This is a genomic window from Luteimonas salinisoli (assembly GCF_013425525.1).
Lineage (GTDB): Bacteria > Pseudomonadota > Gammaproteobacteria > Xanthomonadales > Xanthomonadaceae > Luteimonas > Luteimonas salinisoli.
In genome coordinates, this window is sequence record NZ_JACCKA010000029.1 from 1 (window position 1) to 57,329 (window position 57,329).

General features: G+C 70.5%; 47 protein-coding genes, 1 tRNA gene, 1 pseudogene and 1 riboswitch (1 of these 50 running past the window's edge). Of the genes and pseudogenes, 28 read left to right on the plus strand and 21 right to left on the minus strand.

Annotation, left to right across the window (positions count from 1 at the left end; translation table 11 throughout):
• From H0E84_RS03945 to H0E84_RS03970, 6 genes are all read left to right on the plus strand, one after another.
• A partial coding sequence (locus tag H0E84_RS03945; RefSeq protein ID WP_307774131.1) for a DUF3426 domain-containing protein occupies positions 1-501 on the plus strand: 501 nt, incomplete at its 5' end.
• 150 nt (positions 502-651) lie between these two features.
• Entirely contained in the window at positions 652-924 is a 273-nt protein-coding gene (gene fis / locus H0E84_RS03950; RefSeq protein ID WP_180677332.1) for a DNA-binding transcriptional regulator Fis, read from the plus strand.
• 80 nt (positions 925-1,004) lie between these two features.
• Positions 1,005-2,591 (plus strand): bifunctional phosphoribosylaminoimidazolecarboxamide formyltransferase/IMP cyclohydrolase, encoded by a 1,587-nt coding sequence (purH, locus tag H0E84_RS03955; protein ID WP_180677333.1) that lies wholly within the window; start codon positions 1,005-1,007, stop codon positions 2,589-2,591.
• An 8-nt stretch (positions 2,592-2,599) separates the two neighbouring features.
• Positions 2,600-3,700 (plus strand): calcium/sodium antiporter, encoded by a 1,101-nt coding sequence (locus H0E84_RS03960; RefSeq protein WP_180677334.1) that lies wholly within the window; start codon positions 2,600-2,602, stop codon positions 3,698-3,700.
• Complete coding sequence (purD, locus tag H0E84_RS03965) at positions 3,697-5,007, plus strand: phosphoribosylamine--glycine ligase (RefSeq protein ID WP_180677335.1); 1,311 nt, start codon at positions 3,697-3,699, stop codon at positions 5,005-5,007. Before H0E84_RS03960 ends, purD begins: the two co-directional genes overlap by 4 nt.
• Before the next feature lie 143 nt (positions 5,008-5,150).
• Positions 5,151-7,148, plus strand: a complete 1,998-nt coding sequence (locus H0E84_RS03970; RefSeq protein ID WP_180677336.1) for an MFS transporter — start codon at positions 5,151-5,153, stop codon at positions 7,146-7,148.
• 21 nt (positions 7,149-7,169) lie between these two features.
• Here the strand turns inward: H0E84_RS03970 and H0E84_RS03975 are convergent, their stop codons facing one another.
• From H0E84_RS03975 to H0E84_RS03990, 4 genes are all read right to left on the minus strand, one after another.
• Positions 7,170-8,069 carry a hypothetical protein gene (locus H0E84_RS03975; protein ID WP_180677337.1) on the minus strand — a complete coding sequence of 300 codons (900 nt, stop codon included), beginning with the start codon at positions 8,067-8,069 and terminating at the stop codon, positions 7,170-7,172.
• 227 nt (positions 8,070-8,296) lie between these two features.
• On the minus strand, positions 8,297-9,178 hold the full coding sequence (gene nudC, locus H0E84_RS03980; protein WP_180677338.1) for an NAD(+) diphosphatase: 882 nt from the start codon (positions 9,176-9,178) through the stop codon (positions 8,297-8,299).
• 26 nt (positions 9,179-9,204) lie between these two features.
• Entirely contained in the window at positions 9,205-9,576 is a 372-nt protein-coding gene (gene erpA, locus H0E84_RS03985; protein WP_180677339.1) for an iron-sulfur cluster insertion protein ErpA, read from the minus strand.
• Between the two features lie 31 nt (positions 9,577-9,607).
• Complete coding sequence (locus tag H0E84_RS03990; protein ID WP_257644056.1) at positions 9,608-10,360, minus strand: DUF6776 family protein; 753 nt, start codon at positions 10,358-10,360, stop codon at positions 9,608-9,610.
• Positions 10,361-10,498: 138 nt separating this feature from the next.
• Between H0E84_RS03990 and H0E84_RS03995 the strand changes: the two genes are divergently transcribed.
• From H0E84_RS03995 to H0E84_RS20340, 3 genes are all read left to right on the plus strand, one after another.
• Entirely contained in the window at positions 10,499-11,080 is a 582-nt protein-coding gene (locus H0E84_RS03995) for a DUF4126 domain-containing protein (protein ID WP_180677340.1), read from the plus strand.
• A 219-nt stretch (positions 11,081-11,299) separates the two neighbouring features.
• A complete protein-coding gene (locus H0E84_RS04000; protein WP_180677341.1) occupies positions 11,300-13,135 on the plus strand; it encodes an EAL domain-containing protein in 1,836 nt (611 codons plus the stop codon).
• Between the two features lie 4 nt (positions 13,136-13,139).
• The gene (locus tag H0E84_RS20340) at positions 13,140-16,286 is read left to right on the plus strand and encodes an ATP-binding protein (RefSeq protein WP_257644057.1); all 3,147 of its coding nucleotides are present in this window, start codon (positions 13,140-13,142) and stop codon (positions 16,284-16,286) included.
• Positions 16,287-16,521: 235 nt separating this feature from the next.
• Here H0E84_RS20340 and bfr read toward each other — a convergent pair whose 3' ends face one another.
• From bfr to H0E84_RS04025, 3 genes are all read right to left on the minus strand, one after another.
• Positions 16,522-17,001, minus strand: a complete 480-nt coding sequence (bfr, locus tag H0E84_RS04015; RefSeq protein ID WP_180677342.1) for a bacterioferritin — start codon at positions 16,999-17,001, stop codon at positions 16,522-16,524.
• A gap of 147 nt (positions 17,002-17,148) precedes the next feature.
• On the minus strand, positions 17,149-17,367 hold the full coding sequence (locus H0E84_RS04020; protein ID WP_180677343.1) for a (2Fe-2S)-binding protein: 219 nt from the start codon (positions 17,365-17,367) through the stop codon (positions 17,149-17,151).
• An 86-nt stretch (positions 17,368-17,453) separates the two neighbouring features.
• Positions 17,454-18,062 (minus strand): RNA pyrophosphohydrolase, encoded by a 609-nt coding sequence (locus tag H0E84_RS04025; RefSeq protein WP_180677344.1) that lies wholly within the window; start codon positions 18,060-18,062, stop codon positions 17,454-17,456.
• A 137-nt stretch (positions 18,063-18,199) separates the two neighbouring features.
• Here H0E84_RS04025 and H0E84_RS04030 point away from each other — a divergent pair.
• From H0E84_RS04030 to H0E84_RS04065, 8 genes are all read left to right on the plus strand, one after another.
• Positions 18,200-18,276: transfer RNA gene (locus H0E84_RS04030), tRNA-Met, on the plus strand.
• A 141-nt stretch (positions 18,277-18,417) separates the two neighbouring features.
• Positions 18,418-18,774: a 6-carboxytetrahydropterin synthase QueD gene (gene queD / locus H0E84_RS04035; protein WP_180677345.1), complete on the plus strand. Its 357-nt coding sequence runs from the start codon at positions 18,418-18,420 to the stop codon at positions 18,772-18,774.
• 318 nt (positions 18,775-19,092) lie between these two features.
• Entirely contained in the window at positions 19,093-19,482 is a 390-nt protein-coding gene (locus H0E84_RS04040) for a phasin family protein (RefSeq protein WP_180677346.1), read from the plus strand.
• A 396-nt stretch (positions 19,483-19,878) separates the two neighbouring features.
• A complete protein-coding gene (napE, locus tag H0E84_RS04045; protein WP_180677347.1) occupies positions 19,879-20,070 on the plus strand; it encodes a periplasmic nitrate reductase, NapE protein in 192 nt (63 codons plus the stop codon).
• A gap of 204 nt (positions 20,071-20,274) precedes the next feature.
• Positions 20,275-20,586: a chaperone NapD gene (locus H0E84_RS04050; protein ID WP_180677348.1), complete on the plus strand. Its 312-nt coding sequence runs from the start codon at positions 20,275-20,277 to the stop codon at positions 20,584-20,586.
• Positions 20,570-23,062, plus strand: a complete 2,493-nt coding sequence (gene napA / locus H0E84_RS04055) for a periplasmic nitrate reductase subunit alpha (RefSeq protein WP_180677349.1) — start codon at positions 20,570-20,572, stop codon at positions 23,060-23,062. Before H0E84_RS04050 ends, napA begins: the two co-directional genes overlap by 17 nt.
• Positions 23,063-23,103: 41 nt before the next feature.
• Complete coding sequence (locus H0E84_RS04060) at positions 23,104-23,616, plus strand: nitrate reductase cytochrome c-type subunit (RefSeq protein WP_180677350.1); 513 nt, start codon at positions 23,104-23,106, stop codon at positions 23,614-23,616.
• Positions 23,613-24,227 carry a cytochrome c3 family protein gene (locus tag H0E84_RS04065; RefSeq protein WP_345776263.1) on the plus strand — a complete coding sequence of 205 codons (615 nt, stop codon included), beginning with the start codon at positions 23,613-23,615 and terminating at the stop codon, positions 24,225-24,227. The genes H0E84_RS04060 and H0E84_RS04065 overlap by 4 nt, the downstream gene beginning before the upstream one ends.
• A 35-nt stretch (positions 24,228-24,262) precedes the next feature.
• Here H0E84_RS04065 and H0E84_RS04070 read toward each other — a convergent pair whose 3' ends face one another.
• On the minus strand, positions 24,263-27,448 hold the full coding sequence (locus H0E84_RS04070; protein WP_180677351.1) for a multidrug efflux RND transporter permease subunit: 3,186 nt from the start codon (positions 27,446-27,448) through the stop codon (positions 24,263-24,265).
• A gap of 6 nt (positions 27,449-27,454) precedes the next feature.
• Positions 27,455-28,669 carry an efflux RND transporter periplasmic adaptor subunit gene (locus H0E84_RS04075; protein WP_180677352.1) on the minus strand — a complete coding sequence of 405 codons (1,215 nt, stop codon included), beginning with the start codon at positions 28,667-28,669 and terminating at the stop codon, positions 27,455-27,457.
• A gap of 345 nt (positions 28,670-29,014) precedes the next feature.
• Between H0E84_RS04075 and H0E84_RS04080 the strand changes: the two genes are divergently transcribed.
• Positions 29,015-30,199, plus strand: coding sequence for an efflux RND transporter periplasmic adaptor subunit (locus H0E84_RS04080; RefSeq protein WP_180677353.1), 1,185 nt, complete (start codon positions 29,015-29,017; stop codon positions 30,197-30,199).
• Positions 30,200-30,274: 75 nt separating this feature from the next.
• The gene (locus H0E84_RS04085) at positions 30,275-33,454 is read left to right on the plus strand and encodes an efflux RND transporter permease subunit (RefSeq protein ID WP_180677354.1); all 3,180 of its coding nucleotides are present in this window, start codon (positions 30,275-30,277) and stop codon (positions 33,452-33,454) included.
• A gap of 189 nt (positions 33,455-33,643) precedes the next feature.
• Here the strand turns inward: H0E84_RS04085 and bioD are convergent, their stop codons facing one another.
• Positions 33,644-34,303 carry a dethiobiotin synthase gene (gene bioD, locus H0E84_RS04090; RefSeq protein ID WP_180677355.1) on the minus strand — a complete coding sequence of 220 codons (660 nt, stop codon included), beginning with the start codon at positions 34,301-34,303 and terminating at the stop codon, positions 33,644-33,646.
• 45 nt (positions 34,304-34,348) lie between these two features.
• On the opposite strand from bioD, the gene H0E84_RS04095 reads away from it, so the two are divergent.
• The 3 genes from H0E84_RS04095 to btuB all read left to right on the plus strand — a co-directional run bounded on the left by H0E84_RS04095 (position 34,349) and on the right by btuB (position 37,645).
• Positions 34,349-34,831, plus strand: coding sequence for a GAF domain-containing protein (locus H0E84_RS04095; protein WP_180677356.1), 483 nt, complete (start codon positions 34,349-34,351; stop codon positions 34,829-34,831).
• Positions 34,828-35,199: a TfoX/Sxy family DNA transformation protein gene (locus tag H0E84_RS04100; protein ID WP_180677357.1), complete on the plus strand. Its 372-nt coding sequence runs from the start codon at positions 34,828-34,830 to the stop codon at positions 35,197-35,199. Before H0E84_RS04095 ends, H0E84_RS04100 begins: the two co-directional genes overlap by 4 nt.
• A 194-nt stretch (positions 35,200-35,393) precedes the next feature.
• Positions 35,394-35,640: riboswitch (cobalamin riboswitch) on the plus strand.
• Between the two features lie 163 nt (positions 35,641-35,803).
• Positions 35,804-37,645: a TonB-dependent vitamin B12 receptor gene (btuB, locus tag H0E84_RS04105; RefSeq protein WP_180677358.1), complete on the plus strand. Its 1,842-nt coding sequence runs from the start codon at positions 35,804-35,806 to the stop codon at positions 37,643-37,645.
• Between the two features lie 57 nt (positions 37,646-37,702).
• Here btuB and H0E84_RS04110 read toward each other — a convergent pair whose 3' ends face one another.
• Positions 37,703-38,407 carry a LytR/AlgR family response regulator transcription factor gene (locus H0E84_RS04110; RefSeq protein ID WP_180677359.1) on the minus strand — a complete coding sequence of 235 codons (705 nt, stop codon included), beginning with the start codon at positions 38,405-38,407 and terminating at the stop codon, positions 37,703-37,705.
• Between the two features lies 1 nt (position 38,408).
• A complete protein-coding gene (locus tag H0E84_RS04115; protein WP_180677360.1) occupies positions 38,409-40,115 on the minus strand; it encodes a histidine kinase in 1,707 nt (568 codons plus the stop codon).
• 185 nt (positions 40,116-40,300) lie between these two features.
• Between H0E84_RS04115 and H0E84_RS04120 the strand changes: the two genes are divergently transcribed.
• Positions 40,301-41,779 (plus strand): alpha/beta hydrolase, encoded by a 1,479-nt coding sequence (locus tag H0E84_RS04120; RefSeq protein WP_180677361.1) that lies wholly within the window; start codon positions 40,301-40,303, stop codon positions 41,777-41,779.
• A gap of 36 nt (positions 41,780-41,815) precedes the next feature.
• Here H0E84_RS04120 and H0E84_RS04125 read toward each other — a convergent pair whose 3' ends face one another.
• Together H0E84_RS04125 and dinB are read right to left on the minus strand one after the other, a co-directional pair.
• Complete coding sequence (locus H0E84_RS04125) at positions 41,816-42,292, minus strand: hypothetical protein (protein ID WP_180677362.1); 477 nt, start codon at positions 42,290-42,292, stop codon at positions 41,816-41,818.
• A 110-nt stretch (positions 42,293-42,402) separates the two neighbouring features.
• Positions 42,403-43,491, minus strand: coding sequence for a DNA polymerase IV (gene dinB / locus H0E84_RS04130; RefSeq protein ID WP_180677363.1), 1,089 nt, complete (start codon positions 43,489-43,491; stop codon positions 42,403-42,405).
• 147 nt (positions 43,492-43,638) lie between these two features.
• Between dinB and H0E84_RS04135 the strand changes: the two are divergent.
• Positions 43,639-43,809 (plus strand): annotated as a pseudogene (locus H0E84_RS04135) (HupB); the annotation flags it as partial.
• The gene (locus tag H0E84_RS04140) at positions 43,809-43,985 is read left to right on the plus strand and encodes a hypothetical protein (RefSeq protein WP_180677365.1); all 177 of its coding nucleotides are present in this window, start codon (positions 43,809-43,811) and stop codon (positions 43,983-43,985) included. The pseudogene H0E84_RS04135 and the gene H0E84_RS04140, both read left to right, overlap by 1 nt.
• A 248-nt stretch (positions 43,986-44,233) precedes the next feature.
• On the opposite strand, the gene H0E84_RS04145 is transcribed toward H0E84_RS04140, so the two are convergent.
• A complete protein-coding gene (locus H0E84_RS04145; protein WP_180677366.1) occupies positions 44,234-46,927 on the minus strand; it encodes a bifunctional acetate--CoA ligase family protein/GNAT family N-acetyltransferase in 2,694 nt (897 codons plus the stop codon).
• Positions 46,928-47,129: 202 nt separating this feature from the next.
• On the opposite strand from H0E84_RS04145, the gene H0E84_RS04150 reads away from it, so the two are divergent.
• Complete coding sequence (locus H0E84_RS04150) at positions 47,130-47,984, plus strand: helix-turn-helix transcriptional regulator (RefSeq protein WP_257644058.1); 855 nt, start codon at positions 47,130-47,132, stop codon at positions 47,982-47,984.
• Positions 47,985-48,211: 227 nt separating this feature from the next.
• Here H0E84_RS04150 and H0E84_RS04155 read toward each other — a convergent pair whose 3' ends face one another.
• The 5 genes from H0E84_RS04155 to H0E84_RS04175 form a co-directional block, all read right to left on the minus strand.
• Positions 48,212-49,960 carry a DUF885 domain-containing protein gene (locus tag H0E84_RS04155; protein ID WP_180677368.1) on the minus strand — a complete coding sequence of 583 codons (1,749 nt, stop codon included), beginning with the start codon at positions 49,958-49,960 and terminating at the stop codon, positions 48,212-48,214.
• Between the two features lie 138 nt (positions 49,961-50,098).
• Positions 50,099-50,695, minus strand: coding sequence for a dihydrofolate reductase family protein (locus H0E84_RS04160; RefSeq protein WP_345776264.1), 597 nt, complete (start codon positions 50,693-50,695; stop codon positions 50,099-50,101).
• 148 nt (positions 50,696-50,843) lie between these two features.
• Positions 50,844-51,560 carry a hypothetical protein gene (locus tag H0E84_RS04165; protein WP_180677369.1) on the minus strand — a complete coding sequence of 239 codons (717 nt, stop codon included), beginning with the start codon at positions 51,558-51,560 and terminating at the stop codon, positions 50,844-50,846.
• 192 nt (positions 51,561-51,752) lie between these two features.
• Positions 51,753-52,025 carry a hypothetical protein gene (locus H0E84_RS04170; RefSeq protein WP_180677331.1) on the minus strand — a complete coding sequence of 91 codons (273 nt, stop codon included), beginning with the start codon at positions 52,023-52,025 and terminating at the stop codon, positions 51,753-51,755.
• A gap of 11 nt (positions 52,026-52,036) precedes the next feature.
• On the minus strand, positions 52,037-53,236 hold the full coding sequence (locus H0E84_RS04175) for an acyltransferase family protein (RefSeq protein ID WP_180677370.1): 1,200 nt from the start codon (positions 53,234-53,236) through the stop codon (positions 52,037-52,039).
• Positions 53,237-53,391: 155 nt separating this feature from the next.
• Between H0E84_RS04175 and H0E84_RS04180 the strand changes: the two genes are divergently transcribed.
• The gene (locus H0E84_RS04180; RefSeq protein WP_180677371.1) at positions 53,392-54,285 is read left to right on the plus strand and encodes a LytTR family DNA-binding domain-containing protein; all 894 of its coding nucleotides are present in this window, start codon (positions 53,392-53,394) and stop codon (positions 54,283-54,285) included.
• 105 nt (positions 54,286-54,390) lie between these two features.
• Here the strand turns inward: H0E84_RS04180 and glmS are convergent, their stop codons facing one another.
• Positions 54,391-56,220, minus strand: a complete 1,830-nt coding sequence (gene glmS / locus H0E84_RS04185; RefSeq protein ID WP_180677372.1) for a glutamine--fructose-6-phosphate transaminase (isomerizing) — start codon at positions 56,218-56,220, stop codon at positions 54,391-54,393.
• Positions 56,221-56,400: 180 nt separating this feature from the next.
• On the opposite strand from glmS, the gene H0E84_RS04190 reads away from it, so the two are divergent.
• Positions 56,401-57,329 carry the 5' portion of an efflux RND transporter periplasmic adaptor subunit gene (locus tag H0E84_RS04190; RefSeq protein WP_180677373.1) on the plus strand. Its footprint extends 364 nt past the window's final position, so only the first 929 of its 1,293 coding nucleotides appear in the window; its start codon is at positions 56,401-56,403; its stop codon lies beyond the right edge, outside the window.

Below are 57,329 nucleotides of genomic sequence, written 5' to 3' on the forward strand. Positions count from 1 at the left end.
TTCATGCAGCGTCGCCGCCGCGCCGGCAACGCGGTGCGCCGGCAGGGACCGGCGCTGGGCGCCGTCGCTGCGCTGGCGCTGCTGCTGGCGCTGCAGCTGCTGCTCGCCGACCGTCAGCGCCTCGCCGCCGAGCCGCAGTGGCGGCCGCTGCTGTCCAGGGTCTGCGGCGCGCTCGGCTGCACGCTGCCGCCCTGGCGCGAACCGACGGCGATCGCGCTGCTGCATCGCGACGTCAGGCCGCATCCGGCGCTTCCCGGCGTGCTGCGCGTCAGCGCCACGATCCGCAATGATGCGCGCTGGACCCAGGACTGGCCGCAACTGCGCCTGCGGCTCACCGACGTCGACGGCCGATCGCTGGGCGAGCGGCATTTCCTGGCACACGAATACCTCGCCGCCGCACCGGCCCCCGGGGGGATGCCCCGCGGACAGAGCGCCACGATCCGCATGGACGTGCTGGAGCCGTCGCCGCATACCGTCGCCTTCGATTTCGAGTTCCACTGAGCGCCGAGGCGATGATCTTGCACTGCGGCTTGGCGCATCGGCGCCCGACGGGCTAGACTCCCTCCCCCCGTCGACATCCCCGGTCGCCACCAGCAAGGTACGGCGCACCGACGCTGTGGCGGCCGCAGCAACGCCGCACCGGACACGATCTTGAACGCCGCCGAACGACCCGATCCCAGCAACCGTTCCGGACAGCGCACGCCGCTGCGCGACCACGTGGCCAACTCCGTGCGCCGCTACATCGGCGACCTCAACGGCAGCGGCACCGACAATCTCTACGAGATCGCGCTGCGCGAGCTGGAGATCCCGCTGTTCGTCGAAGTGCTCAACCACTGCGAGGGCAACCAGAGCCGCGCCGCTTCGATGCTCGGCATCCACCGCGCCACCCTTCGCAAGAAGCTGCGCGACTACGGGCTGAGCTGAACGCCGCACCCGGCCCTGCGGCCGGACCGGGCGATGCGGCGCGGACGCTATAATTCCGCCCCCGCAGACGAACCCCGCCCATGACTTCCGACCGACTGCCCGTGCGCCGGGCGCTGTTGTCCGTGTCCGACAAGACCGGACTGATCGACCTGGCCCGCGCGCTGGCGACGCACGACGTCGAGCTGCTGTCCACCGGCGGCACCGCCCGGGCGCTGCGCGAGGCGGGGCTGGCGGTGCGCGACGTCGCCGAGGTCACCGGCTTTCCGGAGATCATGGACGGCCGGGTCAAGACCCTGCATCCGAAGATCCACGGCGCCCTGCTCGGGCGCCGCGGCACCGACGACGCGGTGATGGCCGAGCACGGCATCGCCCCGATCGACCTGCTGGTGCTGAACCTGTATCCGTTCGAGTGCGTGGCGTACCGGCCCGACGCGAAGTTCGCCGACATCGTCGAGAACATCGACATCGGCGGCCCTGCGATGCTGCGCGCGGCGGCCAAGAATTTCGCCCATGTCGCGGTGGCGACCGATCCGGCCCAGTACGACGGACTCCTCGCCGAGCTGCAGCAGAACGGCGGCGCGCTGGCGGCGCGCACCCGCTACGCACTGGCGGTCGCCGCATTCAACCGCGTCGCGCAGTACGATGCGCGCATCAGCGACGTGCTCTCGGCGATCGCCGATCCGTCCGATGCCGGCGCCGCGGGCCGCGCCGCGTTCCCGGCGCAGAGCAACGGCAACTTCGTCAAGGCGATGGACCTGCGCTACGGCGAGAACCCGCACCAGCAGGCGGCGTTCTACCGCGACCTGTGGCCGGCGCCGGGCACCCTGGCCACCTTCTCGCAGCTGCAGGGCAAGGAGCTGTCCTACAACAACATCGCCGATGCCGATGCGGCCTGGGAATGCGTGCGCCAGTTCGACGCCCCGGCCTGCGTGATCGTCAAGCACGCCAATCCCTGCGGCGTGGCCGTGGCCGGCGACTGCGCAGAGGCCTACGAGCGCGCCTACGCCACCGATCCGACGTCGGCCTTCGGCGGCATCCTCGCCTTCAACGCCGCCCTGGATGCGGCCACCATGCGCACCATCCTGGAGCGCCAGTTCGTCGAGGTGCTGATCGCGCCGGGCTACGACGAACGGGCGCTGGCGCTGGCGCGGAAGAAGGCCAACGTGCGCGTGCTGCGCATCGCCCACGGCGAGGGTCGCAACAGCATCGACGTCAAACGCGTCGGCTCCGGCCTGCTGATGCAGACCGCCGACACCCGTGAGGTCGGCCGCGACGAGCTCCAGGTGGTCAGCCGGCGCGCGCCGGACGAACGCGAGCTCGACGACCTGCTGTTCGCATGGCGGGTGGCCAAGTACGTCAAGTCCAATGCCATCGTCTACGCCAGCGGCGGCCGCACCATCGGCGTGGGCGCGGGACAGATGAGTCGCGTGGTCAGCGCGCGGATCGCCGCGCTCAAGGCGGAAGAGGCCGGCTTGGAGGTCCCCGGATCGGCGCTGGCCAGCGACGCCTTCTTCCCGTTCCGCGACGGCATCGACGCTGCCGCCGCGGCCGGCATCCGCGCGGTGATCCAGCCCGGCGGCTCGATGCGCGATGCCGAAGTCATCGCCGCGGCCGACGAGCACGGCATCGCCATGGTGTTCACCGGCGTGCGCCACTTCCGCCACTAGGCGCCGCGATGAACCTGTTGCTGTTCGTCGGCGGCCTGGCGGCGCTGCTGGGCGGTGCGGAGATGCTGGTGCGCGGCGCCTCGCGGCTGGCCGCGGCGACCGGGCTGTCGCCGCTGGTGATCGGCCTGACCGTGGTGGCCTTCGGCACCAGCGCGCCGGAACTGGCCGTCGGCATCGGCGCGGCGCGCAGCGGCGCGACGGACTTGGCGGTTGGCAACATCGTCGGCAGCAACATCACCAACGTGCTGCTGATCCTCGGGCTGAGCGCGGCGATCGCACCGCTCACCGTATCGCGGCAGCTGATCCGGCTCGACGTGCCGGTGATGATCCTGTGCTCGGTCGCGGTGATGCTGCTGACCCTGGACGGCCGCCTGTCGCGGATCGAGGGCGCGGCGCTGTTCGCCGCCTGCCTGGGTTACCTCGGCCTGCTGCTGTGGCTGGCGCTGCGCGGCGACGACGATGCCGCCGGCCAGGACGTTGCGACCGCGAAGGTTTCCCGCGGCCTGGCAGGCCGCGCGATCGACCTGGCGCTGATCGCCGCGGGACTCGCGCTGCTGGTGGCAGGCGCGGGCTGGCTGGTCGAGGCCGCCACCAGCGTCGCCGAGGCGCTGGGCGTGAGCGAGCTGGTCATCGGCCTGACCGTCGTCGCCGTGGGCACCTCGTTGCCCGAGATCGCCACCGCGCTGCTGGCGGTGCTGCGCGGCGAGCGCGAGATGGCGGTGGGCAACGTGGTGGGCAGCAACGTCCTCAACCTGCTGCTGGTGCTGGCGCTGACCGCGGTGGTGTCGGCGCAGGGGCTGCCGGTGGGCGATGCGGTGGTCCGCTTCGACCTGCCGGTGATGACGGCGGTGGCGCTGGCCTGCCTGCCGATCTTCTACACCGGGCACTGCATCCGCCGCTGGGAGGGGGCGGTGTTCCTGGCCTACTACGGCGCCTATCTCGCCTACCTGCTGCTGGACGCCGCCGGCCACGACGCGCTGCCGGCCTACAGCGCGGTGATGATGCGCTTCGTGGTGCCGCTGACCGCGCTCACCCTCGGTATGCTGGTGCTGCGCTCGCTGCACTACCGCCGCGCGCGGGCGCGCAACCTGCAAGGAGATGAACGATGAAGTTACTGGTGATCGGCTCGGGCGGCCGTGAGCACGCCCTGGCCTGGAAGTTGGCGCAGTCCGGCGACGTGGACGAGGTACTGGTGGCGCCGGGCAACGCCGGGACCGCTGCCGAGGCGAAGTGCCGCAACGTCGACATCGGCCCCGGCGACCTGGACGGCCTGCTGTCGCTGGCCCGGCGCGAGGGCGTGGCCTTCACGGTGGTCGGCCCGGAAGGCCCGCTGGTGGCCGGGATCGTCGACCGCTTCCGCGAGGCCGGCCAGCGCATCTTCGGCCCGAGCGCCGCCGCGGCGCGGCTGGAGGGCAGCAAGGCCTACGCCAAGGACTTCCTCGCCCGCCACGGCATTCCCACCGGCAGCTACGAGGTTTTCACCGACGCGGAGCCGGCGCTCGAGTACGTGCAGGCGCATGCCGAGAAGAGCGGCGGCGCGCCGATCGTGATCAAGGCCGACGGCCTGGCCGCGGGCAAGGGCGTGATCGTCGCCGCCACGCTGGCCGAGGCCGAGGCGGCGATCACCGACATGCTCTCCGGCTACGCCTTCGGCGAGGCCGGGGCGCGGGTGGTGGTGGAGGAGTTCCTGGAGGGCGAGGAAGCCAGCTTCATCGCCATGGTCGACGGCGAGCACGCCCTGGCGATGGCCACCAGCCAGGACCACAAGCGCGTCGGCGACGGCGACACCGGCCCCAACACCGGCGGGATGGGCGCCTATTCGCCGGCGCCGGTGGTGACGCCGCAGGTGCAGGAGCGGATCCTGCGCGAGGTGATCGAACCGACCGTGCGCGGGATGCGCGAGGACGGCGCGCCGTTCACCGGCTTCCTCTATGCCGGGCTGATGATCGCCGCAGACGGCACGCCGAAGGTAATCGAGTTCAACGTGCGCTTCGGCGATCCGGAAACGCAGCCGGTGATGCTGCGCCTGCGCTCCGACCTGGCGGGGTTGATCGACGCCGGCATCGACGGCCGCCTGGATCGCGTGCGGGCCGACTGGGACCCGCGCGCCTCGCTGGGCGTGGTGATGGCTGCCGAGCGCTACCCGGGCCGACCGCGTACCGGCGATACCATCAATTCCTGGGACGTGCCCGAGCCCGAGGACACCAAGGTGTTCCACGCCGGCACCCGCATCGAGGGCGAGCACGTGGTCACCGCCGGGGGCCGGGTGCTGTGCGTGTGTGCCCTCGGCGAGAGCGTGGCCGAAGCGCAGCGGCGCGCCTACGCCGCCGTAGCCGGCATCTCCTGGCCCGGCGAGTTCCACCGCCACGACATCGGCTGGCGCGCGATCGAACGCGAGAAGGCCGGGCAGGGATGACCCCGCTGCCCGGCCGTCTCGCGCGCCGGGCCTGACGCGGCCTAACGCGCCCGCCTCGCTGGCGGAGGACATCCAGCAGCACCTCGGCCGGGCGGGTCGCCGTGTCCAGCCGCTACACTTCCGCCAAACCGCGCGGAGGCCGCATGGCCCAGGACAAGCCGAACGAATCGCCGGCCACCGGGACGCCACCGGACAGCGCGGCCGCAATCCCCGCCGGCGCGCAGCCGGTGCAGGGCCCGGGGCCCGTCACCCACAGCCAGTTCGGGCTGCTGCGGCAGCGCCGGTTCCTGCCCTACTTCACCGTGCAGGCGCTGGGCGCCTTCAACGACAACGTGTACCGGCAGGCCATCATCGGCCTGCTGTTCTTCCTCGGCATCAGCAGCGAGGAGCGCACGCTCTACACCAACCTCGCGCCGGCGCTGTTCATCCTGCCGTATTTCCTGTTCTCGGCGATCGCCGGGCAGATCGCCGAGCGCATGGAGAAGCAGCGCCTGATCGTGATCACCACGGCGATGGAGATCGCGATCATGTCGCTGGCGGCGATCGGCTTCCTGACCCAGAACATGACCGTGCTGCTGGTGGCGCTGTTCTGCACCGGGGTGCAGTCGACCCTGTTCGGGCCGGTCAAGTACTCGATCCTGCCGGCGGTGCTCAAGCCCGAGGAGCTGACCGGCGGCAACGGCCTGGTCGAGATGGGCACCTCGATCTCGATCCTGGTGGGGATGATCTACGGCGGCCTGGTCTTCCAGGTGGCCGGCACCTGGGGGCCCGAAGCCGCCGCGGCCTCGGTGGTGGCGCTGGCGGTGGCCGGCAACCTGGTGGCGCGGACGATCCCGCGGGTCGATGCCGGTGCCCCGGAGCTGAAGGTCCGCTGGAACCCGATTCCCGAGTCCTGGGCGATCTGGAAGCTCACCCGCCGCCAGCTGGCGGTGCGCAACGCGATCCTCGGCGTGTCCTGGTTCTGGTTCGTCGGCACCGTGCTGACCGCGCAGCTGCCGACCTACGCCGAGATCAACCTCGGCGCGCCGGAGCGCAGCACCAGCCTGTACATCTTCGCGCTAGCGCTGTTCTCGGTGGGCGTGGGGATCGGCTCGCTGCTGTGCGAGAAGCTGTCGATGCGCACCGTCGAGATCGGCCTGGTGCCGCTGGGCGCGTTCGGCATGAGCGCCTGCATGCTCGACCTGTACTTGGCGCGCAGCGGCGCCGCGCCGGCGACGGGCCTGGCCATCGCCGAATTCCTGGCGGCCCACGGCGGCTGGCGCATCGCCGCCGACCTCACCGGCATCGGCTTCTTCGCCGGGCTCTTCATCGTGCCGCTGTTCGCGCTGATCCAGAGCCGCACCCCGCGCGGCGAGCTGTCGCGGGTGATCGCCGGGCTGAACATCCAGAACGCGGCCTTCATCGTCGCCGCGGCGGTGCTCGGGGTGGCGGTGCAGCGCCTGCTCGGCTGGAGCATCCCGCAGGTGTTCCTGGCGCTGGCGATCGCCAACGCGGTGGTGGCGATCTACATCTTCACCATCGTGCCCGAGTTCCTGATGCGACTGCTCAGCTGGATGCTGGTGCGGGCGCTGTATCGCCTGCGCGTGCACGGCGTGGAGGAGTACGTGCCCGACGAGGGCCCGGGCCTGATCGTCTGCAACCACGTCAGCTACATGGATGCGCTGATCCTGGCCGCGAGCGTTCCCCGCCCGGTGCGCTTCGTGATGTACCACCGCATCTTCGAGATCCCGGTGCTGCGCTGGATCTTCCGCACCGCCAAGGCGATCCCGATCGCGCCGGAAAAGGAGGATCCGGCGCTGATGCAGCGCGCCTTCGACGAGATCGACCGGACCCTGGCCGACGGCGGGCTGGTGGCGATCTTCCCGGAGGGGCGGCTGACCGCCGACGGCGACATCGCGCCGTTCCGGGCCGGGGTCGAGCGCATCCTGGCGCGTCGCCCGGTGCAGGTGGTGCCGATGGCGCTGCGCGGCATGTGGGCGAGCATGTGGAGCCGCAAGGACTCGCGGATGCGGCGGGCGCGGTTGCCGCGGCGCTTCCGCGCGCATGTGGAGGTCGTCGCCGCGGCGCCGGTCGACGGCACCAGCGCCAGCGCGGCGAACCTGGAAGCGAGGGTGCGGGAACTGCGCGGCGATCGGGCCTGACCGGACCGGATCGCGGCAGGATCAGCCGACCCAGCCGGCGATCACGAACAGCGCGATCAGCGCCAGCCACAGCAGCAGAACGCGCCAGACCAGGCTCATCGCATCGCGCAGTTCCGGCAAGGGGCCGACCGCGAGTGGCGGCGGCACGCCGCTGCCGGCGTAGTCTTCGGCCTCGTCGGCCAGCTCGCCGCGCACGCTGGCCAGCGCCAGCGCGTCGAGGAACCGCGAACCCAGCGCGAAGGCGGCGCTGCCGGCTTCGCGCCAGGCGCCGACCACCACGTCGAAGTTGCCGACCAGCGCCAGCGAGGCCGCCAGCAGCTGGTCGACCGGCCAATCCAGCACCGCGAGCAGGCGCCGCGCCCCGCCGGCGGTGGCCGCGGGCAGTGCCGCCGCAGCCTCGTCCTGCGCCGCCAGCGCCGCCAGACGGTAGAGCAGCGCTCCTGTCGGACCGAGCACCAGGAACCAGAACAGCACCCCGAACCAGCGCGTCCGCGCGTTGCGGAATACCGCGGCCACCAGCGGCCCGCCAGCCAGCGACGGCGCCTGGCCCCAGGGCCAGAGCCGCGCCGCCGCGGCGTGGCGCACCGCGGCATCGGGGGCTTCCAGCACCGCCTGCACGTCGAGATCGAGATCGCGAGGCCCCCAGCTGTAGAACAGCACCGCCACCCCGAGCAGCAACGAGGGGAAACCCAGCATGCGCTCGTACAGGGCGATCTGGAACAGCGCGAGCAGCAGTAGCGGCGGCAGCAGCGCCAGGACGATCCCGAACGGCCCGCGCCAGAAGCCCTCCTGCGGAAAGCGCTCGTCCAGCCAGCGCAGCCAGCCGGCGTACCAGTCGAACTGCCGCAGGGACGCCGCCAGGGTCGGCGCGATATGCCCGAGCACCAGCGCAACGACGACCGCGAGCAGCGTGGCGAACATGCCGCGAGTGTAGCGGCGGGCGACGCGGCGGTGCGCATCCGGGCTCGCGCAGGATCCGGGCCGGACGCACACTTCCGGGGTCCGCCCGGCCGATGCTCCCGCGGGGCCACGGCGACATGCCGCCGCCGGTAAAGAAACCGCGACTCCCGCATCCGGTCGGCTGAGCGCGCCCGGCCGCCCGGCCCGGCTACCGTCTCCCAGCGCGCCCGCGACCGCTCAGGCAGCGCTCAACCCCGCTCCCACCACTGCTCCACCAGCCAGCGCGAGATCGAGATCCGCGGCGACAGCAGCAGGCCCGCGTCGCGTGTCTCGCCGCGCAGCGCGGCGCCGATCTCGTCGCGCCCGAACCAGCGGGCGGCCTCCAGTTCGTCGCTCACCACCGGTTCGTCGGGTTCGGCATCGGCCTCGAAGCCCAGCATCAGCGAGCCCGGGAACGGCCACGGCTGCGAGGCCAGGTAGCGGCTGGCCCGCACCCGCACCCGCGACTCCTCGAACACCTCGCGGGCCACGGTCTGCTCCAGGGTCTCGCCGGGCTCGACGAAGCCGGCCAGCACCGACCAGCGTCGCGGCGGCCAGCCCGCCTGCCGCCCCAGCAGCAGCCGCGCGCCGTCGGAGACGGCGACGATCACCGCCGGGTCGGTACGCGGGTAGTGCTCGAGGGCGCAGGGGCCGCAGTGGCCGAGCCAGCCGGCACGGACGAAGGTCAGCGCTCCGCCGCAGGCGCCGCAATGGCGCTGCCGCGCGCGCCAGTGCAGCACCGCCCGCGCCTGCGCGAAGGCGGTGGCTTCCATGACCGGCCACGTCGCGGCGGCCGTGCGCAGATCGATCCGCTCCGGCGCCCGTTCCGCGAAGGCGCCGGCGGACAGCGCGAACCAGCCCTGGCCTCCGTGCAGCCCGAGGAACACCGCAGCGACGGGATCGAGCTCGGCCAGCGACGCAGCCTCCGGCAGGTAGGGCGCCAGCTGCCCATCGGCCAGCGCCCGCCCGTCGTCGTCGAGCAGCAGTACGCGCGCGTTCGGCCATAGCGCGGCGATCGCGGCGGTATCGGTACGCAGGTGTTCGGCGCGGTCGAGCGCGCCATCGACGAAGGCGTAGGGCATGCGCGCCATGATCGCATGCCGGCGCCGGCGGGCGGCTACACGGTGAAGCTGCTTCCGCAGCCGCAGGTGGTCTTCGCGTTGGGGTTGCGGATGGTGAATTGCGCGCCGTGCAGGCTCTCGACGTAGTCCACCGCCGAGCCCATCAGGTACTGCAGGCTCAGCGGGTCGACCAGCAGCACCACGCCGTCGGTATCGACGGCCAGGTCCTCGTCGGCCTGCTCCTCGTCGAACTCGAATCCGTACTGGAAGCCGGAACAGCCGCCGCCCTGGATATAGACGCGCAGCTTCAGGCTCGGATTGCCCTCCTCGGCGATCAGCTCGCGCACCTTCGCCGCCGCCGCAACGGTGAAATCGATCGGGCGCTGCAGTGCCTGGTAGCCGGTGGGCGTGGTCTGGCTCGTTTCCATGCACCCAGGATGGGGGCCTTGCGGCGTTGGTTCAAGCGTCGGGAGCGGAACGCCCTGTCGCCTCGGCCCAGGTGAACGACTGCTCGATCGCGGCGGCGCCGGCCGGTTCGAGGTGCGCGCTGACCCGCACCGGCACGAATCCCCGCGGCAGCAGGATGTCGCCCTGGAGCTGCTGGAAGTACTTGAACGAGTACTCGACCCCGGGGGCGTCGTGCTGCTGGCGCAGGTCCACCCAGTCCAGACGCTGCAGTTTCCCGTCGCGGGTACCCTCCACCGAGAGCTTCAGGCCGCCCCGGCTGACCGCGCCGCGGTTGAGGTTCTGGGTGAGGGTGGCGGTGAAGTGCCAGACGCCGTCGCCGCTGGGCTGCAGTCGCAGTTCGTGCACGGTCAGGCCGCGGCGCTGTGCGGTGGAGCCCACGAAGCGCTCGTAGAACGCCACGTCGGCGCGCAGCCCGGCGATTTCCTCCTCCCGCTCGGCCAGCGCCCCCTGCAGGTCGCGGTTGGCTTCGCGGCTGATCTGGTCCGAGCGGGAGAGCGTGGTGACGCGCTGCTCGAGCTCCTCGATCTGCGCCTGCTGGCTGCGGATCTGCGCCTGCGGATCGCCGGGGGCATCGTCGCGCAGCACCACCACCGCGCCCCACAGGCCGAATCCCAGCGACAGCGCCAGCACACCCAGCAGGATCTGGGTCCAGCGCACGTGGGGATCGTGATGGGTGGGTTCGCCGGCGGCCGGGGCGGGAGCGGCGGGCGCATCGGACCGGCCGGGTGGCGACGCGTCGTTCATCCGCAAGGTATAGCCAGCGCCCGAAGCGGCCGTCAACTCGCCGCGGCGGCACGGTTCGCCGGCGTTCACCGCCGCGGCGCGCGACGCGCTGCCTATACTTGCCTTGGGCGCCCGCCGGCGCCGCGGTGGAGCGCAACCATGTCCGAGGCCCATCTGTTCGCGATCGGCGTGCTGCTGGCGTGGCTGGCCGGGATCCGCGTCTACCTCACCGTGTTCGGGGTCGGCCTGGCCGGGGCGTTCGGATGGCTGGAACTGCCACAGGCGCTGCAGGCGACCGCGTCCCCATGGGTGCTCGGGGTGTCGGGGATCCTGGCGGTGACGGAGTTCTTCGCCGACAAGATCCCGGGGGTCGACTCGGCCTGGGACCTGCTGCAGACGCTGGCGCGGGTGCCGGCCGGGGCGTTCCTGGCGGCCGCGGCGCTGTCGCCGGACGGCGAACTCGGCACCGGGATGCTGGCCACCGGCGCCGGCGTGGCGCTGACCAGTCACCTGCTCAAGTCCGGCACCCGGGCGCTGCTCAACACCTCGCCGGAACCGCTCAGCAACTGGACCGCATCGGCTGGCGAGGACGCGGTGGTGGTCGGGGCGCTGGCGCTGGCCTTCATCCACCCGTGGCTGGCGCTGGGCCTGGTGGCGTCGGTGGCGCTGCTGGTCGTCGCGGGCTTCTGGTGGCTGTGGCGCCGCCTGTTCAGGCGCGCGCCTCGCCCCCGCCCCGGCTGAATGCGCCTGCGTCCGATTGCGGCGCGGCGCACGGAAGGACGCCATCGCCTTGGCGCATAATCGGCGGTTCCGCAGCGATCAGGTGCCCGTCGCGTGCCAGCCTCGAATTCCCGCGAAGGCGCCGCCCCGGCCGGGCCCGGCGCCGCCAGTGCAACCACGGCGACCGCCGGTCGCCGACGGCAGTTGCCTGCGCCCCCCGATGGCGGCACAGTCGCAGGGATGGGGAAGGCTGACGATCCGCGGCGCGCCGAGTTTCCACCGGCGCAGTACTGGCGACGCTGGGGAGCGGATGCGCCGCCTCCGGTGCTGCCCGCCGACGACGATGTCGACGCGCTGGACGAGGCGCGGGCGCTCGCCGCGACGGCGCGGGCGCCCGCGGCCGCCGCCGGCGAGCCGCCGTACCGCGTGCTGATCGTCGAGGACGACCGCAGCCAGGCGCTGTTCGCGCAGAGCGTGCTGCACGGCGCGGGCATGGAGGCGCACGCGGTCTCGGATGCCGCACAGGTGATGGCGGCGCTGGAAGCGTTCTCCCCCGATCTGGTGCTGATGGACCTGCACATGCCGGGCATGGACGGCGCGGAACTGACCGACATGATCCGCGGCCATGCCACCTACGCGCATCTGCCGATCGTGTTCCTGACCGGCGATCCCGACCCGGAACGCCAGTTCGAGGTGCTGGAGATCGGCGCCGACGACTTCCTCAGCAAGCCGGTGCGCCCGCGCCACCTGGTGGCGGCGGTCGAGAACCGCATCAAGCGCGCGCGCCAGCTGCGCCTGCAGCGCCAGATCGAACCGCTGCCGCCGACCGGCGGGCTGCAGACCCGCAACGCCATGCTGCAGCGGCTTGCCGCCGCGGTGCCCGGCGACGACGACGCGGGCGCCGACGGCGCGCTGTTCATGCTCGAGATCGACGGCGTCGGCGCGCTGCGCGACCGCATCGGCTACGCGGCGCTGGAAGCCGTGCTCACCGAGGCCGGACGGCGGGTGGCCGAGCTGGCGGACGGGTACCAGGCGGCGCGGCTCAACGACAACACCTTCCTGATCCACGCCGCGCAGGCGCCCGGCGACATGGTCGAATGGGCGCGCGGCCTGCGCGACGGGCTCGGGCGCCATACCTTCGACGTCGGCGGCGAGCCGCTGCGGCTGCGGGTGCGGGTCGGCTGCACCGCGCTCGGGCACGGTTTCCCCGATGCCGGCAGCGCGATGTCGGCCGCCGAGCAGGCGCTGCGCGCCTCGCGCGCCGACCCGATCGGCATCGCCGCCTACCAGCCGCCGGCCAGCGAGGAGGTCGCGGCGGGCAGCGGGATGGCCGAGATGATCGCCGACGCCCTGGCCAACGACCGCCTGGAACTGGCCTACCAGCCGATCGTCGCCGTCGCCGGCGGCGAGGAGGCGCAGTACCAGACGCTGCTGCGGCTGCGCGACGCCGAGGGCGAGCTGCACACCGCCGGGCAGATCCTGCCGGTCGCCGAGTCGGCGGGGCTGCTGCACGAGATCGACCGCCGGGTGCTGGAGCTGGCGCTGGCGCTGCTGGAGCGGCAGCAGTCGCGTGGGGTGCCGGTGCGTCTGTTCGTTTCGCAGTCGCCCCGCAGCCTGGCCCGCGACGGCCATGCCGCGTGGCTGCTGTCGGCCCTGGAAACGCAGCGCATCGACGGTTCCTGCCTGGTGGTGGACGTGCGCCAGAACGACGCGCTGGTGCACGCGGTATCGCTGCAGGAGTTCTGTTCGGAGATGGTGCCGGCCGGGGTGCAGCTGTGCCTGAGCCAGTACCGGCCCGGCGAGGACATCAACCCGCTGATCGCCCAGCTGCCGCTGAGCTTCGTGCGCCTGGCCGCGGATTTTTCCAGCCGGCTCGGCGAGAACGCGGTGCGCGACGAGATGCGCGACGCCATCGAGCGCGCGCACCGCCTCGGCATGCAGGTCATCGGCCAGCAGGTCGAGGACCCGCAGGCCGCCGCCACGCTGTGGATGAGCGGGATCGACTACATCCAGGGCAACCTGGTGCAGCAGGTCGCCGGCGACCTGGACTTCGACTTCCACCATTCGGTGCTCTAGCGCGATGGCCCCGCTGACGAGGACCCGTCCCTCCGCGCTGATGCTGCGCTGGCTGGCGCTGGGGGCCGCCTGCGGCGCCGCGGTGATGTTGCTGCTGGATTTCATCGGCATGGCCGGCCCCTGGCAGGGCATCGCCCTGGTGCTGGTGCTGCTGACGGCCTTCGCGATCAGCGCCACCATCTACATCATGCAGGCGCGCGACCGCGATTTCGACGAGGCCGAGGAGCTCGCGCGGCGCAACGAAGCCGAGCGCGTCGAACTGCAGGAACAGCTCGATCGCCATACCCAGCTCGAGCAGCAGTTGCGCCAGGCCAAGCAGGCCGCCGAGTCCGCGGTGATGGCCAAGGGCGAGTTCCTCGCCACCATGAGCCACGAGATCCGCACCCCGCTCAACGGCATCGTGCCGATGCTCGACCTGCTGATGCACGCGCGGCTGCCCGCCGACCATGGCGAACTGGTGCGCACCGCGTACGCGTCCTCGCAGCAGATGCTGCGCATCGTCGACGACATCCTCGACTATTCCAAGCTCGAGGCCGACAAGCTCGAGCTCGAGATCACCAGCTTCAATCTGCGCGAGCTGCTCGAAGGCGTGCTGCAGCTGATGGAGCGCCCGGCGCAGAGCAAGGGCCTGCGCCTGAGCCTGCACATCGACCCGTCGGTGCGGCTGCCGGTGCGCGGCGACCCGGTGCGCATGCGCCAGATCCTCGGCAACCTGGTGAGCAACGCGGTCAAGTTCACCGAGCGCGGCTCGGTGACGGTGAACGTCAAGCGCACCGGCGAGACCGCGGCCCAACACCAGTTGCGCTTCGAGGTCCGCGACACCGGCATCGGCATCTCCCAGGCGGCGCAGGGGCGGCTGTTCCAGGCCTTCAACCAGGCCGACGCCTCCACCACCCGCCTCTACGGCGGCACCGGCCTGGGGCTGGCGATCTCCAAGCGCATCGTCGAGTTGATGAACGGCCGCATCGGCGTGCAGTCGGAAAGTGGGCAGGGTGCGACGTTCTGGTTCGAGGTGCCGCTGCTCAAGGTGCATGGCGACATGCCGGCGCAGGAGAAGCTCGGCGACGGCGGCCGCCTGCTGCTCCTCAGCGCCGACCCGAGGCTGCGCCTGCGGCTGTCGATGCTGCTGCCCAATTGGGGGTTGCGGGTGAGCGCCGTCGAGACCACCCAGGAGGCGCTCAACCGCCTGCGCGCCGCGGCCAGCCAGGGCGCACCGTGGGCGTACTCGATCGTGCTCGCGGACCTGGCCGGCATGCGCCACACCACGCTGGCGCTGCACCGCAACCTCGGCCGCCAGAGCGTGTACGGCGAACTCAGGCTGGTGTGCCTGTACGGAGACGACGAAGTGCCCGAAGAGCTGCGCAGCAGCACCACCGTGCTCAGCCGCCAGGCGCCGGACGCCGACCTGCGCGTGGCGCTGATCGGGGAGGCGGATGCGGATACCGGCGCCGATGCCGGCGCGACGGACGAGCCTGCACGGCAGCAGCAGCAGCCGGCGACCGCGGCCGCGACGCCGGTCGATGTCGGCCCCGTCGACACCAGCCCGGGCAAGAGCTTCGCGCGCAGCCCGCGAGTGCTGCTGGTCGAGGACAATCCGGTCAACCTGATGGTCGGGCAGCGGCTGCTGTCGATGCTGGGGATCACGTGCGACACCGCCGGCAACGGCGAGGCCGCGCTGATGCGCATGTCGGCCTCGCGCTACGACATCGTGCTGATGGACTGCCAGATGCCGGTGATGGACGGCTACTCCGCGACGCGCCAGTGGCGGGAGAGCGAGGCCGCCGCGGGCGGCGGGCGGCGCCTGCCGATCATCGCCATGACCGCCAACGCGATGGCCGGCGATCGGCAAAAGTGCCTGGACGCCGGCATGGACGACTATCTGCCCAAGCCGGTGACGCGCAGCGAGCTCGAGCGCTGCCTGCACCACTGGTGGAACCCGGAACTGGTGGGGACGATGTCGGGCGCCGGGGCCGAGGAGTTCGCCCCGGCAGCCGAGCCGGCCGACGGCCAGCCGCAGACGGCGGAGAACGGCATCGAGGAGATCGTGCTGCAGGCAGCCCCTGCCTCGGACGGCCAGGAAGCATCGGAGGACTGGGACGCACTCGAATCGGTGACCGCACTGGCGGAAGCGGAGCGGGCGATGGCGACCATCCCCTCGGGCGCCCTGCCGCGGCCCCGCCCCGCTGCGGCGGCGGCGACCACAGCCCCGCTTCGGGCCAGCCCGCCGCCGTCCGGCCCGGCAGCATCGAACACGTCCCCCTCCGCATCGCCGGAGGTCCACGCAGCGCAGCAGCAGCCCGGCACGGGCGCCATGGCGCCGCTGGACGGCGACACCGCCACCGACACGTCCGCGACGCCGGGGCAATCGCGCGCAACGGCCGCGCCCCCGTCGCAGGCGCGTTCCGCCGCCATTTCACAGCCGACGGCTTCCCCCGCAAGGCCGGCCGCGACGTCGCGGCCGGTCGACCCTGCCGCGACGGCGACGACCGCACCCGCGTCACGTCCGACGGCTCCCTCGGCCTCACGCCCGACGACCGTTTCGTCCCCGCAAAGCCCTGCCGCTGCAAACGCCACGCCGGCCGCGGCGGTATCGCCGCCTCCGGCCGCACCGCTGCCTCCCGCGACGCCTACTGCCGCAGCGCCGCCGCCCCCGGCCGGCCCGCGGCGTCCAGCCGCTCCGGCCGCGGCGGAATCGCCACGTCCGGCCGCACCGCGGCCTCCGGCGACGCCCGCTGCCGCAGCGCCACCGTCCCCGACCGGCCCACGGCCTCCCGCTGCACCCGCCGCACCGCCGCGTTCGGCCGCCCCGCCGGTCATCGACCAGGAGGTCCTGGACGAACTGCGCGCGATGCTCGGCGACGAGGTCGATCGCCTGGTCGACGTGTTCCTGGAGGACACACCGCGCCTGCTGGCGCGGCTGGAGATCGCCGCCGCCGCGCCGGACTACGATGCCCTGCGCGACGCCGCCCACTCGCTGAAGTCGTCCAGCGCCAACCTCGGCGCGATGCTGCTGTCGGCCGCCGCCAAACGGATCGAGCATGGCGCGCGGGAGCGCAACCTGGCGCGCCCGGCAGTGGCGGTGGCCCTGGTGACCAACGAGTTCGCACGCGCGCGGCGGATGCTCAGGTCAGGCACCCGCACTACCACCTGAGTGCCCGGCCGCTCGTGCAGACGGCGGACGACACCGCTCCTGTAGGAGCGCGCCATGCGCGCGAAAGCCGGCGCGGGTGGCCACGCCCGGGATCACCGCCACCCGACCGGAGCCTCCCGCGGCCATGGGTCGCTCCTACGGGGTTCGGCCGCTCCTGCGGGGTTCGGACACCCGATCGGGCTCGGCCACCCCTACGCGGCCGAGGGCCGCGTCCGCCGCATCCGCAGCACGCGGCTCAGTCGTCGTGACCGTCCATGCCGCTCTGCAGATAGTTCTGCTCGCCGACCCGGCTGAACAGCTCGAGCTGCGTCTCGATCCAGTCCACGTGCTCCTCTTCCGACTCGAGGATGTCGGCGAACAGCTTGCGGCTCACGTAGTCCTGCACCTGCTCGCAATGCGCGATCGCCTCGCGCAGCAGCGGAATGCCTTCCAGTTCGAGCGCGAGGTCGCATTCGAGGACCTCCCGCGGGCCCTCGCCGATCTTCAGCTTGCCCAGCGCCTGGAAGTTGGGCAGCCCCTCGAGGAACAGGATGCGCTCGGACAGCAGGTCCGCATGCTTCATCTCGTCGATCGATTCCTCGTACTCGTGCTTGGCCAGCGCCAGCAGCCCCCAGTTCTTCAGCATCTTGGCGTGCAGGAAGTACTGGTTGATCGCGGTCAGCTCGTTGTAGAGCGCCTTGTTGAGGTATTCGATGACCTTGGCGTCGCCTTTCATGGCCGTCTCCGTAAACTGGATCGACCCATACTCTAGCGCCGGCGCAAAGCCCGTGACGGAACGCGAATCGTGCGCATTTTCCCGCCGCGGGCGGCGACTGGATCCGGCCGACGGATCCGGCGGGTCCGCAGAACGTCGCCGCCGGGATCAGGCCGCGCGCGCCACCGCGAGCACGGGCAGATCCAGGCCTGGCGACGCCGGCGCAGGCTGCGCGCGCTGGAGCACTTCGGTGGCGGTCTCCACGCAACTGCCGCAGCAGGCGCCCACGCCGGTGCGCATGGTCAGCTCGGGCAGGCTGGAGCAGCCCGCGGCTGCGGCCTTGCGGATATCGCTCTCGGTGATGCCGTTGCAGAGGCAGACGTACACGGTGGACCGGCGTGTCGGGCGTGGGAAGCCATTGCGCCAGAAACGCGAATGATTGTCAATTAACAGGCGCGCTGGTGCGGGCCGGGTCAGCTGTGGCCGCGATCGCCGAGTTTTCCGCTGACCCCATCGGGTCCGCCACGGCCGCGGCCGCGGGGCCGCTGCCGCCGCGGGCCGTGGCGTTGCGGATCGATCTTGACGAAGGGGACCGCCTGCGGGCCCGCCACCTGCCGCGCGAACGGCGCCAGGTGGCGCAGCGCGTTGGCATAGACGCCGCGCTTGAAGGTCACCACGTGGTCCAGCGGGTACCAGAAGTCGACCCAGCGCCAGTGGTCGAACTCCGGCTTTTCGGTCAGGTCCAGGCGCAGGTCGCCGTCGTCGCCGGTGAACTGGAGCAGGAACCACACCTGTTTCTGGCCGATGCAGACCAGCCGGTCGCTGCGCCGGATCGCGCGCTGCGGCAGCCGGTAGCGCAGCCATCCCGGGGTCACGCCGAGCACGGCGACGTGCCCGGGCTGCAGGCCGGTTTCCTCGTTGAGCTCGCGGTACATGGCCTCGAGCGGGGTCTCGTCGGTGTTCATCCCGCCCTGGGGGAACTGCCACCCGTCATGGCGCACCCGCCGGGCCCAGAACACCCGCCCGTCGGGATGCATCAATACGATGCCGACATTCGGCCGATAGCCGTCCGGATCGATCACGATGCGGACTCCGGAAATTTCACTGCGTTCGACTCTGCCACGGCGGGGGGGAACCGACAAGCGCGCCCGGTCGACGTTGACGCCGGAGCCGCCTGCATGGACAATTCGCGGTTCGCCGCGCCGCCAGCGCGGCCCGTGGCTATGTAGCTCAGCCGGTTAGAGCACAGCACTCATAATGCTGGGGTCGGTGGTTCGAGTCCACCCATAGCCACCATCGCTTCGCCGTCCGCCGCACGGCGCATCCCCTGCCCACCCGATCCGGTCGACTCCGCCGCAGCCAGCGCCCGCTTCGCCCGCTGCGGCAACGTCGCTGTGCGGCCACGACGGCCACCGGGTTTTCCGCCATCATCCCGCCATGGACATCTTCAAGGTCTTCACCATCGAGGCGGCCCACCGGCTGCCGAACGTGCCTGCCGGCCACAAGTGCGCGCGGCTGCACGGTCATTCGTTCCGGATCGAGATCCACGTCTCCGGCGAGCCCGGGCCCGAAACCGGCTGGGTGATGGACTTCGCCGAACTCAAGGCGGCGTTCCGGCCACTGTACGAGCAGCTGGACCACCACTACCTCAACGAGATCGAGGGATTGGAGAATCCGACCAGCGAGCGCCTGGCGACGTGGATCTGGCAACGGCTGCGCCCCGCCCTGCCGGAGTTGAGCGAAGTGGTGGTGCACGAGACCTGCACCTCCGGTTGTCGTTACCGGGGGGCGTGAGGCGGGCCGGCGCAGGTCGGCCGGCGCCGGACATCGGAGTCCGTGCTCGGCAGGAACGCGATCCGCGCAGACCGCGCCATCGGGAATTACCGCCACACCTGCCGGAATCACCCGCTGCCTTCGCGGCCACGGGCCGCTCCTACCGGGGATTGGGTGCTGCAGAAGTCCAGCGATCGACGCCAAGTCGCTGATTTCAAAGAAACCTGAATCAGCAACAGCCACTTGTCGGCAGAATGTTGCAATGCAGCAAATGAAGGATTATGCTGCATCGCACAACTCCGGCAATCCCTGCCGGTCCCCCCAAAGCAGGAATCCGCCATGTATCAGTTCAACGAGCAGTTCAGCACCGCCACCCGCCAGTTCGCCGACACCGCCGCCCAGGTCAACCAGCTGGCCCTGGAGAACGCCGAGAAGGTGTTCGGCCTGCAGATGAGCATCCTCGAGCAGAACGCCAATGCCGCCTTCGCCTTCCTGGGCGAGGTTGCCGAGGTCCGCGACCTCGACGGCTACAAGGCCGTGCTGCCGAAGGGCGTGCAGGTCGCGCGCGAGAACATCGAGCGCAGCATCAACGCCGGACAGGAAGCCTTCGCGCGCACCGTCAAGACCAACGAGGCGATCGCGCAGATCTCCAAGGGTCAGTTCGAGGCCGCCACCGAGCAGGCCCGCGAAGCCGCCACCAAGGCGACCAAGGCCGGCCGCAAGGCCTGAGCCACCCGGTTCGCACCGGAACTTCAGCGCAGCGCCGCCTCCTTCCTCTCCGGGAGGCGGATTGCCTGAAACCGAAACCCGGCCGCGCAAGCGGCCGGGTTTTTTTGTGTGGCCGGAATGCGCGGCAGCGGCCGCTCTGCCGGCCCACGGAATCGCGGCCGGCCTCGCGTGAACCAGCGACCATCCCTGCCCGGACGCGCCGTACGGGTGCCGCATGCCCGGTCGACGCATGTTCTCCGCGCCGCTGAGCGTCTTCTCCCCGGCGTCCCCGCGCCGCTCCACGTGCGCAGCGACGCGGATCACGGCCCCATGGCGCGCCGGCTTCACGCATCGCCACGATGCGGCGATGCAAGGTGTCCACTGAGCAACCGCGCGCTATGCTCGAATGAGATGCAGATGCCGGCACCGACCCCGCTGAGCGAGACGGAGATCCAGGCGCAGGCCGCGCCGGGGGTCAGGCGGCGCGAACTGCAGGTGTTTCTGTTCCTCACCGTGGTGCTGTTCCCGCTGCTGTCGGTGCTGCTGGTCTCCGGGTTCGGCTTCGCGGTGTGGATCTGGCAGATGATCTTCGGGCCTCCGGGCAGCTGAGCGGATGAGGCCCGGCACCGCTCCCCCGTCGACCTTCCCCGCCCCGGGCCGTCGCGCCCCGCCGGGCGGCGACGCGTCCACCGACTGCGCGCCGCGGCCGACCGGGCTGCTGCACAAGGGCGAGTCCCGCGCGCCCCGCACCGGCTGCGCGGGCAGGCGCGCTCCCGCGCTGCGGTCGCGGTCCGCCGACAGCGGGGCCCGCACATGAGCGCACGGCGCGACGAACTGCATATCGCCAGCCTGGTGGTGCAGCACCGCGCCGAGGCGCGCGCCGGGCTGCACGCCGCCGCGGCCGGCATCGGCGGCCTGGAGATCGCCATTCCCGGCGACCACCGCAGCGTGCTGCTGCAGGAAAGCCCCGACACCGCCGGCCTGATGGACTGCATCGACCGGCTGCGCGCCCTGCCCGGGGTGCTCAACGTCAGCCTGGTCTACCACCATGCCGAAGCGCGGGCGCTGCTCGACCAGCCCGCCTCCACCGACAACCCCGGAGCGCCGCATGGCCACGCGTCGTGAGTTCATCCGCACCTCAGCCGTCGCCGCCGCGGCCGCTGCCGCAGGCCTGCCCGTGGCGGCCAACCTCGCCGACGTCACCCGCGAAGGCGACGTCGCCGGCCTGAAGTGGAGCAAGGCGCCGTGCCGCTATTGCGGAACCGGCTGCGGCATCAACGTGGCGGTGCGCGGCGGCCGTGTCGTGGCCACCCACGGCGACGTGCACGCCGAGGTGAACCGCGGGCTCAACTGCGTCAAGGGCTACTTCCTGTCGAAGATCCTGTACGGCGCCGACCGCCTGGAGACCCCGCTGCTGCGCAAGCGCGGCGGCGCGTACCACAAGGACGGCGAGCTGACCCCGGTCGGCTGGGACGAGGCCTTCGACGTGATGGCAGCGCAGTTCAAGCGCGTGCTGAAGGAGAAGGGACCCACCGCGGTGGGCATGTTCGGCTCCGGGCAGTGGACGGTGTGGGAGGGCTATGCCGCCAACAAGCTGCTCAAGGCCGGGTTCCGCAGCAACAACATCGATCCCAACGCGCGCCACTGCATGGCCTCGGCGGTCACCGGCTTCATGCGTACCTTCGGCATGGACGAGCCGATGGGTTGCTACGACGACATCGAGGCTGCGGACGCGTTCGTGCTGTGGGGCTCGAACATGGCCGAGATGCACCCGATCCTGTGGACCCGGGTGACGGACCGGCGGCTTTCCAACCCGCACGTGCGGGTGGCGGTGATGTCCACCTTCGAGCACCGCAGCTTCGAGCTGGCCGATATTCCGATCGTCTTCAAGCCGCACTCGGACCTGGTGATCCTCAACTACATCGCCAACCACATCATCCGCAGCGGCCGGGTCAACCGCGACTTCGTCGACCGCCACACCCGCTTCCGCCAGGGCAATACCGACATCGGCTACGGGCTGCGCGCCGACCACCCGCTGGAGGTGAAAGCGAAGAACGCCGGCGACGCCAACGGCGGCACCGACATCGACCTGGACGCGTTCGCGCGCTTCGTCGCGCCCTACACCCTGGAGCGGGCGGTGGAGATGACCGGGGTCGAGCGCGACTGGCTGGTACGCCTGGCCGAGCTCTACGCCGACCCCGACACCAAGGTGATGTCGTTCTGGACCATGGGCTTCAACCAGCACACTCGCGGCACGTGGGCCAACAACATGGTCTACAACCTGCACCTGCTGACCGGCAAGATCTCCACTCCCGGCAACAGTCCCTTCTCGCTCACCGGCCAGCCCTCGGCCTGCGGCACCGCGCGCGAGGTCGGCACCTTCAGCCATCGCCTGCCCGCGGACATGCTGGTGGCCAATCCCGAGCACCGCCACCACGCCGAGGAGATCTGGGGCGTTCCGCACGGCATCATCCAGGAGAAGCCCGGCTACCACGCGGTCGAGCAGAACCGCATGCTCAACGACGGCAAGCTCAATGCCTACTGGGTGATGGCCAACAACAACATGCAGGCGGCGGCCAACCTGCTCGGCGAGGGCTTCCCCGGCTACCGCAACCCGGAGAACTTCATCGTCGTCTCCGATCCGTATCCCACCGTCACCGCCCAGGCGGCGGACCTGGTGCTGCCCACGGCGATGTGGGTCGAAAAGGAAGGGGCCTACGGCAACGCCGAGCGCCGCACCCAGTTCTGGCACCAGCTGGTCAGCGCGCCGGGCCAGGCGCGCTCGGACCTGTGGCAGCTGATGGAGTTCTCGAAGCGCTTCACCACCGACGAGTGCTGGCCGGAAGAGATCCTGGCGGCCAGCCCGGAGTTCCGCGGCCGCAGCCTGTTCGAAGTGTTGTTTCGCAATGGCAAGGTCGACCGTTTCCCGGTCGAGGACATCGAGTCCGGCTACGCCAACGACGAGGCCGCCGCCTTCGGCTTCTACCCACAGAAGGGGTTGTTCGAGGAATACGCCGAATTCGGCCGCGGCCACGCCCACGACCTGGCGCCGTTCGACACCTACCACCGCGAGCGCGGGCTGCGCTGGCCGGTGGTGGACGGCAAGGAAACGCGCTGGCGCTACCGCGAGGGCGCGGACCCCTACGTCACCCCGGGCACTGGCTTCGAGTTCTACGGCAACAAGGACGGGCGTGCGGTGATCTGGGCGCTGCCCTACGAGCCGCCGGCCGAGTCGCCCGACGACGAGTACGACCTGTGGCTGGTCACCGGGCGGGTGCTGGAGCACTGGCATTCCGGATCGATGACCATGCGGATCCCCGAGCTGTACCGCAGCTTCCCCTCGGCGGTGATCTTCATGCACCCCGACGATGCCCAGGCGCGGGGGCTCAAGCGCGGCGACGAGGCGCGGATCGTGTCGCGCCGCGGCGAGATGCGCAGCCGCATCGAGACCCGCGGCCGCAACCGGATGCCGCGCGGGGTGATCTTCGTACCCTGGTTCGACGCCGCCCAGCTGATCAACAAGGTCACGCTCGACGCCACGGACCCGATCTCCAAGCAGACCGACTTCAAGAAGTGCGCCGCGAAGGTGGTGCGCGCCTGAGGCGCGGCCCGGCCGCCGACACGAACACCCAGGAGCCCCGCATGCGTCCCGCCGCCCTGCTGCTTCCGATCCTCCTGCTGTCGGCCTGCGACTGGACGCCGTCGAAGTCGGAGCCCGAGGTCGCCCCGCCCTCCCCGCCGATCAGCGCGCGCGGCAATCCGGCCCGCGACATCGACGGCATGCGCCGCCACGTGCCGATCGACGTCGAGGTCAGCCCGCTGCCGATGGCGCGGGTGGAGAACTTCGACATGCGCCGCGGCCGCGCCTACCCGATGCAGCCGCCGACGATCCCGCACAGCATCGACGGCTACCAGGTCGACCTCAACTCCAACCGCTGCATGCTCTGCCACGCGCGCTCCAACGCCGCGCAGTTCCAGGCGCCCGAGGTCAGCGTCACCCACTACATGGACCGCGACGACCAGTTCCTGGCCACGATCTCCACCCGGCGCTACTTCTGCCTGCAGTGCCACGTGGTGCAGACCGACGCGCAGCCGCTGGTGGGCAACGAGTTCGTCGACATCGATACCCTGCTGCAGCAGGAACGCCGGCAGTGAGCCGGCTGCGCGGCCTCGGGCGGCGACTGCAGCCGTACTGGCGCACGCTGCGTTCGCCGAGCCTGCATTTCAGCCTCGGGTTCCTCACCCTGGGCGGCTTCATCGCCGGGATCATCTTCTGGGGCGGCTTCAACACCGCGCTGGAGGCGACCAACACCGAGACCTTCTGCGTCAGCTGCCACGAGATGCACGACAACGTCTACGAGGAACTCAAGTCCACCATCCACTACAGCAACCGCTCCGGGGTGCGCGCCACCTGCCCCGACTGCCACGTGCCGCACGACTGGACCGACAAGATCGCGCGCAAGATGCAGGCCTCCAAGGAGGTCTGGGGCAAGATCTTCGGCACCATCAACACCGAGCTGAAGTTCCGCGAGCACCGGCGCGAACTGGCCGAGCACGAGTGGGCGCGACTGAAGGCCAACGACTCGCTGGAATGCCGCAACTGCCACGACTACGACTCGATGGACCTGACCCGCCAGGCCAGCCGCGCGGCATGGATCCACCAGCAGTACCTGGGCACCGGCGAGCTGACCTGCATCGATTGCCACAAGGGCATCGCCCACCGCCTGCCGGACATGACCGGCGTGTCGCAGGGCGGCCTGGAATGACGGCGTCCGGCATTGCCGCCAGGCCCCGCTGACGGTCAATCGCGGGGCGGCGGTTCCAGGGGCGGGCCGGCGGCCGCCGTGCTGCCCTCCGCGAACTCGGGCGCCGGCTCGTCGAGCCGGTCGCCGAGCACGCGACGCACGGCGACGAAGAACACCGGGATCAGCAGCAGGCCGAGGAAGGTCGCGGCCAGCATGCCGCCGATCACCCCGGTGCCCAGGGCATGGCGGGCGTTGGCGCCGGCGCCGCTGGACAGCGCCATCGGGGTGACGCCCATGATGAAGGCGAACGAGGTCATCAGGATCGGCCGGAAGCGCAGCCGCGCCGCCTCCACCACCGCATCGCGCAGGGTCCTGCCCTCGGCGCGCTGCTGCACCGCGAACTCGACGATCAGGATGGCGTTCTTGGCCGCCAGGCCGATCACCGTGACGATGCCGATCTTGAAGAAGATGTCGTTGGACAGGCCGCGGAGCATGGTGAACAGCACCGCGCCGAGGATGCCCAGCGGTACCACCAGCAGCACCGAGACCGGGATAGACCAGCTCTCGTAGAGCGCCGCCAGGCACAGGAACACCACCAGCACCGACAGCACCAGCAGCAGGGCGGCGGTATTGCCGGCGATGATCTCCTGGTAGGACATGCCGGTCCAGTCGTAGCCGAACCCGGCGGGCAGGTCCTGCTCGACGATCCGCTCCATCGCCTGCATCGCCTCGCCCGAGCTGCGTCCCGGCGCCTGCGAGCCGACGATGTTGACCGCCGAATAGCCGTTGTAGCGCGTCAGCGCCGGCGCGCCGGTGGTCCATTCCGGCGTCACCACGTTGCTGAGCGGGATCATCGCGCGGGTGCCGTCCGCGGCCTCGGCGGCGGCCGGCGTGCGGAACCGCGAAAGCGACCCGGGGTCGGTGCGGAACGGCGCATCGGCGCGCATGTTCACACGCTTCACCCGGCCGCCGGCGACGTAATCGTTGACGTACACGGGGGCCAGCATCAGCCGGATCGCGCTGTAGACGTCGTTGACCGACAGGCCCATCGCCTGCGCCTGCACGCGGTCGACGTGGAGCCTGAGCTGCGGCGCGTCCTCCAGGGTGTTGGCCCGCACCCCGGTCAGCGCGTCGTTCTGCGCCGCGCTGGCGAGCATGGTGCTGCGCGCCTCGGCCAGCGCCTCGCGGCCGGCCCCGGCGCGGTCCTGCAGGTACATGTCGAAGCCGCCGAACTGGCTCAGGCCGCGCACCGTCGGCAGGTTGACCACGAAGATGCTGGCGTCGCGCACCGCCGACAGTGCGCCGTTGGCGTTCTGGATGAACTCGCCCGCGCTGACATCGCGTTCGCTCCAGTCCTTGAGCCGGATGAAGGCCATGCCGACGTTCTCGCCGCGTCCGACGAAGCTGAACCCGGCGACCTGCATCATCCCCTCGTAGCCCTCCACTCCTTCCAGCGTGCCGCGCACCTGCTCGAACACCGCCTGGGTGCGCTGCAGGGTGGAGCCCGGCGGCAGCTGCACGATCGCCAGCGCGTAGCCCTGGTCCTCCTCGGGCACGAAGCTGCCCGGCAGGCGCGCGTAGAGCACGCCGCAGACCACCGCGAGCGCCGCGAATACCGCCATCCACCGCGGCGCGTGCCGCACCGCGCTGGCGATGTGGCCGACATAGGTGCGGTTGACCCGCTCGTAGTACCGGTTGAACGTGCGGACGACGAAGTTCTCCTTCTTCTCGCCGTGCGCCGGATGCTGCCTGAGGAAGGTGGCGCACAGCGCCGGAGTGAAGCCCAGCGCCAGGAAGGCCGAGAAGCCCATCGCCACCGCGATGGTGATCGCGAACTGCTTGTAGATTTCGCCCGAGGCGCCGCCCTGCAGCGCGCTGGGGATGAACACCGCCGCCAGCACCACGGTGATCGCCACCACCGCGCCGGTGATCTGTCCCATCGCCTTGATCGTCGCCTCGCGCGGCGGCAGTTTCTCCTCGGCCATGATCCGCTCGACGTTCTCGATCACCACGATCGCGTCGTCCACCACGATGCCGATCGCCAGCACCATGGCGAACAGCGTCAGCTGGTTGACGGTGAAGCCGATCATGCTCAGGCCGAGGAACGTGCCGAGCAGCGCCACCGGGATCACCAGCGTCGGGATCAGGGTGGCGCGGAAGTTCTGCAGGAACAGCAGCATCACCAGGAACACCAGGACCACGGCCTCGGCCAGGGTCTTGAGCACTTCCTGGATCGAGATCCTGACGAAGGTGGTGCTGTCGTACGGCGAGAACCAGTTCACCCCCTCCGGGAAACCGGGCTGCAGCTCGTCCATCCGCGCGCGCACCGCCTCGGCCACGGTGAGCGCGTTGGCGCCGGGCAGCAGCTGGATCGCAAAGGCGCCTGTCGGCCGGCCGTTGAAGCGGGTGTCGAAGCCGAATCCGGAGGCGCCGGTCTCGACCCGGGCGACGTCGCCCAGGCGCACAGTGGAGCCGTCGGCATCGGCGCGCAGGACGATGTTCGCGAACTGCTCCGGCGTGCTGAAGCGGCCCTCGGCGGTGACCGTCGCGGTGAAGCCCTGGCCCTCCGGCGCCGGGTCCGAGCCGATCGCCCCGGCGGCGAACTGCACGTTCTGCCCGCGCACCGCCGCCAGCACCTCGCTGGCGGACAGGCCGTAGCCCTGCAGCCGGTCCGGGTCGAGCCAGATGTTCATGGCGTACTCGGAACCGAACTGCTGGGTACTGCCCACGCCCGGCAGCCGCGCGATCTGCTCGAGCACGCGCGAGCCGATCAGGTCGTTGAGCGCGTTGCGGTCGACGTCCGGGTTCTCCGAGCGCAGCGCCACCACCATCAGGAAGCCGGCGTTGGCCTTGGCCACCATCACGCCCTGCTGGGTCACCTCGGTGGGCAGCCGCGGCGTGGCCAGCGACACCTTGTTCTGCACCTGCACCTGGGCGATGTCGGGGTCGGTCCCGGTCTCGAAGGTGAGGGTGACGCTGGCGCCGCCGGAGGCGCTGGAACTGGAACTGAAGTACAGCAGGTTGTCGATGCCGGTGAGCTGCTGTTCGATCACCTGGGTGACCGCGCTCTCGGTGGTCTGCGCATCCGCGCCGGGGTACGTGGCCGACACGGTCACCTGCGGCGGCGCCACGTTGGGGTAGGACTCCACGCCCATGTTGAGCACGGCGATCACCCCGCTCAGGGTGATCAGGATGGAGACGACCCAGGCGAAGACCGGATGGTCGATGAAGAATCTCGGCATGGCCGGTCAGTCCCCGGCGCCCGGTTCCGCCGGGGCGCCCCGTGCTTCCGCCGCCTCGCCCGCCTCCGGCGCGGCCGCGCCGTCGGACGCCGGTGCCGCACCGTCGCCCGGCTGCCAGGGCACCGCCGTGGCCGGCGCGCCGGGGCGCGCCTTCTGCACGCCGGAGACGATCACCCGGTCTCCGGCTTCCAGGCCCTGGCCGTGGCCGATCACCCAGCGGCCGGCGTCGGCGCGGTCGGTGACCACGTTGCGGCGCACGACCACGTCGTCGGCCCCGACCACCAGCAGATAAGCGCCCGAGGCATCGCGCTGCACCGCGGCCTGCGGAACGAGGAACATCCCCTCCTGCCGGCCGAGCGTGGCCTGCAGGGTGACATAGGCCCCCGGCAGCAGCATCCGCTCGGGGTTGGGCAGCAACGCGCGCAGCGACACCGCGCCGGTCGCCGGATCGACCACGTCGCCGGAGAAATCCAGCTCGCCGGCATGCGCGTAGACGCTGCCGTCCTGCAGCATCACCCGCACCGTGGTCGGCGCGGAACGATCCAGCCGCAGGCGCCGCACCTGGTCGAACTCGGCCAGACTCATCGAGAAGTTCACGTACAGCGGATCGACCTGGTCGACCGTCGTCAGCAGGGTGGTGCTGCCCTGGCCGACCAGCGCGCCCTCGGTGACCTGCTGCTTGCCGGCGCGCCCGGAGATCGGCGCGCGCACGGTGGCGTAGCCGAGGTTGATCCGCGCGCTCTCCACCGACGCCCGCGCGGCCTGCACCGCCGCCACGGCGCTGCGCTCGGCGGCCAGGGCGTTGTCGAGGTCGGCGCCGGAGATGAAGCTGCCCGGCGCCAGGCGCCGCGCCCGCCCGGCACTGGCGCGGGCATTGGCGGCATTGGCCTCGGCCTGCGCCAGGGCCGCCTGGGCCGAGCCGAGCGCGGCACGGTAGGGCGCCGGGTCGATCACGAAGAGAATGGCGCCTTCCTCGACGTCGCTGCCCTCGCGATAGCTTCGCTGCTGCAGTACGCCGGGCACCCGGGCGCGCACGTCGGCGCTGCGGAACGCGGCCAGCCGGCCCACCAGTTCCTTCTCCAGGGGCACCGTGGCGGGTTGCGCCACGATCACCGCGACCTCGGGCGGCGACGGCGCCGGGGGCCCCTGCCGGTCTCCGCACGCGGCCAACATGGCGGCACAGGCTCCTGCAAGCGCCATCAGGCGCGGGCGGATCGGCATCGGAGACTCCTGGATGGGCGGACGCACGGCGTCGCCGCCGCTCATGTCATTAATTGCTATACTCTCCAGTACAGCATTCGAAAGGCGACATCCTCGCGTGCCGAAAGTCACTGGCGCGCGGGGCCGAGCATCTGACTACCGGCACGTGCCGTGGAGGCGATCCCGCATTAAGCTTCCGCGTCCGCATACGGCCGGGATGCGTCGGGCAAGGCGCCCCGGCACCGGCAGTCGCATGATCCGCGACCGGACCTGCATCCAATCGCCGACGCCGGCGGCCCGCAAGGACAGCACGAGCGCCATTCCCTACATCCGCGATTTCCGCCTTACCTTCCCCCGAGGCCCCCCATGCCCAAGCCCGTCACCAAGCGCCCGCCGTCGGCCCGCAAGCGCATGTTCTGGATGCTGCTGATCACCCTGGTGGTGTTCGGCGGCGTGTTCGCCGTCAAGGCGGTCATGGACTACGGCATGAACCAGTTCTTCGACAACATGCCGCAGCCGCCGGTGGCGGTGAGCACCTTCGAGGCCCGCCAGGAGCGCTGGAGCGGCGGCGTCGAAGCGGTCGGCACGCTGGTGGCGATCAACGGCACCGACGTGACCACCGAGGCCGGCGGCGTGGTGCAGAAGATCGCCTTCGAGGCCGGCCAGCCGGTCGCGGCGGGGACGTTGCTGGTCGAGCTCAGTTCCGCCAACGAGCTGGCCACGCTGCAGTCGCTGGAAGCCTCGGCCAAGCTCGCGGGGGTGCAGGCCGAGCGCTGGAAGGCGCTGGGCGCCGACCGCCTGGTATCGCAGGCCGAAGTGGAGGAGCGCGGCACCCAGGCGGCCACCGCCCGGGCCCAGGCCGATGCCCAGCGCGCCCTGATCGCGCAGAAGCGCGTGCGCGCGCCGTTCGACGGCGTGCTCGGCATCCGCCGGATCAACCTGGGCCAATACGTGGCGCCCGGCGACCCGATCGTCAGCCTGCAGTCGCTGGATCCGATCTACCTCGACTTCACCCTGCCCGAGCAGCACCTGCCGCGGGTTCGCGAGGGCACCACCATCCGCGCGCGGGTGGATGCCGCGGCGGACCGGACCTTCGAGGGCACCGTCACCGCCATCGAGCCGCGCGTCGATCCGGCCACCCGCAACTTCACCGTGCAGGCCACCCTCGACAATCCCGACGGCGAGCTGCGTCCCGGCACCTTCGCGCGGGTCGGCTTCGACCTCGGCACGGCCGAGGACGTGGTGGTGATCCCGCAGACCGCGATCAGCTTCAACCCCTACGGCAACGCCGTGTACGTGGTGACCGAGGCCCCGCCCGCCGAAGGCGAAGCGCAGGAGGGCGAGGAACCCGGCGCGACGCACGTGGTCAAGCAGCGCTTCATCACCACCGGTGCCTCCCGCGGCGACATGATCGCGGTCACCGACGGCCTCGAGCCGGGCGAACTGGTAGTGACCAGTGGCCTGCTGCGGCTGCGCAACGACGCCGGGGTGACGATCAACAACAAGGTGCAGCCCAGCGCCGAGGAATCGCCGGCGCCGCAGAACCGCTGACGCCGCCGGGTCCGCCGCCGCGGACCCGCCCCACCCCCCAGTCCTCTACCGCCCGCGGCAGAGGGGGAGCACGCGATGAAATTCACCGACATCTTCATCAACAAGCCCGTGCTGGCCATGGTCGTCAGCCTGTTCATCCTGCTGCTCGGCCTGCGCTCGTTCAACGAGCTCAACGTGCGCCAGTACCCGGAGCTGCAGAACGCGGTGGTGACCATCAACACCGCCTACTTCGGCGCCGATGCCGACCTGATCCAGGGTTTCATCACCACCCCGCTGGAGCGCGAGATCGCCAGCGCCGAGGGCATCGACTACCTCGTCTCCAGCAGCAGCGCCGGGGTGAGCAGCATCCAGGCCTACATCGATCTGGACTACGACGCCAACGAGGCGCTGACCCAGATCGCGGCCAAGGTCAACAAGCTGCGCGGCGAGCTGCCGCAGGAGTCCGAGGATCCGGTGATCGACCTGCAGCAGGGCCAGCAGATCGCCGCGATGTACGTCTCCTTCGCCAGCGAACGGCTCGACAACAACCAGATCACCGACTACCTCACCCGCGTGGTGGAGCCGCGCATCGCCACCATCGAGGGGGTGCAGCGGGCCGACATTCTGGGAGCGGGGTCTTTCGCGATGCGGGTCTGGCTCAAGCCCGACCGCATGACCGCGCTCGAGGTCACCGCCAGCGACGTGCAGGCCGCGCTGCAGTCCAACAACGTGCTTTCGGCGCTCGGCTCGACCAAGGGCCAGATGGTCTCGGTCGACCTCACCGCGCGCACCGACCTGCGCACGCCGGAGGAGTTCCGCCAGCTGGTGGTGCGCGAACAGGGCGGCGCGATCGTGCGCCTGGGCGACATCGCCGACGTCGAGCTCGGCTCGCAGAACTACAGCACCTCGGTACGCATCAACGGCGATGCCGCCACCTTCATGGGCATCTTCGTCTCGCCGGACGCCAACTCGCTGGACGTCATCGCCGAGGTCCGCCGGGTCTGGGACCAGGAGATCATCCCGCAGCTGCCCGAGGGCATCGTCGGCACCATCCCCTACGACAGCACCGAGGCGATCGAGGACGCGATCGGCGAGGTCATCACCACGATCGTGGAGGCGGTGATCATCGTCATCGTGGTGATCTTCCTGTTCCTCGGTTCGCTGCGCAGCGTGCTAATCCCGGCGATCGCGGTGCCGCTGTCGCTGATCGGCGCGCTGTTCCTGATGCTGCTGATGGGCTTCACCATCAACCTGCTCACCCTGCTGGCGATGGTGCTGGCGATCGGCATCGTGGTGGACGATGCGATCATCGTGCTGGAGAACATCCATCGGCACATCGAGGAGGGCATGGAGCCGCTGGACGCCGCGCTCAAGGGCGCGCGCGAGCTCGCCTGGCCGGTGATCGCGATGACCACGACGCTGGTGGCGGTGTACGTTCCGATCGGCTTCCAGGGCGGCCTGACCGGCGTGCTGTTCACCGAGTTCGCCTTCACCCTGGCGGGCGCGGTGCTGCTGTCGGGCGTGATCGCGCTGACGCTCTCGCCGATGATGTGCGCGAAGTTCCTCAAGCCGCACCACGGCAGCGAGGGCAAGAACAGGCTCGAGGCCTGGCTCGACGCGCGCTTCGACTGGCTGCGCGACGGCTACCAGCGCAAGCTGCACGGCGCCCTCGATACCCGCGGCGTGATCGCGATATTCGGCGCGATCGTGTTCGTCTCCTGCGTGATGCTGTACGTGGTCGCGCCCAAGGAGCCGGCGCCGATCGAGGACGAAGGCTTCATCTTTGCCATCGGCAGCGCCGACGCCTACACCACCTTGGACTACGTCGAGCGCTACACCGAGGAGATGACCGACATCGCCGCGGCGATCCCCGAGGTCAACGACTTCTTCCTGTTCAACGGCGGCTTCGGCGGCGGCGGCGGCGGCTCCAGCAACATCGCCATGGCGGGTTTCGTGCTCAAGCCGTGGAGCCAGCGCGACCGCTCCACCAACCAGGTCCTGCAGCAGGAACTGCAGCCGAAGTTCGCGGAAGTCACCGGCCTGAACACCTTCGCCATGGTGCCGCCGTCGCTGCCCAGCGCCGGCGGCGACGGCGGCGGCGAGTTCCTGGTCGGCGGCATCGGCTCGGTCGAGCAGCTCAAGGAACTGGCCGACGCCATCGTCGAACGGGCCCAGGCCAGCCGTCGCTTCATCTTCCTCGACACCGACCTCAAGATCGACAAGCCGCGCATCGAGGTGCAGATCGACCGCGACAAGGCCGCCACGCTCGGCATCGACATGCGCACCCTGGCGGCCGACATGTCGGCGCTGCTGGCGGGCGGCTACGTCAACCGCTTCGCGATGGAGAACCGTTCCTACCGGGTGATCCCGCAGGTGCAGCGCAGCGACCGGCTCAACGCCGCGCAGCTGGAGAACTACTACACCCGCACCCGCGACGGCGAGCTGATCCCGCTGTCCACCCTGGTGACCCTCAAGGACAGCGTGCAGCCGCAGTCGCTCAAGCGCTTCCAGCAGCTCAACTCGGTGGGCATCACCTTCGCGCCGCGCCCCGGGGTGAGCAAGGGCGAGGCGCTGCGGGTGCTCGACGAGGCGGCGGCCGAGGTGCTGCCGCAGGGCTACAGCGTCGACTACGCCGGCGAGTCGCGCCAGTTCAAGCAGGAGGGCGCCACGATGCTGGTGACCATGATGTTCGCGCTGATCGCGATCTTCCTGGTGCTGGCGGCGCAGTTCGAGAGCTTCCGCGACGCGCTGATCATGCTGATCACCGTGCCGATGGCGATCAGCGGCGCGCTGCTGGTGCTCAACGCCCTGGCGCTGCTGGCCGGGGTGCTGCAGATGGCCGGCATCGAGGCCTTCCCCGGCATGAGCGTGAACATCTATACCCAGGTGGGCCTGGTGACGCTGATCGGCGTGATCGCCAAGCACGGCATCCTGATCGTGGAGTTCGCCAACAAGCTGCAGATCGAGCAGGGGCTGTCCAAGCGCGAGGCGATCGAGCAGGCCAGCGGCATCCGCCTGCGGCCGGTGCTGATGACCACCGCGGCGCTGGTATTCGCGATGTTCCCGCTGCTGATCGCCAAGGGCCCCGGCGCCGCAGCGCGTTTCTCGCTGGGCACGACCATCGCCGCGGGGATGACCATCGGCACCGCGTTCACCCTGTTCGTGCTGCCGGCGTTCTACCTGTACCTGGCGCGCGACCACTCGCACGACCGCGAGCGCGCCGCGCACGGGATCGACGGCGACCCGCTGCCGCCGCCCGAACCGCAGCACGGCTGAGCCACGCGGCCAGGCCCGCTGCGCGGCTCCCTACCGGGGAGCCGCGCAGCGGATCGCGGGCGCACCGCAACCGCCCCATGTGCGCCGTAGGAGCGGCCCATGGCCGCGAAAGCCGGCGCCGCCACCGAAGCGCGGGATCGCCGCCGACCCGGCCGGAGACTCCCGCGGCCTTCGCGACCATGGCCGCTCCTACAGCGGCAGCGTCAGCGCCCGCGCGGCCCGTGCCGCGTCGGGCCGCGCCATGTACGGCAGCACGCCCAGGCATGGGACGGGCAGTGCGGCGCCGATGAGTTGCACGTAGCCTTCGATGCGCTCGAACTCCGGATCCACGGCGCTGCCGATCCAGCCGGCCAGGCGGCAACCGTCGTCGGCAATGGCGCGCGCGCTCAGCCGCGCATGGTTGAGGCAGCCCAGGCGCAACCCCACCACCAGCACCACATCGATCTCCAGCGCCTGCACCAGCGCCGACTGCTCGAAACCGTCGGCCAGCGGCGCCAGCCAGCCGCCCACACCTTCCACCACCACCAGGTCCGCCAGCGTGGCCAGGCGCGCATGGGCCGCCAGCAGCGGCCCGATCGCCACCTCGATCCCGGCCTCGCGCGCGGCCAGCTGCGGGGCGGTGGCGGCGGGCAGCGCATACGGATTGACGTCGGCGTACGGGGGACGCGGATCGCTGGCCACTTGCAGCGCCAGCGCATCGGCGTTGCGCCAGCCGTCCGCACCGGGCTCGCAGCCGCTGGCGACCGGCTTCATTCCCACCGCACCGCGTCCGCCGGCGCGCAGCGCGTACAGCAGCGCCGCGCTGGCGAGGGTCTTGCCGACCCCGGTATCGGTCCCGGTCACGTACATGGCTGTCCTTCCCGGCTGCCGCCGCGCAGTTGCTACACTTCGGCGATGTTCGCATCCCAGCGCCTCGAGGGCGACAAGCCCGCGCAGTACGCCCAGCTCGCGCAGCAGGCCCGCGCCCTGCTCGCCGGCGAGCGCGACCGCATCGCCAACGCCGCCAACCTCTCGGCGCTGCTGTTCGCAGCCCTGCCGGATCTCAACTGGGCCGGGTTCTACTTCTTCGACGGCACCGAGCTGGTGGTGGGCCCGTTCCAGGGGCTGCCTGCCTGCGTCCGCATCCCCCTCGACCGCGGCGTCTGCGGCGCCGCCGCGCACACCCGCATCACCCAGCGCGTCGACGACGTGCACGCCTTTCCCGGCCATATCGCCTGCGATGCCGCCTCGCGCTCGGAACTGGTTGTGCCGTTGATCGCCGGCGAGGTGCTGGTCGGCGTGCTCGACCTCGACAGCCCGCTGCCCGGGCGTTTCGACGCCGAGGACCAGGCCGGCCTGGAAACCATCGCCCGCATCTGGCTGGAGTCGCTGCAGTGAGCACGCCGAAATTGCGCAATATCGGTCCCAAGTCCGCCGCCTGGCTGCGCCAGGTCGGCCTGCGCAGCCGCGAGGACCTGGAGGCGGCCGGCCCGGTGGAGGCCTTCATGCGGGTACGCCGCGCCGGCTTCCGCCCCAGCCTCAACCTGCTCTACGCGCTCGAGGGCGCGCTGCTCGACTGCCACTGGCAGGAAGTTCCCGACGATCGCCGCCGCCAGCTGGTCGAAGCCGCGGAGGCCGCCACCGCCGACCTGCCGGCGCCGCGCGGCAAGCCCGCGGCCGGCCCGGTCACCACCACGATCCACCGCGAGGATCCGCCCGAGGCGGATCCGTATGCCGATCCGGCCGGGCCGGGCGACGAAGACTGAGCCGGTTCCAACGCTGCCGCATCTGCGGCGCCCAGCGCGTCTCCTCCTGCGCCCCCCGTCCCGCGCCCGCAATCCCTCGACTCGGCACGCGCTGCCTTCCGACGACGTCGAACCGATCGATCGCCCTGGTGGCGACGCGGAACGCCCATGGGTTCGCGCCCTCGCGGGAACGGCGGCGGCGGCCGCGTTGGCGTACAATCGCACCCGCTTCAGGTGACCCGACGGCAACCGCCGCCGGGTTGAAACGGGAAGCCGGTGACGCCCCCGTGGCCAGTCCGGCACTGCCCCCGCAACGGTAAGCGAGTCAGGCGATCGCATCGGCCACTGTGCAGGCTCCGGATTCCGGGGCGCATGGGAAGGCGCGATCGCCGGGACCGGCCAGGCCAGCGCGCCGCCGGTCCGCCCGCGAGTCCGGAGACCGGCCTGAGCAGGGGGAACGATCCCCTTCCACTGGTTGCGATGCGGCGGGCATTGCGGCAGCGATGCCGACGCCCGCGTCCGCTCCCGCCGCCCTCGTCCTGCCTCGCCGCGACCGCCGTCGGGCCGCACCCCGTGCGCGCCTTCACCGTCACCGCGTGCGAGGGTGCGCGCGATGGAGAAACCAATGCAACTGCGTCATCTCACTCTGGCCGTCGCGGCCGTCCTGTCGCCGCTGCCGGTGCTGGCCGCCCCGGCCGCTACCGACCTGGACGAAGTCATCGTCACCGCCACCCGCACCAGGATCGCCCTGGCCGACAGCCTGGTCCCGGCGCAGGTGATCGATCGCGCCGAAATCGAGCGCAGCCAGGCCATCACCCTGCCCGACCTGCTGCGCGGCCGCGCCGGCATCAACCTGGTCAACAGCGGCGGCGCCGGCAAGCAGAGCTCGCTGTTCATGCGCGGCGCCGGATCCAACCAGATCCTGGTGCTGCTCGACGGCGTGCGCATCGGCTCGGCCACCGCCGGGCTGCCGGCGCTGCAGGACATCCCGGTGGCGCAGATCGATCGCATCGAGATCGTGCGCGGGCCGCATTCGAGCCTGTACGGCGCCGACGCCATCGGCGGGGTGATCCAGATCTTCACCCGCCGCGACACCGGGCCGGCGCGGCCGCGCCTGCACGCCGGCATCGGCAGCCACGGCCTGCGCGAAGCCGGCGCGGGAGTCGGCGGCGGCAACGGACGCGCCTGGTTCGGCGCCGACGTGGCCTGGCTGCGTACCGACGGCATCGACGCCTGCCGCGGCACCCTGGAGGGCTTCGGCGCCGGCTGCTACGCCGAAGAGCCGGACCGCGATGGCTACCGCAACCTCTCCGCCAGCCTGCGCGGCGGCATCGAATTCTCCCCGGCCTGGTCCGTGGACGGCGTGGCGCTGCGTGCCGAGGGGGAGAATCATTTCGACGGCACCTGGGCCAACTATTCGGAGACGGTGCAGCAGGTGGTGGGCGCCAGGCTGCGCTTCGAGCCCTCCGCGAGGCTGGCGCTGCAGGCCGGCCTCGGCCGCAGCGACGACCGCACCGAGGATTTTCTCGACGGCGACTTCGTCGCCGATCTGCGCACCCGCCGCCAGCAGGGTTCGCTGCAGGGCGACATCGGCCTGTCCGCCGATCAGGTGCTGACGCTCGGTGCGGACTGGCTCGACGACCGCATTGCCGGCACGACCGGCTACGACGTCGACAGCCGCGACAACCTCGGCGTCTTCGCGGCCTGGCAGGGGGATTTCGGCGCGCAGCGGTTGCAGGCCAGCCTGCGCAGCGACGACAACGAGCAGTTCGGCAGCCACCGTACCGGCAGCGTCGGCTGGGGCATGGAGTTCGGCCAGGGCCTGCGCGCCACCGCCAGCTACGCCACCGGCTTTCGCGCGCCGAGCTTCAACGACCTGTACTACCCGTTCTCGGGCAATCCGGATCTCGATCCGGAACGTTCGAAGAACCTCAACCTCGGCGTCGCCCAGGCCGCGGACGGCTGGAGCTGGTCGCTGGACCTGTTCCAGAACCGCGTCGACGAGCTGATCAACTACGACGCCACCACCTTCCGGCCGGTCAACGTCGATCGCGCACGACTGCGCGGCGCCGAGGTCACCCTCGCCGCCACGCTGGCCGGCTGGGACATGTCGGCGCAGCTCAGCCACGTGGATCCGCGCAACCGCAGCGAGGGGGCCCACCACGACCAGCTGCTGGCGCGGCGCGCGCGCAACACCGGACGGCTCGACCTCGACCGCGGTTTCGGCGCGGTCCGCGTCGGCGTGACCCTCAATGCCGCCGGCCACCGCTACGACGATGCCGCCAACACCGTGCGCCTGGGCGGGCACGCCACCGCCGACCTGCGCCTGGAGTACGCGTTCCATCGCGATTGGACCCTGCAGGCGCGAGCGGCCAACGTGTTCGACCGCGACTACGAGACCATCGCCTGGTACAACCAGCCAGGCCGGGAGTACCGGCTGGCGGTGCGCTGGCAGCCCTCGCGCTAGCAGGACCCGGGGCGCCGGCCGGGAGACCGGTCGGCGCGCAGGGCGCGGATCCACCCGTCAGGGCAGGCCCCCTGCTTCCCCGAGCTTGCCGGCGTGGCTGCGGCTCACTGGAACGGAACTGCCGTTCGACAGGTGCAGGACACGGCGCCCCCCGCTCTCGATGTCCATCCCCTCGGCAAAGCGCAGGTTCACGATGTGCGATCTGTGCACCCGCAGGAAGTTCTCCGGCAGGACCCGCCCGAGCATCGTCAGCGTCTTCTTGTGCAGATGTCTGCGCCCGTCGGAAGTCTCGATCTCCGAGTAGTCGTCGGCGCCGTGGATCGCGACGACCGTCCCGACGGCGACGAGGTCGACGCGACCGGCGAGCGTGACGGCGAGAAACGAGGGCGGCCCACCGCCGCTCCGGCCGCCCCGCCCGACGCGATCCAGCGCCCTGCCCAGACGCTCCTCGGTGAACGGCTTGGGTACGAAATCGACGACGCCGAGCTCGAATGCCTCGACGGCGCGATCCGTATTCGCCGAGACCACGATCGTCTGGAAGGGCTCGGCAACCGCCCGGCGCAGGACATCGAATCCATCGTCCCCCGACAGGTTGAGGTCGAGCAAGACGACCGCATCCTGCAACCGTGCGAGCAGCCTGGTCGCATCGCGAAGGGTCCCTGCCCGGTCGATTCGCAGGAGCCTCGGACCGAGTATCCGGCGCACCAGACGCTCGATGCGTCGCGCGACGACCGTCTCGTCCTCGATGACGACGATGTGCATGCTATGCCCTCGGGATCTCGATGGTGTCCACCCATTCGACGCCCTCCGGCGCCGCGGCGAACGACCAGTCGTCTCCGAAGGCCTCCCGTAGGCGCGCCCTGACATATGCGTGTCCGCGGCCGTCGCGCCGACGGCCGCGGGCACGGCCTTCGAACGGCGAGCGCAGCCGATAGGAGCTGCGCCCGCCCCCCGACTCCGCGGCTTCCAGGGTGAACACGGCGCCGCCTGCATATGCATTGTGCGTGAGCGCATTCTCGAGCAGCGTGTGCAGCGTTGCGGGCGGCAGGCGCCCGGAGACGTCGACGCCATCGCTGTCCAGGGCGAACACGCGGTCCTGCCGGTAGCTCACCACCTCGAGATGGCGTCGACAGAGTTCGAGTTCGTCGGCGAGCGGAACGAGCGTCTTGTCGCTCATGGCGGCCAGCGCGCCGAACTCGCCCGCGAGCGCCTCGATCATGCGCACGCCGGTCGCGGGGTCGGATTCGATCCACTCGGCGACGGCGGTCAGCGAATTCATGAGGAAATGCGGCTGGATCTGGCGCTTCAGGAGCTCGAGCTCGAGGCGTGCGGAGCGCAACTCGGCGGAGGCGCGCACGCTTTGCGTCCGCCGCAGCAGGGCGACCTGCTGCGCGAACAGGAACAACAGCAACGCCGTGAGCGCCAGATAATACATCTGGTCGACGAACCCGAAGGGCCTCGAAACCAGCCAGACCGCCAGCCCGGCCGCGACGGCCATCGTGATCGCCGCACCGCGCAGGCGGGCTCGGATGCCGATCGCGGCGGCCACCACGACGACGAGCAGTGCGGAAAGAATCACGTATGCGGTCTTGCCGTCGAAGCCCGGCACGGCGAGCGCCGATGCCCCGATCGTCGCCAGTGCGAGCGCCATCAGCGCCCGGCGGTGGCGAACGGCGTACAGGTCGACCACGTATGCGCCAAGCAGCAGCCCGGAAGCGGCGGCGGCTGCCAGCACGATCTCCAGGCGCAGGATGTGCAGCGGATACTCGTACGAGAAAACGACGCGCGAAAGTTCCGCGGCCAGCTGGACCAGGGCGGCAAGCGACAGCAACGACAGCAACAGCGAGCCGCGGTCGCGGCGGTCGGAGAAGAACATGGCAGCGAAATACACGGCGCCGAGCAGCAACGCGCCGGCCGCGGCGAATGCCGGCAGCCGCCGCAACACGGCCTGGTGATGCAATGCCCCGTACTCGCCGACCGCGAGCAGGTGCACCGGCCCAGCCAGCACGCGGCGCAGATGGAAGCTCGACATCCTGACTGCGAGCACGTTGTCGCCCTTGCGCACGAGCCGCCGGGGCACGTGGTGGACCGTGTCGAGCTTGCCGGGGATCTCGAGCGACTCGCTCGCTCCCGGCGTTCCGCTGCCGCCGATGCGCTCGCCGTTCCAATGGACCTCGTACGCCGCGAGCGCGGAAACGTAGACCGCGAGCGGTGCCTCTTCGAGCGCCGGAGCCGTCGGCAGCGACACATGGGCGCGCACCCAGACCAGGCGCCCCTGCGGGTCGATCCTGTACCAGCGCATCTCCTCCCAGCCGCGGTCGTCGAATTCCGCCGCTGCCCACAGCGCATCGTCGCCTTCCATGACCTTCACTGTGGCGATCGCCGGGGTCGGGAGGTCCGAGGCCGCCCCGGCCGCGGACGACACGGCCGCGAGCGCCGCCGCCGCGCCGACGACCAGGAGACCGGCCAACAGCGCCGGTAGTCCAACCGCCGGCATCCTGCTTCGCATACGCAACCCTTTTACCAGCAACCCGGCCGTCCATCCGGTAGTTCACCGACGCCTGCGGCCGTTCGCCGACGAGTCCGGCAGAAGCGGCGCCGGGGCCGATAAGGTGCGACGGCAACACCGGCAATAACGCCGAAGAGGATACAGACATGCGCAACCGGGTCGTTGGGGTCTCCGTCGCGATCGTCGCGGTAGTCGGAGCGTTGTTCCAGGTCCATGCACAGATACGAAGCGATCCGATCGCGCAGGATGCAGGCCCGACATTCGAACCCTACCGGTTCGAGGCGGCGGACGGCACCGTGGTCGCCGCCGAGCGCGGCGAATTCTGGGTTCCCGAGAATCGCGACGATCCGGAGAGCCGCAGGATCAAGCTCGCGTTCGTACGGTTCGCATCGACGAACCCGGAACCTGCGGCACCGATCGTCTATCTCGCCGGGGGCCCGGGCGCACCCGGCGTCGGCACGGCCAGGCGCGAGCGCTTCCCGCTGTTCATGGCGTTGCGCGCGGTCGCCGACGTCATCGCCTTCGATCAGCGCGGCACCGGCTGGTCGAACGACATACCGCGCTGCGACACCGGCAGAGCCTATCCGCTCGACCAGCCGCTGACGCGCGAGCGCCTGATTCCGTTCATGCGGGACCAGGCGCGGGCCTGCGCAGGATTCTGGGAGGAAGCGGGGATCGATCTCACCGGCTACAACACCTGGGAAAGCGCCGCCGACCTCGACGATCTGCGCCGGGCGCTCGGCGCGGACAGAATCACGCTGTGGGGCATCAGCTACGGCACGCACCTCGGCCTGGCAACGCTCAAGCGCTATCCGGACCGGATCGACAAGGCCGTCTTCGCGAGCATCGAGGATCTTCACGAGACGGTGAAGCTGCCGGCGCTTACCGATGCGTTCTTCGTTCGGGTGCAGGAGGCGATCGATGCCGACGCGACGGCCGCCGCGCTGTTCCCGGATCTTTCGGCACTGATGCGCAAGGTCTACGATCGACTCGATGCAGCGCCCGTCACCGTCGCCGTCGCGACCGGAGACGGCGGCCAGGCCCGGCTGTCGATCGGAAGGCTGGACGTCCAGATGCTGGTATCCGGCATGGTCTCCGATCCGCCGTACCTCGCGTACCTGCCGGCGATGTTCGCGGCCATGGCGGGTGGCGATTTCGACGAGGTCGGGCAAACGATCCACGACAGGATCCGCAGCGACTTCGGCCGCTTCGCCAGCGGGATGCCGGAGGCCATGGATTCGGCCTCGGGAATAGCTGCGCAGCGCCTCGAACTCGTCGAGGCGCAGGCCCGGACGGCGCTCCTTGGCGATGCCTTGAACTATCCGATGCCGCACCTCGCCGGCGCCTACGGCGTGCCCGACCTCGGCGACGACTTCCGCGCGCCGATCCGCTCCGACGTGCCGACGCTGTTCCTGAGCGGGACCCTCGACGGGCGCACCTATCCGGAAAGCGCGGCAGACACGGCCGCCCGTTTCGGCAATGCGGCGCACGTGCTGATCGAGAACGCCGGGCACAATCTCTTCATGGCGTCGCCGGAAGTCGCGGACACCATCCTCGAGTTTCTCGAGCACGGACGGACCGAACGTACGCGGATCGTGCTGCCTCCCCCGGCCTTCGCGCACTGACCCTCGACACGGCCGCGCGTGGGGCCGGTGCGCGGTTCAGGCGGCCATGCCCCCCGGCGGCAGACGCGGGTCCAGCCGGTCGCCGCTGCGGATCGCGCGCAGCGCGCGCACCAGGTCGCGGTAGCTCGCCGCGAGCTGCTCGAACAGCGCCGCGTAGGCGGCGCGGCTGCACTCGGCCACGCCCTGGTAGGCGCCGCGGCCGAGTTCGACGAAATAGTCCACGTTCACCCGGCGCCGCTCCGCCAGCGCGGGATACAGCCCGGCGATCAGCAGGCAGCGGTCGCCGACGTCGCGCAGCGCGTCGGCGCGCAGGCTGCCCAGCTGCGCCTGGGCGTGCAGCCATTCGAGCGCGTGGGTGCGCGCCAGCAGGTGCGCATCGCGCTGGTGGCGCAACAGCACGAACACCAGATAGCTCTCGCGCGCCTCTTCGAACACCTGGCCGCTGCGTTCGCAGCCCTCGCGCACCAGCGCCTGGTACAGCTCGGCCGCGGCCCCTTGCCTGATCGTCGCCATGTCGCCTCCCCTCCGCCATCGACGACCAGAACATACCGCGCTCCGCACCAGAAACCTTGTCACTCCGGCGCCGCGACTGCCAAAAGCCGGCCGGGCCGCCCGCGACGCGTTCAGGGCAGCGTGGGCGCAGGACCCGGCGCGACGAACAACTCCTGCTGCGCGAGCAGCTCCTCGCGCTCGCGGAAGCCGGCCAGCCCCACGCCGACCAGCCGGTAGCGGGTCGACGGCGGCAGCGCCACGCGTCCGCACAGCGCCAGGGCGATCCCGGTGAACTGCGCCAGGCTCGCCGGCGGCGCATCCGGCGTGTGGCTGCGGGTGAGGATGCGGAACTGCGCGGTCTTCAGCTTGAGCACCACGGTACGGCCGACCCGCTCGGTCTTGCGGGTGGCGGCCCAGGCCTTCTCCGCCAGGCGCCGGATCTCCGGTTCCAGGGCCTCCAGCGGCAGGTCGCTGGCGAAGGTGTCCTCGGCTGAGATGGATTGCACCGGCTGGTCCGGCTGCACGGGTCGCTCGTCGATGCCGCGCGCGCGCTGGTACAGCCGCAGGCCGAAGCTGCCGAAGCGCCGCTCCAGGTCCTCGGCGGCGAAGCCGCGCAGGTCGCCGACGGTGGCGATGCCGAGGTCGGCGAGCTTCTTTTCCATCACCCGGCCCACGCCGGGGATGCGCCCGACCGGCAGCGGGGTGAGGAATGCCTCCACCCGCGCCGGCTTGACCACGAACACGCCGTCCGGCTTGTTCCAGTCCGAGGCGATCTTGGCCAGGAACTTGTTCGGCGCCACGCCGGCCGAAGCGGTGAGCGCGGTCTCCTCCCGGATCCGCGCGCGGATCGCCTCCGCGGTGGCGGTGGCGCTCGGGGACGGGATCGTCGGCACGGTGACGTCGAGGTAGGCCTCGTCCAGCGACAAGGGCTCGACCAGGTCGGTATGGCGCAGGAAGATCTCCCGCACCTGGCGCGAAACCGCCTTGTAGCGGGCGAAGTCCGGCGGCACGAACACCGCGTCCGGGCACAGCCGCTCGGCGCGCACCGCCGGCATCGCCGAGCGCACGCCGTACCTGCGCGCCTCGTACGAGGCCGCGCAGACCACAGAGCGCGCTCCGCGCCAGGCCACCACCACCGGCCGCCCGCGCAGCGCCGGGTCGTCGCGCTGCTCCACCGAGGCGTAGAACGCGTCCATGTCGATGTGGAGGATCTTGCGCACGGGGCCATTATCCGCCTGCGGCGCGCGCGTGGCCGCCTGTACGGGAGCGAAACCCGTTCCGGGGCGCAACGTCCGGGATACGCCGATTTGACCCCGCCGTGACGAGGCCGGCGCGAAGATCGCAGTCCCCGTCCCGGAGTGCGACCCATGTCCCGTGGAGACAAGTCGGCCTACACCGACCAGCAGAAGCGCCAGGCCGAGAAGATCGAGAAGTCCGAGCGCGAGCAGGGCCGTTCCAAGGACGACGCCGAGCGCATCGCCTGGGCCACCGTCAACAAGCAGGACGGCGGCGGCAAGAAATCCGGATCGGGCCGCCAATGAACGCCGGCCGCGAACACCCCGGGCAGCGCGACCCGGCAGCCGGCGACGGCGAGCCCGCACGCGAGCAGGAACGCAAGCGCCACGAGAACGAGAACCAGGACGAAGCGCTGGAGGAGACCTTCCCCGCCAGCGATCCGGTTTCTCCGTTCGTCCCCGCCAAGCCCCGCGAATGATCGCCTTTCGCAGGAGCGGGCCATGCCCGCGAAGGCCGGCGCGATCGGCCACCCCGCGATCGCCGCGCTCCGGACCACGCGGGCGTTCGCGACCGTGGTCGCGCCTAGCAGGCGACCGCCCTTCGTAGGAGCGGGCCATGCCCGCGAAGGCCGGCGCGGCCGGCGACCCCGCGATCGCCGCGATCCGGACCACGCGGGCTTTCGCGACCATGGGTCGCTCCTGCAGAGAGCGGTCTCGCCCCCTGGCGTCAGCTGCCGGCGACCGGCAGCACCACGTTGACCAGGGTGGCGTCTTCCGGATCGGCTTCGATGCGGAAGCCCAGCTGCCGGCACATCTCGATCATGGTGCTGTTCTCGCGCAGCACCTGGCCCTCGACCACCCGCAGCTCCAGCCAGTGCGCGTACTCGATCATGATCCGCATCAGCCGCCAGCCGATGCCCTGGCCCTTGAGGTCGGAACGCACCAAGATGCCGTACTCGCCGCGGTCGTAGTCGGCATCGGCCACCAGCCGCACCGCGCCGAGCATCTCGCCGCTGCCCGGATCGATCATCGCCAGGGCGATGGCGCGGGCATAGTCGAGCTGGGTCAGCCTGGCGATGAACTCGTGGCTGAAGTGCCGCACCGCGTTGAAGAAACGCAGGCGCAGGTCCTCGCTGCTGACGTGCTCGAAGAAGCGGCGGAACATCGCGTCGTCCTCGGGTCGCACCGGGCGCACCAAGGCGCGCTTGCCGTCGGCCAGCGTCAGCTCGCGCTCCCACTCGCTGGGATACGGCCGCACCGCGAAGCGCGGATGGCCCGGTCCCTTGTGCAGCGGCTGCGAGGGCGCGATGCGCACCCGTGCGTCCACCGCGATCACCCCGTCGCGGTCGGCCAGCAGCGGGTTGATGTCGAGCTCGCGCAGCGCCGGGATGTCGGCGGCCAGCTGCGCCAGCTTCACCAGCACCAGCGCCACCGCGCGCTCGTCCGCGGCCGGCACGTCGCGGTAGGCCTTGAGGATGCGCGAGACGCGGGTGCGGCCGATCAGCTCGTGCGCCAGGCGCAGGTCCAGCGGCGGCAGCGCCAGCGCCTTGTCGTCGATCAGCTCGACCGCGGTGCCGCCGCGACCGAACACGACCACCGGGCCGAAGGCGGGATCGTCGGCGATTCCCAGAATCAGCTCCCGCGCCTTCGGCCGGCGAATCATCGGCTGTACGATGAGCCCGTCGATGCGCGCGCCGGGCCTGGCCTCGCGCGCGCGCTGCAGAATCGAATCCGCCGCCTCGCGCACGTCGCGTTCGCCGACCAGGTTCAGGCGCACGCCGTCGACGTCCGACTTGTGCACGATGTCGGGCGAAAGCACCTTCACCGCGACCGCCTGGCCAGCCTCCAGCAGCGGCGCAGCGGCCGCTACCGCCTCGTCGGGCCCGGCCGCCACCTGCAGCGGCGTGAAGGGGATCGCGTACGCCTCGAGCAGGCGCGCGACCTCGGCCGGGCCCAGCCACTCCCGGCCGGCCGCCATCGCGCCGGCCACCACCTCGCGCGCGCCGGCAGCATCGACCGCGAAATCCTCCGGCAGGCTCGGCGGCGTCTCCATCAACGCCAGTTGCGCCTCGCGGTGCCGCACCAGGTACATGAAGCCGCGCACCGCGTCGGCCTCCGTGGCGTAGGTAGGCACGCCGGCGGCGTCCAGCACGTCCAGCGCCGCCGGCTCGCCGCCCAGCCAGACCCCGAGCACCGGCTTTCCCGACGCCGCCGGCGGGCGTCGGGCCAGGCTGGCGGCCACCGCGCGCGCCGCCTCGCCGGAGGACGACAGTGCGGTGGGCGCGTTGACCAGCAGCAGCGCGTCGTTGTCCGGATCGGCCAGCAGCGCGTCGATCGCCGCAGAGTAGCGCGCGCCGTCGGCATCGCCGGTGATGTCGACGGGGTTGCCGTGCGACCAGGTGGCCGGCAGCGCCGCCTGCAACCGCTCCATGGTCGCGCCCGACAGCGTGGCGGGAGTGCCTTCCAGGTCGAGCAGGCGGTCGAGCGCGAGCGCGCCGACACCGCCGCCGTTGCCGAGGATGGCCAGGCGGCGGCCGGGCGTGGCGCGCAGATGGCGCAGGGTCTCGGCGGCGGCGAACAGCTCTTCCAGCGATTGCACCCGAAGCAGGCCCGCGCGCCGGAAGGCCGCGCCATAGACCGCATCGGGCGCCGCCAGCGCGGCGACGTGGGTCGCGGGATCGAGCGCTCGGGCATGGCGTCCGGCCTTCACCACCACCACCGGCTTGGCGCGCGCTGCGGCCCGCGCGGCCGACATGAACTTGCGCGCATCGCCGATCGCCTCGACGTAGAGCAGGATCGCGCGGGTGCCGCGGTCGAACGCGAAGTAGTCCAGCAGGTCGCCGAAGTCGACGTCGAGCCCGTCGCCGAGTGTCGCCACCGCCGAAAACCCGACCGAGCGCGCGCGCGCCCACTCCACCATCCCGGCGGCGATCGCCCCGGACTGCGACAACAGCGCAAGGTCCCCAGGGGCGGCCGCATGCGCGGCGACGCTGGCATTGAGCCGCAGGTGCGGCGCCATCACCCCCATGCAGTTCGGGCCGACGATGCGCAGGCCCGCAGGCCGCGCCACCGCCTGCAGCTGTGCGGCGAACGAACCGGGCCCGTCGCCCAGTCCGGCGCTGACGACGATCGCCGCGCGCGTCCCGGCCGCCGCCGCCTCGGCGGCGATGCGGGGCACCAGGCGGGCCGGCGCGGTGATCACCGCCAGCTCCGGCGCCCAGCCCAGATCGGCGATCCGTGCCACCGAGGGCATGCCGTCGACGCTGCGGTGACGCGGGTTGACCAGGCCCAGCCGGCCGTCGAATCCGGCCTGCCGCAGGTTGCGCAGAACGACGCGGCCGACCGATCGCTCGCGCGGGCTGGCGCCGATCACCACGATCGAGGCGGCCCTGAAGACGGAGCCGAGTCCGTAGGTGCTCATCGACGCGCAGTGTCGGTAGCGGTTGTCATGGCGCCAAACCATACACCGCCGGCCGTGTCACGCGCAGGCGTGCCGGCGCGCGACGCCGCCGCGCATCGGCGCGCCTGGCACGCCAGTCGCGCTCCGAAACATCAACCACGGGCTATCGACGTGCGATCCGAGGACTACGGACTTCGATCGGGCGCGGCCAGACTGGACCGTCATGCGCGCTGAAGAACACCGTCCCCTCGGTCCTGCGACTGGCTTCGCGACCGAATCGGCTTGCCTGGCGAGTACCCTTCGGCGAATGCGCGCATCCGCGGCGATTTCGCAGCTCGAACTCTCGCTGCGGCTTGGCGTGTCGCAGCGCCACGTCAGCTTCGTCGAGCTAGGGCGGGCTCTGCCGAGTCGTGGATTGATTCTCCGTTGGGCCGACGCAACCGGCGCGACGCCCGATGAGCGAAACGCGGCATTGCTGGGCGGGGGTTACTCGCCTGCGTTCTTCGCGTTCGGTGCCGAGCACGAGCGCGGCTCGCCCGCGTTCAAGGCATTGTCCGACATGCTCGCCGCGCATGAGCCCAACCCAGGGATCATTTTCGACTCCGACTGGATGATATCCGCCATGAACGCTAGCGGGCATTGGCTCTGCACGCTGGGAATGCCGGACTTCCTCGCCAGCATGGATGGGCCGCCCGGCGAGATGGACATGATCGCCGCCGTGTCTCACCCTGGCGGGCTTCTCGCCAAGGTCCGCAATGCGGCCGAGGCAGGATTCGCTCTGCTGCGCCAGCTGCGTACCGAGCAGTTGACCAGGCCCACGCTGGGGCCGCGCGTGGATCGCATGGAGAGATCGCTCAGGGAACGATTCGGCGAAGACGAAGATCAGCGACGCCGCGCAGCGGGCGATCCGCATCTTCAACTCGTCATCGACACGGAACTGGGCACGCTGGCCTTCCTGCTGGTTCAGACCGTCTTCGGCCTGCCGCAGAACGTCACTCAGGCGTCACTCCGGACCGAATTGTGGTTTCCCATCGATGCGGAGACCAAGCGCATCATGGAGACACGCGGCTGCGGATGATGATCGGTTCCGGTGGAGTCCGCGATCGCCTGGCCCTTCCGGGCCCTCGGCATCGGACGAGCCGCAGCGAGGTCGAACAGGAAATCTGAACGCGTGCGAGCGGACGCTGACTTCTGGAGAGCGCCTGGACCTGTTCCTGCCCAATGGGGATCGCCTGTCCACCCGTTCTGGCCGCATGCGACCACTCCCCGGGACGAATCGCGCCGGCGAGCGGGTTTGGGCCGGATCTACCGGCTCGTGCCACGACCCGCGTCTTCGACCCCGGCGCGCTCGCGGGTCTTGGCGGCGATCCATCCATCGACCATCCGCTGCAGCGCGGACAGGGGGACCGGCCCCTTGTCCAGCAGCAGCGAATGGAACTGGACCAGACTGAACCGGCTGCCGAGCGCGGCCTCCGCCTTCTCCCGCAGTGCGCGGAACTGCAGCCCGCCCGCGTCGTATGCGGTCAGCTGCCCCGGAAGAATCGCCATCCGGTCGATCAGGTCGTCGGTCTGGGCGGGCGTGAAGCGACCGGTCTCGAGCAGGTAGTGGTAAGTCTGGTCGCGGGTCCAACCCTTGGTGTGGAGTCCGGGATCCGCGACCATGCCGCGGGCAGGCCATAGCCGACGCTGGATCCTGGAAAGCTCGCTGGAGTAGAGACCGAGCTCTTCCGCGAGGGCTTCCGCATAGCGTCCCCAGCCTTCGGTATAGGCCGAATTGCCAGCAAGCCTGGAGATCGGATGACTCTGGGCATCGGCTACCAGGCCTTGCTGAAGATGGTGGCCCGGAAAGGCCTCGTGAAAGGCGAGTATTTCGATGTCCGACCGCCTCTGCTGCTCCCAATCGTCGGTCTGCAGCATGAAGCGCGCGGGCCGGCCGGCATCCCCGCCGGGTTCGTAGTGCGAGCTGACGCCGCTCCCGCGCAGATGCGGGGGATAGAGCGTGACCTCCAGCCTCTGGCGCGGCAACGCGACGAAAATCTCCTTGCTCGCCTGACGGCCCTTCTCGACGAGCTCTTTCGTCAGGCCGAAGATCTCCTCTTCCGAGGCAAAGCCGTTGGCCGGGTGTTCGCGGATCGACCGCATCAGCTCCGGGAGGTCGAGATCCCGCCTCGGCTTTCCCGTCATCGCCGCGATCTCGGCGAGGTTGCGGGCGACCGTCGAGGCGCCGAGACGCATGATCGCCTCCGGCGAATCCTGGAGCGTCGTGTAGTAGCGCAGCGACGCGGCGTAGCATGCTTCCCCCGAGGGATGCTCCGAGATGCCCAGCCCAGCCCGGGCGCCGGACAGATACTCGTCTTTCAGAAAGCGGGAGTAGCGCCGCAACGCCGGATCGACCACCTCCCCGATGATCTCCTGAAACGCGCTGGCGAACGCAGGATCCGTCGCGCGCGCCGCCGGCGAATCGACAGGGGAAGTCGCGCCCTCCCCCGTCATGCTCTCCAGTTGGGCCAGGACCCTGACCACCACGGGACGAGGCGCGGAGTAGCCGGCGCTCAGCCCGGTCCGCAGGTTCTCGATCTCGGCATCCACCCACGCGCCGAGCGAGCCCCAGCGCTGGAGGGCCTGCGACCGCTGCTCTGGAGTGTCCACGGGCTGCCTCGCCGCGATGATCGGCAGGATCCTGTGCCACCCGAACATGTGGTCGACCGCCCAGAGCTCGCGACGGCAGACACGCAGTCCATGCTCGGCCTGGAGATACTCCTCGGTCACCGCGAAGGTGACCGCGTCGCGCTCCGGTAGCGACGACGGGTCGATCGCGGCAAGCTCGGTCCGAAGCTCGTCGTATCGGTCCCGTGCGCCGGCGAGTTCATCCGGCGTGCGGGCGCCGAAGCTGTCGTGCCTGGGCAAGGGCAGCCCGTGCAGATAGGCCGCAACCGGCTCCAGGGAGAGCTGGACCTCGACCACCTGGGTCGCGATCGCGTCCACCGACCGCGGATGGGGCGGCGGCTCGGCTGGCGAGGAAACCGACAACAACAGCATGGCCATCGTCAGCATTCGATTTCTCCTCGGATCATCGAGCCGAAAACGGGGCGAAGGCCTCGGCCGCGGCTGCCGATGGCCCGTGGCGTGGGCGTTGAGCCTGCCGATACGCCGCCGGGCGCAGCCGTAGCGCACCGGCGGGTCACAGGGGTCTCAGCGGAGCAGGCGGTAGACGACATGGGTCACCAACGCGGCGGCCCGCGCGGAAACCTGCTGCAGCCGAAGGGGCGGCACCCCATCGAAGATGCGCGTCCCGCTCCCGAGCGTGAATGGCGCGATGTGCAGACGCAGCTCATCGATCAGCCCAGCAGCCAGGTACTGGTTCACGGTGGTTGCGCCGCCGGCGATCGCCACGTCCCCCTCGCCTGCCGCGGCCCGGGCCATTCTCAGCGCGGCCTCGATGCCCTCGGTGACGAAATGAAAGGTAGTTCCTCCCTCCATCGGCTCGGGTTCGCGCGCATGGTGCGTAAGCACGAACACCGGCGCGTGATAGGGCGGATCGGGTCCCCACCAGCCCTTCCACTCATCGTTCCACGCGCCCCGGACCGGCCCGAACATGTTGCGGCCCATGACGAACGCCCTGGGTGCGGCAATCTGATCGAGCTCCGCCCTGTTCTCTTCAGGCGTCTCGAACATCCATGCGTGAAGCATGCTGGTGTCGCCGGCGCCAAACGGGCGCTCTTGGGTTTGGTTGAGACCGGCCGAGAAACCGTCGGCAGAGATCGAGACGTCGCATACTATTCGCGGCACTGTCTTCTCCCGGATGGTTCCTGCAGGCTAGATCCGCACGCGGGCAGAGTCGAATACCTGGTCGGTAGTTGCGCCGAACAGCTCGGCCCTGCTTGAAACCGTGGCTGTTCCGCGACTGTGCACAACGTCGCGAGCGCAGGCGCTTCAGTCAGTCCGGCGACCGTGCAATGGCGCCGCGGAATCGCGGGTCGTCGTGCGCGGACTTGATCTCGACCATGACCACCCTCGCCTCGCCGGACAGGATCTCCCACCGATGCCGAAAATGATTGGTCCAGCGTACCGTGGCAGGCTCGAAGTCGAATATCCGCGTCGCTCCCCTGATGGTGACGCGGAACCGAGACTTGGCCAGGCTGACGAGCACGGACGGCGGGTGCGAGTGCGCGGCGCTGCGGGCCCCGGGGGGAGCCATGCCGTCGACGATCCTGACGTGCTCGTTCTCGAATACGAGGTGGTGCTGATCGGGGTCGACGATGATCGAGTGATCCGGCGCGAGAGGAGCGGACGGACGCCCGGCATCCAGCTCCGCCTGCTTCAGCTCTACGACGAACAGGTGGGCGTTTCCTGCGGCCACCCGCGCGAATCGCGCGGTTGCCGGATCGCGCCAAAGGATCTGACCAGGGGCATAGTCGACCGCGGAACGATCGCCATCCGCCGAAACGGCATCCAATCGCGCCTTGGTCAGGCTGACGATGACGTGCGGCCGCGGACCATCGATCGGCACTCGCTGCCCCGGAGCCGCGAATATCTCCACAACCCGGACGTGCTCGTTCTCGAGCACCACCGGAGCCTCGAGATCTGCTGCAGAAGCGTGCGGCGCCGGCGACGCAGCAACGAGCATGATAGCGACGGTGGTTGCGAGCTTCACGAGCTTATCGGATCGCACTGGGAAGAGTAGTCCGCCACGAGTTGTCCCCGACATGATGCATCCGGCCGCCAGACCGCATTCTTCTCGAGGGCAAAGCATCGCTCGGAGGGGGGCTGCCGGCAACTACTACGAAGGTAGTCCGCCACAGCTGCCGCGCCCAGCGGGCGTGCCAGCCAGCCGAGCGCACCAGCCCTATTCCACCGTCACCGACTTGGCCAGGTTGCGCGGCTTGTCGACGTCGGTGCCGCGCACCAGGGCGGTGTGGTAGGCCAGCAGCTGCACCGGGATGGTGTGGACGATCGATGTGCGCGTCGTTCTGGCCGAAGATGCGCACGCCGACGCCGCTGACGTCGGCGGTGTCGCCCCCTCGAGGAAGATCACCCGCCGGGTCGCCTGGACGATCGCCGAGACGCGGCGCAACCGCCCGCCGTCGACCACGACAATACCCGCCGATCTGTTCTCCATTTCGCGAGCTTTCAGGCTCCGCCCCATTGCTTCGATTCACTCTTCGTCGAGTACGACTCTGCGGGCATCTGGCCGAGCCCAAACAACGGACGCAGCCATCGGATCCGCCGGATGAGTTCGTACGCGCCGAAGCAGGCCGCCAACGTGATGGTCGCGAGCAATGGTCCCTCCAGGGCCGGGCGAATCGCCAGGGGCTTCAGCCACTGCGACGCAATCACGATCACCGTCTGGTGGAGGATGTAGATGGGGAAGACCGCAAGGGTGAGGTATCCCAGCGCGCGGATATCTACGCTACGAAAGCGATAGGCGAAGCCGAAGATCGCCACGATCATGCTCCATTGATTGACAGCCCAGAGGATCCGTTGCGTCGTGCGCAGCCAGTCCGGCGGCGACCGCCCTTCGTTGAAACCGGCCCCGAAGAAATACCAGGCAATGAAGCCGTAGCTGAGTGCGGCCATTACCAGAGCGATCCACCGCAGCGACTGCATCGCGCTCCAGGGCGCTTCGCTGCGAGCGAGCAGCATGCCGAGCAGGAAGACTCCGAAGTACTGGGCGTGGTTGAACCAGTCGTCGACCAGACCATGGGTCGACTCGAATCGTCCCACCAGCAGCATGCGCGCCGTAGCCAGCAAGGCTATGGGTATCGCCAGGACGCCAATGCCGGACATCGCGTGCGCGGCAAGGCGACTGGCATGGTCGAGCGCCGCCGGCGCCAGTCGGGCCAGCACCCACGCCGCCACTGTGTAGCACCACAGGTAGGCCACGAACCACAGGTGATTCCAGGTCGGCAGGCTCAGGCATCCGTCATCGTCGCAGAAGGTGCCGTCGCCCAGCAGGTACCGTCCCCAGAAGGCCAGGTATCCGTCGCGATAGCCACCGGGATAGCGAGAATCCAGCAGCTCGTAGTACGCCTGCGGCGGCACGATCACCAGCATTCCGAATATCAGCGGGACCAGCAGCCGCCACGAACGCACACCGAGGAAGTTGTGCGGGCGCTTGCCCAACAGGAAAGTGGTGGCCGCGCCGGAGACCAGGAACAGCAGCGAGAGCCGCCAGGGGCTGCTGAGCAGCATGAAAGGTTCGAGCGCCGGGGAAGCAGGGACACGGTTGACGTGCCAGTCCCAAGTCACGTAGTACATGCCCACGTGATACAGGACGAGCACTCCGAAAGCGCAGACGCGCACCAGGTCGAGGTCGAAGCGGCGTTCCATGGATGGCCTGCTCTGTCGGGGAACGGCCGATACTGCGCGCTGTTGCCACGCTCCACCTGGGCCAGGGGATGATCCGACGGATTGGAGGGACGAATCGTGGACTGCAGGGACGGGCCGGGCGGGCCCGGCCTGCGCGGGCGTGTAGAGTGCGCGCCATGACGCAGCCGCCCGCCGACGCCTTCCATCACCGCTTCCAGCCGTGGCGCCGTACCTTCGAGATCGGGTTCTGGATCGTGCTGACGCTGGTCAACGCGACAGGCAACAGCCTCACGGTATTGATGGATGTGGAGCGCCTGGGTCTAGGATTTTCCGCATGGGAGCCGGCGCTGTGGGAGTGGTCGAGCGGCTTGGCATGGCTTGCAACCGTGCCGCTGCTGGTCTGGTTCACCCGGCGGTTCCCGCTGCACTGGGAAGGATGGCGCCGCCTGTTGCGGAATTACCTGCTCGCCAGCGTCGTGTTCTCCGTCCTGCACGTGCTGGGCATGGTGGCGATCCGCATCGCCGTGTACCGCGCCCAGGGTCTGGACTACGACTTTCAGCCCTGGCTCCGAGAGTTCTTGTACGAATACACCAAGGACGTGCGCACCTTCTTTACGATGGTGCTGTACATCGAAGGATATCGGTTGTTGCTGCGCCGCTGGCAGGGCGAAGCCAGCCTGCTGTCGGTACCCGACGAGGGACAGCCGATTGAGGCCGTGGACCGACCGGAACGGTTCCTGGTGCGCAAGCTCGGGCGCGAGTTCCTGGTGGCGGCGGCGGACATCGAATGGGCCCAGGCTTCCGGGAACTACGTGAACCTGCGGGTGAAACGCCATGACTATCCCCTGCGCAGCACCATCGGCGGGATCGAGGCAAAGCTGGACCCGCATCGCTTCGTGCGGATCCATCGCAGCTACCTGGTGAACCTGGGCCAGGTGCTGTCCATCGAGCCTCTGGAGAGCGGCGATGCACGCGTACACCTGCGCGATGCCACGGTATTGCCCTGCAGTCGACGGTATCGGGCGGACCTACGTGCGCGAATGGGTGCCGTAGACGAAGACAGGACCTGAGGCGATCGAAGGCGCTACGCTGCGGCTAGTTGCCGACAAGGTTGCCCCGCGCGTCAGTGAAGGCTTGGTCTCGCGAATGTTTTTTTCCAGCCGGGCTGGGACGATTCACTCCACGGTGACGCTTTTTGCCAGGTTGCGCGGCTTGTCGACGTCGGTGCCGCGCGCCAGGGCGGTGTGGTAGGCCAGCAGCTGCACCGGGATGGTGTGCACGATCGGGCTGAGCACGCCGACGTGGCGCGGGGTGCGGATCACGTGCACGCCCTCGGAGGGGCCGAAGTTGCTGTCCTGGTCGGTGAACACGAACAGCTCGCCGCCACGGGCGCGTACTTCCTGCATGTTGGACTTCACCTTCTCCAGCAGCGAGTCCTTCGGCGCGATCACCACCACCGGCATGTCGGCGTCCACCAGCGCCAGCGGGCCGTGCTTGAGCTCGCCGGCCGGATAGGCCTCGGCGTGGATGTAGGAAATCTCCTTGAGCTTGAGCGCGCCCTCCAGGGCGATCGGGTAGTGCACGCCGCGGCCGAGGAACAGCGCGTGCTGCTTCGGCGCGAAGCGGTCGGCCCAGGCGACGATCTGCGGCTCCAGATTGAGCGCGTGCTGCACGCTGCCGGGCAGGTGGCGCAGCGCATCCAGATACTCCGCCTCCTGCGCGGCGGTCAGCCGGCCGCGCAGCTTGGCCAGGGTGGCGGCCAGGGTGAACAGCGCCACCAGCTGGGTGGTGAAGGCCTTGGTGGAGGCGACGCCGATCTCGGCGCCGGCGCGGGTGTAGTAGACCAGTCTGCTGGCGCGCGGGATCGCGCTCTCGGGCACGTTGCAGATCGACAGCGTGCGCTCCTGCCCCAGCGACTTGGCGTACTTCAGCGCCTCCATCGTGTCGAGCGTCTCGCCGGACTGGGAAATGGTGACCACCAGCTGCTTGGGGTTGGCCACCGCGGCGCGGTAGCGGTACTCGCTGGCGATCTCGACGCTGCAGGGCAGCCCGGCGATCGCCTCGATCCAGTAGCGCGCCACCGAACCGGCGTAGAAGCTGGTGCCGCAAGCGAGGATCTGCACCGCTTCGATATCTTCCAGCACCTGTTCGGCGCCGGGGCCGAACAGCGCGGCGCCGAACGCGCCCTCGTCCATCACCGCCTCGATGGTGTCGCCGACCGCGCGCGGCTGCTCGTGGATCTCCTTCTGCATGAAATGCCGGTACGGGCCCAGCTCCAACGAGGCCAGCGAGACGTCCGACAGGTGCTCCTCGCGCTCGGTGCGCGCGCCGTGCTGGTCGAAGATGCGCACGCCGTCGCGGGTGACCTCGGCGGTGTCGCCCTCCTCGAGGAAGATCACCCGCCGGGTCGCCTGGACGATCGCCGAGACGTCCGAGGCGACGAAGTTCTCGCCCTCGCCCAGGCCGATCAGCAGCGGGCAGCCCATCCGCGCGCAGACGATGCGCCGCGGCTCGGCGTGGCTGACCACGGCCAGCGCATAGGCGCCCTCCAGCTCCGCGACGGCGCGCTGCAGCGCCAGCAGCAGGTCGCCGGCATCCTTCAGGTGATGGTCGATCAGGTGCGCGATCACCTCGGTGTCGGTCTGCGACTCGAAGACGTAGCCCAGGGCCTCGAGACGCTCGCGCTGCTCCTCGTGGTTCTCGATGATGCCGTTGTGCACCAGCGCGACGCCGTGGCTGACGTGCGGGTGTGCGTTGAGCTCGGTGACGCCGCCGTGGGTGGCCCAGCGGGTATGGCCGACCCCGAGCTGCGCGCTGAAATCCTCCGCGCCGGCGGCCGCCTCCATCTCCGAGACCCGCCCGGTGCGGCGTACCCGGCGGACCCGGCCGCCGTCGACCACGGCAATCCCGGCCGAGTCGTAGCCGCGGTACTCGAGGCGCTTGAGGCCTTCGATCAGGACGGGGACCACATCGCGATCCGCGATCGCGCCGACGATGCCGCACATGGGAGAGATCCTGCTGGGGGCGGGATAGTGTAGCGGCGGTGTCCGCGTTTTCCGTGCCTGCGGACGCGTCCGCCCGTCGTCCGGACACCCGCGGACACCTGCTGTTCACTTGTGGATCAACGACTTGCGGTTGGCACGCATCCTGCGTGAAAGAGGGGGAACCCAACCGCACGCCCGCCAATGACCCGCCCCAACCGCATCCGCGACACCTCAGGCCAGGACAGCACCATCGCCGGCACGCCGCCGCTGCGGCGCAGCTTGCGTCGCTGGGCGCTGCCCGCCGCCGGCGCCGCCCTGGTACTGGCGGCACTGGTCTGGGTGATCGCCGGCTGGAGCGGCGGCGGACGCTCCTACGACGCCGCGCGCATCCGCATCGCCGAGGTGGAGCGCGGCGACCTGGTGCGCGACATCTCCGCGGACGGCCGGGTGATCGCCGCCAACAGCCCCACCCTCTATGCGATCGCCGGCGGCACGGTCACGCTGAAGGTGGTCGCGGGCGACGCGGTGAAGGAAGGCCAGGTGCTGGCCGAGATCGACAGTCCGGAGCTGCGCAGCCGGCTGGTGCAGGAGGAATCCACCCTCGCCAGCCTCCAGGCCGAGGCCGACCGCTCCGCGCTCGATGCGCGCATCGCCCGCGCCGAGGCGCGCAAGCTGCTCGACCAGGCCGAGGTCGAGCGCACCGCCGCCGAGCGCGACCTGCAGCGCTACAGCCGCGGCCATGCCGGCGGCGCAGTGGCGCAGGTCGACGTGGCGCGCGCCGAGGACGCCCTCAAGAAGGCCGAGATCGGCCTGGCTTCGGCGCGCGAGGACTACGCGCTGCAGGGCCAGGGCGCCGGCCTGGACACCCGCAACCGCCAGCTGCTCGCGGCGCGCCAGCGCTCGGTGGTGGAGGAATTGCAACGGCAGGTCGACGCGCTCAACCTGCGTGCGCCCTTCGATGGCCAAGTCGGCCAGGTGCAGGTCGCGCAGCGCAGCAATGTCGCCGCCAACGCGGCGATCCTCAGCGTGGTGGACCTCTCGGTGTTCGAGCTCGAGATCAAGGTCCCCGAAAGCTTCGCCCGCGATCTCGGCATCGGCATGCCCGCGCAGATCCGCAGCGGGACCGAGAC

What these genes read in the sequence shown, in the direction of transcription:
- erpA (WP_180677339.1), bottom strand. Translation starts at nt 9,576, where the DNA reads ATGGAAACGAGCCAGACCACGCCCACCGGCTACCAGGCACTGCAGCGC.
- purH (WP_180677333.1), top strand. Translation starts at nt 1,005, where the DNA reads ATGACTTCCGACCGACTGCCCGTGCGCCGGGCGCTGTTGTCCGTGTCC.
- H0E84_RS03990 (WP_257644056.1), bottom strand. Translation starts at nt 10,360, where the DNA reads ATGAACGACGCGTCGCCACCCGGCCGGTCCGATGCGCCCGCCGCTCCC.
- H0E84_RS04110 (WP_180677359.1), bottom strand. Translation starts at nt 38,407, where the DNA reads ATGCACATCGTCGTCATCGAGGACGAGACGGTCGTCGCGCGACGCATC.
- H0E84_RS04070 (WP_180677351.1), bottom strand. Translation starts at nt 27,448, where the DNA reads ATGCCGAGATTCTTCATCGACCATCCGGTCTTCGCCTGGGTCGTCTCC.
- napA (WP_180677349.1), top strand. Translation starts at nt 20,570, where the DNA reads ATGGCCACGCGTCGTGAGTTCATCCGCACCTCAGCCGTCGCCGCCGCG.
- H0E84_RS04180 (WP_180677371.1), top strand. Translation starts at nt 53,392, where the DNA reads ATGACGCAGCCGCCCGCCGACGCCTTCCATCACCGCTTCCAGCCGTGG.
- H0E84_RS04085 (WP_180677354.1), top strand. Translation starts at nt 30,275, where the DNA reads ATGAAATTCACCGACATCTTCATCAACAAGCCCGTGCTGGCCATGGTC.
- H0E84_RS04170 (WP_180677331.1), bottom strand. Translation starts at nt 52,025, where the DNA reads ATGGAGAACAGATCGGCGGGTATTGTCGTGGTCGACGGCGGGCGGTTG.
- H0E84_RS03960 (WP_180677334.1), top strand. Translation starts at nt 2,600, where the DNA reads ATGAACCTGTTGCTGTTCGTCGGCGGCCTGGCGGCGCTGCTGGGCGGT.
- H0E84_RS04155 (WP_180677368.1), bottom strand. Translation starts at nt 49,960, where the DNA reads ATGCTGACGATGGCCATGCTGTTGTTGTCGGTTTCCTCGCCAGCCGAG.
- purD (WP_180677335.1), top strand. Translation starts at nt 3,697, where the DNA reads ATGAAGTTACTGGTGATCGGCTCGGGCGGCCGTGAGCACGCCCTGGCC.
- H0E84_RS03975 (WP_180677337.1), bottom strand. Translation starts at nt 8,069, where the DNA reads ATGTTCGCCACGCTGCTCGCGGTCGTCGTTGCGCTGGTGCTCGGGCAT.
- btuB (WP_180677358.1), top strand. Translation starts at nt 35,804, where the DNA reads ATGCAACTGCGTCATCTCACTCTGGCCGTCGCGGCCGTCCTGTCGCCG.
- bioD (WP_180677355.1), bottom strand. Translation starts at nt 34,303, where the DNA reads ATGTACGTGACCGGGACCGATACCGGGGTCGGCAAGACCCTCGCCAGC.
- H0E84_RS04095 (WP_180677356.1), top strand. Translation starts at nt 34,349, where the DNA reads ATGTTCGCATCCCAGCGCCTCGAGGGCGACAAGCCCGCGCAGTACGCC.
- bfr (WP_180677342.1), bottom strand. Translation starts at nt 17,001, where the DNA reads ATGAAAGGCGACGCCAAGGTCATCGAATACCTCAACAAGGCGCTCTAC.
- H0E84_RS04120 (WP_180677361.1), top strand. Translation starts at nt 40,301, where the DNA reads ATGCGCAACCGGGTCGTTGGGGTCTCCGTCGCGATCGTCGCGGTAGTC.
- queD (WP_180677345.1), top strand. Translation starts at nt 18,418, where the DNA reads ATGGACATCTTCAAGGTCTTCACCATCGAGGCGGCCCACCGGCTGCCG.
- H0E84_RS04140 (WP_180677365.1), top strand. Translation starts at nt 43,809, where the DNA reads ATGAACGCCGGCCGCGAACACCCCGGGCAGCGCGACCCGGCAGCCGGC.
- H0E84_RS20340 (WP_257644057.1), top strand. Translation starts at nt 13,140, where the DNA reads ATGGCCCCGCTGACGAGGACCCGTCCCTCCGCGCTGATGCTGCGCTGG.
- H0E84_RS04000 (WP_180677341.1), top strand. Translation starts at nt 11,300, where the DNA reads ATGGGGAAGGCTGACGATCCGCGGCGCGCCGAGTTTCCACCGGCGCAG.
- H0E84_RS04150 (WP_257644058.1), top strand. Translation starts at nt 47,130, where the DNA reads ATGCGCGCTGAAGAACACCGTCCCCTCGGTCCTGCGACTGGCTTCGCG.
- H0E84_RS04060 (WP_180677350.1), top strand. Translation starts at nt 23,104, where the DNA reads ATGCGTCCCGCCGCCCTGCTGCTTCCGATCCTCCTGCTGTCGGCCTGC.
- H0E84_RS04050 (WP_180677348.1), top strand. Translation starts at nt 20,275, where the DNA reads ATGAGCGCACGGCGCGACGAACTGCATATCGCCAGCCTGGTGGTGCAG.
- H0E84_RS04040 (WP_180677346.1), top strand. Translation starts at nt 19,093, where the DNA reads ATGTATCAGTTCAACGAGCAGTTCAGCACCGCCACCCGCCAGTTCGCC.
- glmS (WP_180677372.1), bottom strand. Translation starts at nt 56,220, where the DNA reads ATGTGCGGCATCGTCGGCGCGATCGCGGATCGCGATGTGGTCCCCGTC.
- H0E84_RS03995 (WP_180677340.1), top strand. Translation starts at nt 10,499, where the DNA reads ATGTCCGAGGCCCATCTGTTCGCGATCGGCGTGCTGCTGGCGTGGCTG.
- H0E84_RS04125 (WP_180677362.1), bottom strand. Translation starts at nt 42,292, where the DNA reads ATGGCGACGATCAGGCAAGGGGCCGCGGCCGAGCTGTACCAGGCGCTG.
- H0E84_RS04145 (WP_180677366.1), bottom strand. Translation starts at nt 46,927, where the DNA reads ATGAGCACCTACGGACTCGGCTCCGTCTTCAGGGCCGCCTCGATCGTG.
- H0E84_RS03970 (WP_180677336.1), top strand. Translation starts at nt 5,151, where the DNA reads ATGGCCCAGGACAAGCCGAACGAATCGCCGGCCACCGGGACGCCACCG.
- H0E84_RS04175 (WP_180677370.1), bottom strand. Translation starts at nt 53,236, where the DNA reads ATGGAACGCCGCTTCGACCTCGACCTGGTGCGCGTCTGCGCTTTCGGA.
- H0E84_RS04080 (WP_180677353.1), top strand. Translation starts at nt 29,015, where the DNA reads ATGCCCAAGCCCGTCACCAAGCGCCCGCCGTCGGCCCGCAAGCGCATG.
- nudC (WP_180677338.1), bottom strand. Translation starts at nt 9,178, where the DNA reads ATGGCGCGCATGCCCTACGCCTTCGTCGATGGCGCGCTCGACCGCGCC.
- H0E84_RS04075 (WP_180677352.1), bottom strand. Translation starts at nt 28,669, where the DNA reads ATGCCGATCCGCCCGCGCCTGATGGCGCTTGCAGGAGCCTGTGCCGCC.
- napE (WP_180677347.1), top strand. Translation starts at nt 19,879, where the DNA reads ATGCCGGCACCGACCCCGCTGAGCGAGACGGAGATCCAGGCGCAGGCC.